We start from the raw sequence: 57,267 nt of genomic DNA on the forward strand, positions 1-57,267 counted from the left end.
CTCCAAAGCCCCCGTTGTGGGGTGCGGCGGGCCAAACCCCATTGTGAGGGGCCCCCCCCGTGGGGGGGGGCCGCCTCACTGTTACTGACGCTACGTCAGGGAATCGGCCGGGCGGTGCGCACGCGGCGCACGCGGGCGCGGAAGACAAGCAGTGACAACGAGCACTGCTGAGCAGGGTTTTCGCAGGTCAGCGCTTACTTCCAGGAACCTTCCCAGGCCACCCGGGCCTGATCTTTAAATGTCGAAGTAAAGCTCAAACTCGTGCGGGTGCGGCCGCAGCTGGATCGGGGCGATTTCGTTCGTCCGCTTGTAGTCGATCCACGTCTCGATCAGGTCGGGGGTGAAGACACCGCCCGCCAGAAGGTACTCGTGGTCCGCCTCGAGGGCGTCGAGGACGGCCGGGAGGGAGGTCGGGACCTGGGCGACGCCCGCGTGCTCCTCGGGGGCCAGCTCGTAGAGGTCCTTGTCGATCGGCTCCGGCGGCTCGATCTTGTTCTTGACGCCGTCCAGGCCGGCCATCAGGAGCGCCGAGAACGCCAGGTACGGGTTCGAGGACGGGTCCGGCGCGCGGAACTCGACGCGCTTGGCCTTCGGGTTGGAGCCCGTGATCGGGATACGCATGGCAGCCGAGCGGTTGCGCTGCGAGTAGACCATGTTGACCGGGGCCTCGAAGCCCGGCACCAGGCGGTGGTAGGAGTTCACCGTCGGGTTCGTGAAGGCGAGCAGCGAGGGGGCGTGCTTGAGGATGCCGCCGATGTAGTAGCGGGCGGTGTCCGAGAGGCCCGCGTAGCCCTGCTCGTCGTAGAACAGCGGGTCGCCGTTGGCCCACAGCGACTGGTGGACGTGCATGCCCGAGCCGTTGTCACCGAAGATCGGCTTCGGCATGAAGGTCGCGGTCTTCTCGTTGCGCCAGGCGACGTTCTTCACGATGTACTTGAAGAGCATCAGGTCGTCGGCCGCGGCGAGCAGCGTGTTGAACTTGTAGTTGATCTCCGCCTGGCCGGCCGTGCCGACCTCGTGGTGCTGGCGCTCGACCTGGAGGCCGTTCTTGTCCAGCTCCAGGGAGATCTCGGCACGCAGGTCGGCGAAGTGGTCCACCGGCGGGGCCGGGAAGTAGCCGCCCTTGTAGCGGACCTTGTAGCCACGGTTGTTCTCGACCGCGCCGGTGTTCCAGGCGCCCGCCTCGGAGTCGATGTGGTAGAAGCTCTCGTTCGCCGACGTCTGGAAGCGGACGTTGTCGAAGACGTAGAACTCCGCCTCGGGACCGAAGTACGCGGTGTCCGCGATGCCGGTGGACGCGAGGTAGGCCTCGGCCTTCTTGGCGATGTTGCGCGGGTCACGGCTGTACTGCTCGCCCGTGATCGGGTCGTGGATGAAGAAGTTGATGTTGACGGTCTTGTCGCGACGGAAGGGATCGACCCGGGCGGTCGACAGGTCCGCGCGCAGCGCCATGTCGGACTCGTGGATGGCCTGGAAGCCGCGGATCGACGAACCGTCGAAGGCGAGCTCCTCGTCAGGGTCGAACGCCGCTGCCGGGATCGTGAAGTGCTGCATCACTCCGGGCAGGTCGCAGAACCGGACATCTACGAACTTCACGTCCTCGTCCGCGATGAACTTCTTTGCGTCGTCGGCGTTCTGGAACATCCAACTCCTCCTACTCCCGGCCCCCAGGCGGGGACGGGGTTGCAGCTCGTTGTGCGGCCAGTGCGGTGGCACACGCTGGGACCCGACCATAGGGACGGGGGATTTCTCAAGCATGACCCATTTGTTTCGCCGAAGTTAACCGAGGCGGGTTCGGGTCAGGTGCCATTCGCCCTACCCCGACCGTCCTCGTACGAAAACGGGCGCAGTACCGTGGACGGGTGGACAACAGGCAAGTAATCGGATCGTGGCTCTCCGGCCCTCGTGCGGCGGCAGAGGACGCGGGCGTCGACTTCGGATACCGGGGCGAGCAGCTCGGCCTGCCGGAGGAGGGGCCGGGCTCGGTCGCGCGCCCCGGGCGGCGCATGGGCGCCGTCGCCGTGGACTGGGCCCTGTGCATGCTCATCGCATACGGCCTGTTCGCTCGCGGTGACCAGCAGGCGATGGGCAACTGGGCGCTCGGCATCTTCTTCGTCATGACCGTCCTGACGGTCGGCACGGTGGGCTGCACCCCCGGCAAGGCCCTCTTCCGGTTGCGCGTCGTCGCCGAGGGCGGCGGCCGCCTCGGCTTCGTCCGGGTCCTCCTGCGCAGCGTGCTGCTCTGCGTGGCCATCCCGGCTCTCATCTGGGACCGCGACGGCCGCGGCCTCCACGACCGTCTCGCCAGCGCCGTCCAGGTACGGATCTGAGGTCTCCGCCATGGTGCGGATCTGAGATCTCCGGCGTACGACGATCTCCGACGTACGACGATCTCCGGCGTACCACGATGCGTGATGTACGACGAAGGCCCCGGAACCCATCGGTTCCGGGGCCTTCGTCAACGTAGAGACAGGAGAGGTGGAAAGAGGCGGAGCATTACCGCGTCTTCGTCACCGCATCTTCGGGCCGCCGCGCGGCATCCGCGCGCCCTTGGGCATGGGCCCCTTCGGCAACGGCATATTGCTCATCAGGTCCCCCATCGCGCGCAGCCGGTCGTTCGTCGCCGTGACCTGCGGGCCCTGGAGGACGCGGGGGAGCTTCAGAAGCGTCGTACGCAGCTTCTTCAGCGGGACCTGGCCCTCGCCGGTGCCGACGATCACGTCATGCACCGGGACATCCGAGACCACGCGCGCCATGCGCTTCTTCTCGGCGGCCAGCAGGCTCTTCACCCGGTTCGGGTTGCCCTCGGCGACGAGCACGATGCCCGCCTTGCCGACCGTGCGGTGCACGACGTCCTGGCTGCGGTTCATCGCCACCGCCGGAGTCGTCGTCCAGCCGCGGCCGATCTTGTCGAGCACCGCGGCCGCCGCACCGGGCTGGCCCTCCATCTGCCCGAAGGCCGCACGTTCAGCCCTGCGCCCGAAGACGATCGCCATCGCGAGGAAGGCGAGCACAAAGCCGAGAATGCCGAGATAGATCGGGTGACCGATCAAGAAGCCGATCGCGAGGAAGACACCAAAGGTGACGATTCCCACAGCCGCGATGATGAGACCGATCCGCGGATCGGCCCTGCGGGTCATCTTGTAGGTCTGAGCGATCTGCTTGAGTCGCCCGGGGTTCGCGGCGTCCGCCGCGGTTTCCTTCCTCGCCATGTCGTGAAGTCTACGTGTCCCTGGAAGTGACTACGACGTGCGGGTTGTCATCGACTCTTCGACGACGCGAAGCGCCTCTGCCCGGTCCTTGGCGCGACGCCGGTCGTCGAGCACGGACGTCCAGGCGTTGCGGCGGGCGGTGCGCTGGCCGCTGCTCATGAGAAGCGACTCGACGGCACGCAGTGCGTCGGTGACGGACGGGATGGCGGTGGCGCGTACGGGCGCGGCCTGCATGGTGGGGCCCTCCTGGGCGGCTATGGCTAAGGCTGTACGTGGGGTAATTCCAGGGTCACTGATTGGTGTTACCAGGGCGTGACCGACCGGTCAAACACGGATGAAGCCTTGACGCTGAGCCGCGAAACCTTGACGTGGCCCGTACGCTCCCCTCACCTGCGGAGACTGTACGGGCCACGTCATCTCGGCCACTACTGGTCAGTAGTCACTTGTGCGCCGATTCACACAGTTGGCTCTCGCCGGAAGAGGCGGCCCCGGAGCGCCGCCTCCGGCGAGAAGGCGGCGGCCCTGGAGCGCCGCCTCGGCTCGCAGCCCCGGATCACACCGCCTGCGAGGCGACGTAGGCCCCGCGCTTCTCGACCGCCATCTGGAAGAGGCGCCCCGCGCGGTACGAGGAGCGGACCAGCGGGCCGGACATGACCCCGGAGAAGCCGATCTCCTCGGCCTCCTCCTTCAGCTCCACGAACTCCTGCGGCTTGGCCCAGCGCTCCACGGGGTGGTGGCGCGGCGTCGGACGCAGGTACTGCGTGATCGTGATGAGCTCGCAGCCCGCGTCGTGCAGCGCGTGCAGCGCCTCGCTGATCTCCTCGCGCTCCTCGCCCATGCCGAGGATGAGGTTCGACTTGGTGACCAGACCGGCCTCGCGGGCGCGGGTGATGACCTCGAGCGAGCGCTCGAAGCGGAAGCCCGGGCGGATCCGCTTGAAGATGCGCGGCACGGTCTCCACGTTGTGCCCGAGGACCTCGGGGCGTGAGGAGAAGACCTCGGCCAGCTGGTCGGGGTCCGCGTTGAAGTCGGGGATGAGCAGCTCGACCTTGGTCTGGCCCTCCGCGCGCTCCGCCGTCATCGCGTGGATCTGGCGGACGGTCTCCGCGTACAGCCAGGCGCCGCCGTCGTCCAGGTCGTCGCGGGCGACGCCGGTGATGGTGGCGTAGTTCAGGTCCATCGTGACGACGGACTCGCCCACGCGGCGCGGCTCGTCACGGTCGAGCGCCTGCGGCTTGCCCGTGTCGATCTGGCAGAAGTCGCAGCGCCGGGTGCACTGGTCACCGCCGATGAGGAAGGTGGCCTCGCGGTCTTCCCAGCACTCGTAGATGTTGGGACAGCCCGCCTCCTGGCAGACCGTGTGCAGACCCTCGCTCTTCACGAGGTTCTGCATCTTGGTGTACTCGGGGCCCATTTTCGCCCGGGTCTTGATCCACTCGGGCTTGCGCTCGATGGGGGTCTGGGCGTTCCGGACCTCCAGGCGCAGCATCTTGCGTCCGTCGGGTGCGACTGCGGACACATCGGCTCCCTGTAGCTTCGATTCTTCGGCGCACACCAGGGTACGCCCGTGATGTCGTTGGGCTTACGCTCGGCCAACCTCTGGCAGGCGGGGTGCATTCCCCGCAGCCTCCGCAGCCCCATATGTCTGGACGGTTCGAGGCGGTTCTGAGCTGTTCTGCTGTTCTGAGTGGTTCTAGGCCGTCGCCTTCTCGGCTTCCGGACTCTCAACCGTCGTTACGGCGGTCTTCTCGGGGCTCTCCGCGGGCTTCTCGACGATGCGCGGCTTGAGGTCCGCGTTCTCGAGGATGTCCCGCAGGTGTTTCTCGGCGACGGGCAGGATGTCGGCGATCGTGACCTCGCGGCCCAGTTCGTACGAGAGCGACGTCACACCCGCGTCACGGATGCCACACGGGATGATCTTGTCGAACGACGTGTTGTCCGGGTTCACGTTCAGCGCGAAGCCGTGCATCGTCACGCCCTTGGCCACGCGGATGCCGATGGCCGCGATCTTGCGGTCCTCGCGGCGCTGGCCGGCGTTGGAAGGGGCGTACTCCGGGCCGTTGAACCGGGCGTCGAACTCGTCGTCCTGTGTCCGGGGGTCGAAGTCCAGGTTCAGGCCGCCAAGGGCCGGACGCTGCGACACCGGGTCGCCAAGGACCCATACGCCGCTGCGGCCCTCGACGCGGGACGTCTCCAGGCCGAATTCCGCACACGTGCGGATAAGTGCCTCTTCCAGGCGGCGTACGTGTGCTACGACGTCCACCGGGCGCGGCAGCTTCTGGATCGGATAGCCCACGAGCTGTCCGGGGCCGTGCCAGGTGATCTTGCCGCCGCGGTCGACGTCGACGACGGGGGTGCCGTCCAGCGGGCGCTCGCTGTCCTCGGTGCGGCGGCCCGCGGTGTAGACCGGCGGGTGCTCGAGCAGCAGACAGGTGTCCGGGAGGTCGTCGGCGAAGCGGGCGGCGTGCACGCGGCGCTGCTCGTCCCAGGCCTCCTGGTAGTCGACCGCGTCCGGGCCGAAGCCCAGCCGGACGAACTGAAACTCACTCACGGCAAGTGCCTCCCTAGAACCTGCGCCGTGCATATATCGCGCCCTCGGCCACTGTACGGGCAGCGGATTCTCGTCAGTCCTCCGGTCAATCCTCACACGATCGGATGAATGCGGGTCGAAGGCCGCGATGCGGGCGGTGAGGGCCGCTACATTCACGCCGTTCACAGAGCCATAAGGGCTGCTCAAGCAACGCCCGAAAGGCAGGAGACCGCACAGCTGATGACGGAACGACCTCCGCAGCGCACCCCCAACCGCCAGCTAGCCGCGCTTATCTCAGAAGCCGGGTTCTCCAACGCGGGCCTCGCGCGCCGCGTCGATCAGCTGGGCCTCGAGCACGGTCTCGATCTGCGGTACGACAAGACGTCGGTGACCCGCTGGCTGCGCGGGCAGCAGCCGCGCGGCACCACCCCCGCCCTCATCGCAGAGGTCTTCACCCGGCGGTTAGGGCGCAGACTCTCCGCGCAGGATCTCGGGCTCGACGCGTGTGCGCCGGTGTACGCCGGGCTTGAGTTCGCGGCGAGCCCCGAAGAGGCGATCGACATCGTCGGCGGGCTCTGGCGCAAGGACTCCGGAAGCCATGCCGAACTGCGGAAGATCGCGTTCACCCCGGCAGGGCTCGTCGTCCCCAGCAGAGACTGGCTGATCGGCCGTGCCGACGACCGGGTGGGACGCGGTGACCACGGGCTGAACGGCGGCCGTGTGCCCACCCAGGGCCGCCCGGCCGTGCCCCGCCAGCGCAAGGAGCCCGAGCGGGGCGTCGGGGCGAGAGTGACCAGCGGCGACATCTCGGCCCTGCGCTCCGTCGGCGAGCTCTTCCGGGCGCTCGACCACGCGTACGGCGGCGGGCACGCGCGGCAGGCACTCGTGCGCTATCTGGAGCACGAGGCCGAGCCGATGCTGCGCGGCACGTACGGCGAGCAGGCCGGCCGGCGGCTCTTCGCGGCGGCCGCCGACCTCACCCGGCTCGCGGGCTGGACCTCGTACGACATCGCGGCGCACGGCCTTGCCCAGCGGTACTACGTCCAGGCGCTGCGGCTCTCGCAGGCCGCGGGCGACCGCGCCTACGGCTCGTACGTCCTGATCACGATGAGCCGCCAGGCCGTCTACCTCGGGCACGGCAGGGAAGCGGTGCAGCTGGCGCGGGTGGCCCAGCAGGGCGTCGGGTCGTCCGCGCCGCCCGTCGTGCAGGCCCTGCTGCACTCGGTCGAGGCGCGCGGGCACGGGGTGCTCGGCGAGGTGCGGGCGTGCACGGCGTCGATGGTGCGGGCCGAGCGGGCCCTTGAAACGGTGCGGCCGGGCGACGAAGTCCCATACTGGGCGCGGTTCTTCGACGAGGCGCAGCTCGCGGACGAGTTCGGGCACTGCCACCGGGATCTCCAGCAGTACCGCGTGGCCGCCCAGCACGCGGAGCGCTCGCTCCAGCTACGCGCCCCCGGGTACGCCCGCAGCCGCCTGTTCTGCCGGGTGGTCCTCGCTTCCTCGCGTCTCGGTCTCGGCGAGCTGGAGCAGGCCTGCCAGCTGGGCGCTGAGGCGGCGCAGGCGGCGGGGGAGATGCGGTCGGTGCGGGCGGTCGAGTACGTGCGCGACTTCGAGCGGCGCCTAGAGCCGTACCGCGACGCGGCGGCGGTGCGCGGGTATCGCGACCGGGTGGCGGCGTTGAGCTGACAGCTCGGGTGCGATGAAGAGGTAAGGGGCGGGCCTGCGCAGGCCCGCCCCTTACCTATGCGCCCTTACTGCCTATGCGTCCTCAGCTATGCGTCCTCAGGCGTACGTGTTCAGCGCAGGCGCGCGACCTCCTCGGCGGACAACGCCTCGTCCCACGTGGTGAGTTCGTCCAGGTCACCCCGGAGGCTCGCCTTCTCCGTCCCGATGGAACGCAGCGGCAGCGGGACCGACGCCGCGACGGACCCGACCCGCTGCCCGTCGGCGTACAAGGTGGTGTGCCCCGGAGTCGTCACCCACGTCAGCCGGGTCCAGCGGTCGAGCGGCAGCGTGTGGTCGAAGCTGAAGTCGGCCGCGCCGTACCGGGTGAAGCCGACCTTCCCGGTGCCGTGCTGCATCAGCTTCAGCGCGCCCGCCCTGGAGCTGAGCAGTACCTGGTCCGCGGTCCTGGCCGTCGGACGGACCCGCACGGACGCGGTCCACGGCTCGGCGACGTCGAGACCGCCGAAGCCCACACCGTCGCGGTCGGAGTCGAAGCGCCAGGCCTGGCCGCGCACGCCCTCGACGGGGGTGGGGTTGTTGATGATGTAGGAGGTGCCGGGGAGGCTGCCCGCGACATCCTCGGCGAAGATCGTGTTGCCGGGGCTGCCCGCGTACGTCCAGCCGCTTGGGTACGACGCGTCGTCGAACGTCCAGTGGTGGCTCGGCCGACCCTCGACCCGTGGCGGCACCGGTGCGGGTGTAGTGCCCGGAGGGTCGCCGATGCGGGCGGCCCGGGCCCTGAAGTCGGCGAGTGCGTCCGGCGTCGTGGTCCTGTTCCATGTGCGGTCGGCGAGGATCGCGCGGGCGCCCGCCATGCTCTGCTCGAAGTAGCCGTCGTCGGCCCAGAAGTTGTAGTCGGCCCAGTTGGTGACGCCGGAGCCGAGCATGTCCGGGTCGGTGTTGGGCGCCCAGCTGTCGTACATCCAGGGCTCGTCCGGGTACAGGTGGTGGTAGTTGTTCGGGGTGTCGTAGAACGGGCCGATGGCGATCTCGTCGTGCCCGGGGATCTCCGGCTCGGCGCCCGTGCCCTCCCAGGTGAGGAAGACGACCGGGTCGTGGACCTTCTGCTGGGGCGCGGTGAGATGTTCGGAGCCGTTGTAGACGGCCGTGCGCTTGCCGTGCGAAGCGACCACGTCGTCAAGGGTGTTGATGTAGCGGTTGAGCAGGTCGCCGAGCGTGGACACGTCGGGCGCGCTCGCCAGGTGGTCCGTCACGCGCGGGCACTCCGCGAGCTGCCCGGGGACCTCTTCCGCGCCGATCGAGAACAGCGGCGCGTCGAACCAGCCCGCGAACTCGTCGAAGATCTCCTTCGACTTCGCGATCGCCTTGTCGCTGGTCATGTCGATGATCCAGTCGGGCGTGAGGTGTGAGTGCGTGTGCGCGCCCGTGCACGCTCCGGCGCCCGACCCGAAGCCGATGCCGAAGGCCTCACTGATCACGGTGGCGTGGCCGGGGAGTTCGAGGCCCGGCATCAACTGGACGTGATGGCGGGCGGCGAAGGCCTTCAGACGCTCGATGTCGGCGCGGCTGTAGCTGTGGTCCGGGTCGGCAAGGCCCGGGAACTTCGGACTGTCGAGGCGGAAGCCCTCGGACTCGGAGAGATGCAGGAAGAGGGTGTTGAGCTTCTGGTCGCCCATCCTGCGGATCAGGTTCTCCAGGTAGGGGATCTTCCAGTACTTACGGCCCGCGTCGAGGTGGACCATGCGGATCGCCTGCGCGGGCCGGTCGGTGGAGCGGGCGCGGGGGACGGCGCGGTGGTCGTCGGCTGTGGCCCGCAGCAACTGGAGGAGGGTGCGGGTGCCGTAGAAGAGGCCGTGGGTGGACGCGGCTTCGATACGGATCGGACCCGCGCTGTCGAAGGTGTAACCCTCGGCGCCGAGCGCTCCCTTGGCGGTGAGCGCGAGTGTGATGTCGCCGTCGGAGGGGCGGCCCGTGGTGCGGGTGATACGGGCGATCCGGGGCGTGATGCCGGTGACCTGCTTGATCTCCGTACGGAGCTGAGCGGCGAGCTTGCGTACGGACTGGCGAGCGGGGCCCGGGAATTCGCTGCGGCCCGAGGGGAGCGCGGTGGTGGATTCGGCGCGCGGGTCGATCAGGACGCGGGTGCGCTCGGTGAGTCTCGTAGAGCCGTCGAGCGCGGTCCAGTCGGTGGGGCGGGGGACTACGGAGGGCGCTGCGGCGTCGGTGGCTGAGTCTGTGGCGGGTGTGGCGGCTATGGCGGCTGTGGCGGTCGGCAAAGATAGACCTCCTATGAATAGGCCGAGGATGAGCGATATCACCGGCATGGTGCGACGCACGTGTGTCCTCCCGCGGCTTGGCGATCCGGAGGGACCGTAGCCGTGGGATGCGGGTGTGGCAAGGGGAGTTGCCGGGATGTGCGGGAAAGGGCGAAAGCCCCCGCGTGAGGGTGCGGGGGCTTCCAGGGTGGCTTATAGGTCGGATGGATTGGTGCCGGGTGGCACCGGATGGTGCCGGGTGCCGGGTGCCGGATGTGGGGTGCCGGGTGGGGTGCCGCTCGCGTCAGGCCGCCATCGGTAAGCGGCCCGTCCCGTGCGCGGGGTCCACGCCGAGGTCCGCGAGCGCGGCCCGCGCCGCGCGGCGGCCCGAATACAGCGCGCCCTGCACCGTGCTGGTGTCCCGGTGGTCCCCGCACACGTAGAGCCCCGAGAGCAGCCGCACAGGGCGGCGCAGATCGTGCGGGGGCGGCATCGCGGGTACCGCCTCGCGGGTGTGGTGGACGGCGAGGGACTCCCAGCGGGCGGTCGAAGTGCCGTAAAGCTCGGCGAGGTGGGCGAGGACGGCGCGCTCGTCCGGCGGTGGGCCCAGGACCGTCGAGGAGATGAGCGCCCGGCCCGCGGGCGCGCGCGACGGGTCGACGTGACTGACCACGGCCGTGTGGGCGACCGGCCCCGAACGGTCGGCGTCGAGCAGCAGCGCGGACCCGGCGAGCGGCGGTTCGGGAGCCGCGTGGTGCAGCACCGTCACCTGGTGGAAGGGCGGCACACGCAGACCGGGAAGGAGCTCGGCGGCGGCGCGGGCGTCGGTGGCCAGGAGGACGGCGCGGCAGCCCACTTCACCGTGCTCCGCGGTCGTGACCGAGGTCGTGGAGACGGCGGTGACGCTTACGCCGGTCCGCACGGTCCCCGGTGGCAGCGCGGCCGACAGGAGCTCGGGCAGCACCTCGGCGCCGCCCTCGGGCAGGCACAGACGGCCGCGCGCGAAGGAGCGCAGGGCGAGGTCGGCGCACCGGCTCGACGTCATCAGGTCCGGGTCGCAGAGGAGCGCCGAGAGCAGCGGGCGCAGGAAGCCGTTGACGGTGCGCGTGGGCAGGCCGCGGGCGAAGAGAGCTTGTGACGCGGGGAGTTCGGGGCGGGCGAGGAGGCGCTTCGGGGGCGTCGCCGCGAGCCTGGCGAGTGCCGCGCCGAGGCGGGCCTGGTCCAGCGCGCCGCCGAGAGGGGCCGCGTGGGGCGTGGTCCGTGCCGTTCGCGGGCCTCTGGGGGCGCTTGCCAGGGCGCGCGCAGCGGTCAGTGCGCCCCTTGCGCGCCGGGAGCTCGTGGGCTCGACGGCGCGGTGGTGTCGGCCGTCGCTGTGCACCAGGACGCCGGGCGCGAAGGGCCGCAGTACGAGTGCGTCGAGCCCCGGCGTGTCGCGCAGCTCGGGATAGGACGTGGTGAGCGGCTGCCCGATTCTGTCGAGCCGGAACCCGTCGACCTTCTCCGTCGACATGCGCCCGCCGACGTAAGGAGCGGCTTCCAGGACCACGGTCCTTACACCAGCACTGGTCAGCTGGTGGGCGGCCGACAGTCCCGCGACCCCCGCTCCCACGATGACGACATCCGCGTGCTGCGCAGGCTCTGGCACGTGCCCCTCCCCGAGGTAGCGCGGCTGCTGGGGACGTCATGCCCTCAACAGGGCTTCGGAATCACCGAGTACCGCACGAGGGTAGGAGCGATGACGGCCGGCGGCAGTCGCGCATCGACCGAGCACGGTCGCACGCCGGTCGCACACGGCGCCGTTCGCCGAAGTGCCGTCTACCGCGGCACCGTTCACCGCCGGTGCCGTTTACCGCAGTGCCGCCCGGATCGACTCCTCGATGCCCGGGAAGGCGAACGAGAATCCCGACTCCAGGAGCCGCGCCGGCAGGACCCGCTGGCTGCCGAGCACGTCACCGGCCATCTCGCCGAGCACGACGCGCAACGCGGGCGACGGGGCCGTGAAGAGCGTGGGCCGGTGCAGCACCCGCCCCATCGCGGCCGTCACCTCCCGGTTGGTGAGCGGGTCGGGCGCCGTCAGGTTGACCGGCCCGGAGAGCGACTCCGTGTCGAGCAGGTGTCGCAGCGCGGCCACCGCGTCGTGCAGCGAGATGTAGCTCCAGTACTGACGGCCGTTGCCCAGGCGCCCGCCGAGCCCCGCCTTGAAGAGCGGGAACATCCGCCCCCAGGCCCCGCCCTCGCTCGCCACCACCAGGCCGTTGCGCGCGAAGACCGTGCGGATGCCCGCTTCGTGCGCCGCGGCCGCCGCACCCTCCCACTCCACGCACAGGGAGGGCAGGAAGCCTTCTCCGGCCGGGGCGCTCTCGTCCACCGCACGCTGACCGGTGTCTCCGTAGTAGCCGATCGCGCTCGCGCACAGGAACACCCGGGGCGGCTCGTCCAGCGAGGTCACCGCCTCCGCGAGCGCCGACGTGCCGAGCACCCTGCTGTCACGGATCTCCTTCTTATAGGCGGCGGTCCAGCGATGGTCGCCGACCCCGGCTCCCGCGAGGTTGACGACCGCGTCGCAGCCCGCGAGCCCCGCCGTGTCGACGTACCGCTCCTTGGGGTCCCATCGCACCTCCTGCTTCGTACGAGGTGCCCGGCGCACGAGCCGCACCACCTCGTGACCGTCGTCGGCGAGGGCGCGGGTCAGCGCTGTTCCGATGAGGCCGGACGCACCGGCCACGGCGATACGGGAGCGCCGTGCGGCGGGGACTGACTGTTCGGGCTCGGTGGACTCCATGCCGCCATCCTGCCCCGGAAACCGGCGGAGAGCCGTGAACGCGGAGAGCCGAGAGCGCGGTGAGCCATGAGCGCGGTGAGCCATGAGGCGTCCGTCGAGCGCGGAGAGCCGCGAGGCGTCCGTCGTACAGTGACGCCCATGCCGGACACGCTCATACGTACCGCCCTGCCGGACGACGAAGAAGCCCTCAACCGCATCGACCGCGCCACCTGGTCGACCCTGCACGCGGTACAACCGGCTCCACAGCCCCCGTACCCGCCGTTCTTCACGGACCGCTTCGGCCCCCGCGACCACTTGGTCGCCGAGCGGGACGGCGTGGTCGTCGGCTACATCCGGCTCGGTTTCCCCACGTCCCTGCTCGCCAACGCCCATGTGCGCCAGATCCTCGGCCTGGCCGTAGCGGACGAGGCGCGTGGCGGGGGAGTGGGCCGCCGACTGGTCAGGGCCGCGGTGGACGAGGCCCGCCGCCAGGGCGCTCGGCGCATCACGCTGAGGGTGCTCGGCCACAACACCTTGGCCCGGACGCTCTACGCGTCCGAGGGCTTCGTGGTCGAGGGGGTGCTGCCGGGTGAGTTCTTCCTCGACGGCTCGTACGTGGACGATGTGCTGATGGGGCGCGTGCTCATCTGACACCCTGGAGGCCTGCCCGACCCCCGATCGGGGGTCGGCACCCGACGGACCGGCCCGGCGTGCGGCGGGCACGCGCGCGTAGGAGCGTAAGAGGTCGACCGGAAGGAGCGAACCGATGTTCAGGGTCGCTGCTGCCAGTCGACGGGACCGGGACGAGCCGGGCTGGCTGCGCGGCGCGCCGCCACCCCACTGGGTGCGCTGGCCTCCGCCCGTACTCCTCGCCGTCCTGTCCGTCATCCAGCTGTCCACTCCGGAGACGATCGACCTCAGCTTCCTGCTCGCCGCCGTCCCGCCGCTCGCCGCGCTGTCGTACGGCGCGTCGGCCACGGCCCTCTTCGGCGGCACCGCGGTGCTGCTGCTCTCCCTGCCGGGCTTCGGACTCGGCCGCCCCGGCAGCAGCGATCTGCTGACCGTCACCTTCGTGGCGCTCCTGAGCATCGTGTTCGCCTGGGTACGCAGTCGGCGCGACACCCAGCTCGTCACCGTCCGCACCGTCGCGGAGGCCGCCCAGTTCGCCGTCCTTCCGCCGCTGCCGGAGCGCGTGGGCCCGGTGCGCTGCGCGGGGCTCTACCGTGCGGCACAGGGCGGGACCCTGGTCGGTGGCGATCTCTTCGACGTACGCAAGGGGACCCGCGGAGTCCGGGCCCTGGTCGGTGACGTGCAGGGGCACGGCCTCGCGGCCGTCGGTACGGTCGCCGCACTGCTCGGCGCCTTCCGCGAGGCGGTGCTCGACCAGCCCGACCTGGAGGGCGTCGCCGCTCGGCTCGACCGGCGCCTGGTGGTCGACTCCGAGGAGGCCGAGCACGCCGAACTCTTCGCCACCGCCGTGCTCCTGGAGTTCCGTGACGACGCCTCTGAGCTGCGGATCGTCTCCTGCGGCCATCCACCCCCGCTGCTGTTGCGCGGCGGCGTCGTCGAGGAGCTCACCGTGGCCCCGGGCGCTCCGCTGGGCCTGGGGATCGCCGGTGTCGCCCCACCGGAAGAGGTGACCCTGCCCCTGAAGCCCGGCGACCGGCTGCTCGTGGTGACCGACGGGGTAACTGAGGCGCGGAACGCGTCAGGTGTCTTCTACCCGCTGACCGAGCGCCTCGCCGTGCTCTGCGTCGACCTGCTGGACGACCCGGCGGCACTGACCTCCGCGGTATGGGCGGACCTGATGCGGTTCTGCGGCGGGGTCGGGGACGATGTGGCGCTGCTGGCGTTCTCGTTGGATCTGGACTCGGGCCTTGACCCCGGCCTGGAGCGGGACCTGGGCCCGGAACCGGAACCGGAACCGGATCCGGGGTTGTAGGGGGAGCGGTGGCTGGCGGCCTCAGCCGTCACCGCGATCGGCGGCCAGGAGCCGCAGCCCGCCCGTCAGTTCACGCAGGCAGCGCACCGCCAGGACGGCCGGGGAGCCGGGGCCTTCGGTGGGCTCGTCCGTGGCGGCCCAGGTCTCCAGTGCCAGGCGGATGGCGTCCGTGGCGGCGGCGGCCGCCAGTCGTACGTCAAGTGCGTCGGCGTCGTCCCCGGCCAGGCGGGCGAGCACGGGCACGAGCTGCTCCTCGGACTCCTGGTTCACGCGATACCAGACGGCGCGCAGAGCCGGATCGTCCTGTGCGGCGCGCAGCAGGCCGCGGGTCGACTCCAGGGACTCGGCCGCGCGGTCGTCCGCCGCGGTCAGCGCGTCGGCGATGGACCGCTCAAGGGCCGTCGGCATCCCCGCGGCCGGATCGAGGCCCGCCAGGTGGGCCCGCCACTCGGCGGCGCCGCCCGCGAGGAGCGGCGCGACCGCGTCCTGCTTGTTGCGGAAGTACCGGTAGAAGGTGCGCAGCGCCACTCCGGCCCGGCCCGCGATCTCCTCGGCAGTGGTGGCGTCCGGGCCGCGCTCGGCGAAGAGCTCGGCCGCGGCGCGGGCGATGTCGAGCTGCGTGGCCGCCTTGCGGCGCTCGGTCAGCGACGGTTGCGGCGGCTGCGAGGACGGCGGGAGTTGCGAGGACGGCGGGGGCGGCGGGGGTTGCGAGGACGGCGAGGGCGGCGGGGGTTGCGAGGGCGGCGGGGGTTGCGAGGACGGCGGGGGCGGCGGGGGTTGCGACCGGTGGGTGCTCACCCTCGCAGCCTACGCGCGATCATCACTCTGATACATGAATTGTCGGCATGGCAAAACGTGCCAGAGAGGCGTACATTGAAATCAGATCGGGAAGGCCGGATCCATGGGCGGATCCGGGAGCCCGGAGTTGATCGGAGGCATTTCATGAACCGCTACGCAGGCCGTCGCGCACTCATCACCGGCGGTGGCTCGGGCATCGGACAGGCCACCGTCCTCCGGATCCTCGACGAGGGCGGCAGGGTCGTCGCCGCCGACGTCAGCGAGGCGGGGCTGAAGGACACCGCGGAGAGGGCGGGCGCCGCGGCCGACCGCCTCACCACGCTCGTGGTCGACATCTCGGACGAGGCATCGGTGCGCGAGGGCGTCGCCGCCGCCGTCACCGAGCTCGGCGGCCTGGACGTCCTGGTGAACGCGGCGGGCGTGCTCCGCTCCTCGCACACGCACGAGACCAGCCTGGATTCTTTCAACCGCGTCATCCAGATCAACCTGGTCGGTACGTTCCTGGTGATCCGCGAGGCGATCCCGGCGCTGCTCGACGGCGACGACCCCGCCGTCGTCAACTTCAGCTCCACCTCCGCGATGTTCGCCCACCCGTACATGGCCGCGTACGCGGCGAGCAAGGGCGGCATCCAGTCCATGACGCACGCGCTGGCCGCCGAGTACGGCAAGCAGGGGATCCGGTTCAACTCCGTCCAGCCCGGATCCATATCCAGCGGCATGACCGACGGCAGCGGCGCCAGCAAGCAGAGCGTGGGGCCCGGCCTGCCCGAGGACGCCGACATGAGTCTGTTCGTGAAGCTGGCCCCGGCCATAGGTCAGGGCTTCGCGGGACCGGAGTCCGTGGCTTCCGTGGTGGCCCTGCTCGGCTCGCAGGACGGCAAGTTCATCACTGGCACCGAGGTCAGGGTCGACGGCGGCACCCACTTCTGAGCGGTCTCCGAGCTGCCTCCGAGCGGTCTCCGGGCTGTCTCGGAGCTATCTCCGGGCTGTCTCCGAGCTGTTTCCGAGCTGCCTCTGAGCCGCTTCCGAGCTCCGGTTCGGCCGAGTTCCGGTTCACCCGACTGGCGGATGGCCGATCGCGGGTGGCGCGGGTGGGGCGGAGAGTCGGACCATGCGTGTCCGCCGTCGAGGGTTCGGGGCGCACGTGCCCTCGGCGGCGCGTGCGGCGGGCCGTGCCGCCCATGGACCGGGGGCAGCCCGTGGACCGGGGGCAGCCCGTGGACCGGGGACAGCTCGTGGATCCGGGACAGCTCGTGGATCCGGGACCGGTCGTGCACCCCGGACGGCCCGTGCTGCCCGAGCGGCGCTGTGCTGCGTGCCCGGCGCCGTGGCCGTGGTGCTTCTGCTGATGTGCGCGCTGTTCGTGGGGCCCGGGACATCGGGCGGGTCGGGGCGGGCGGGTGACGGCTCGGCGGCCCTCGCCGGGCGCTCCGGGCGCTCAGGAGTCGCTGGGTTCACCGGGCTCTCCGGGGTCGCCGAATACTCCGGGCTCGGCGAGCGGGAAGGTGTGACCGGGCGGCGCTCCGAGATGCCGGCGGCCGCGGCGCCGGTGCGGCGGACGGTGGGGCATTCGGCGGCGAGGCCCCGCGTCGTGCCGCGCACCGAGTGGCTGCCCGCCGCGGTGCGGCAGCAGCCGCCCGCGCGGTATACCGACCGGGTCCGGGCGGTGTTCGTGCACCACACGGACTCGCCGAACAGCTACGACTGCGGCGATGTCCCGCGCATCATCCGCTATCTGTACGCCGGTCAGACCGAGGGGCGGCAGTGGGACGACATCGGCTACAACTTCCTCGTCGACCGGTGCGGGACCATCTACGAGGGGCGTGCGGGCGGCATGGACCGTGCCGTGGTCGGGGCGCACACGCAGGGCTTCAACCGGGGGACGGTGGGGATAGCGGCGATCGGGACGTTCACGGAGGGGGTTCCCGTTCCCAAGGCGATGACCGATGCCGTGGCGGCGCTGGTGGCGTGGAAGCTGGGGCTCGCGGACGTGGACCCGCGTTCCACGGTGCGGCTTGTGTCCTCGAACAGCCTCAGCAAGTACGCGGAGGGGACGAGCGGCCGGTTCAGCGCGGTGTCCGGGCACAACGACGGCTACTACACACAGTGTCCGGGGGCGGCACTGACGTCAGCGCTCCCCGCGATAAGGGAGGCGGCGGCCCGGTTGCAGCACAGGTAGGAGAAGTCGCGGAACTCCCTGCCCTGCCTCGTGCCCTACCTCGTGCCCTACCTCGTGCCCTACCTCGTGCCCTACCTCGTGCCCTACCTCGTGCTGCCTTGCCCTGCCCCGCCTCAGTCGGCCTCGCCGAAGCGTTCCCGCAGCTTGGGGTAGAGCTGAGTCATCGTGGCTTCGTTGTCGAAGGCGAGCGGTGTGCCCTGAGGTTCGGCGGGGGCGGGAGCGATGCCGAGATCGGGGGAGACGACGCCGGTGAGCTGCTCGTAGGCCTCGTCCGCCGCGTAGCCGAGCTCTTCGCCGTCGCCGTCGATCTCCTCGTCGAAGTCGTCGAGGAGATCCGCGAGCGAGTCGGGATCGTGCAGGGCTCCCTCGAAGACCTCACGCCCCTGGCCGATCAGCCAGCAGCGGAAGTAGTCGAAGGCGTCGTCGCTCGCGCCGCCGAGGATGATCCAGGCGGCACCCCAAAGGTCCCAGCGGTACGCACGGTTGTAGCGCGCCTCGAAGTGACGGGCGAAGTCGAGCACCATGTCCGGCTCCAGCTCGAGCAGCTTCTCGGTGAGCAGGTCGGCGTGGTCCTCGGGGTCGCCCTCGGCGGCCACGCGGGTGCGGTCCACGATCTCCCAGAACTCCGTCTCGTCCATCACGGGACAAGCATCGGCCCTGAGGGGTGCGTACGCACGCGGAGTGCGGCGGATGCGGCCCTCTCGTTATGCGTGCACATGCCCATGGAAAACCCGACAGCAGATGTCGGCATTGAGTGGCAGCCTCCAGAACATGGAGAGCAAGGAGAGCAGAGGCATGGAGACCACACCCGCACCCGCGCAGTCCCTGACCGGAAAGATCGCCCTCGTCGCCGGTGCCACCCGTGGCGCGGGCCGGGCCATGGCAGTGGAGCTCGGCCGTGCCGGAGCCACCGTCTACGCGACGGGACGCACGACCCGCGAGCACACCAGCGAGGTCGGCCGCACCACGGAGACCATCGAGGAGACCGCGGAGCTGATCACCGCGGCGGGCCGCGAAGCAGGCGGACCGGGCACCGGGATCGCCGTGCCCACCGATCACCTGGAGCCCGAGCAGGTGGCGGCCCTCGTCGAGCGGATCGACCGGGAGCAGGGACGGCTGGACATCCTGGTCAACGACATCTGGGGCGGCGACGTCCACGTCGAGTGGGACAAGAAGATGTGGGAGCACGACCTCGACAAGGGGCTGCGCCTGATGCGCCTGGGCATCGAGACCCACATCGTCACCAGCCGCTACGCGCTGCCGCTGCTCATCAAGAATCCCGGCGGCCTGGTCGTCGAGGTCACCGACGGGACCGAGGAGTACAACGGCCCCAACTACCGCAAGCCCTTCTACTACGACCTCGCCAAGTCGGCCCCGCTGCGGATGGCGCGCGGCCTGGCCGAAGAGCTCAAGGAGTACGGCTGCACGGCGCTCTGTCTGTCCCCCGGCTGGCTGCGCTCCGAGTTCATGCTCGACACGGCCTTCAGCGTGACGGAGGAGAACTGGCAGGACGGGTGCGAGCAGAACCCGCACTTCGCGATCTCCGAGACTCCTACCTTCGTGGGCCGTGCTCTGGTCGCGCTCGCCTCCGACCCCGAAGTGCCCCGCTGGAACGGCAAGTCCCTCTCCAGCGGCGGCCTCGCCAAGGAGTACGGCTTCACGGACATCGACGGCTCGGCACCGGACGCCTGGCGCTACATCGCGGAGGTCGAACAGACGGGCAAGACCGCGGACGTCACGGGCTACCGCTAGCCACCTCCGGTCCGGCGGCGGACGGCATCATGGGGACATGCGCGCTGCACGCCTGATCAAGATGGTGCTTCTCCTCCAGGCCCGCCCCTCCATGACCGCCGCCGAGCTCGCGGGTGAGCTCGAAGTGTCCGAGCGGACCATCACCCGCGACGCCCAGGCGCTCTCGGAGGCCGGAGTCCCGGTGTACGCGGACCGGGGGCGGACCGGCGGCTACCGCCTCATCGGCGGCTACCGCACCCGGCTCACCGGCCTCGGACGCAGCGAGGCGGAGGCCCTCTTCCTGTCCGGAGTGCCGGGCGCGCTGCGGGAGATGGGCCTGGAGGACGCGGCGTCGGCGGCCCGTCTGAAGGTGTCGGCGGCGCTGATGCCCTCGCTGCGGGACGCGTCGCAGAACGCGTCGCAGCGGTTCCATCTGGACGCGCCGGGCTGGTTCAAGGAGACATCGGCGCCCGAGCTGCTGCCCCTCCTCGCGGACGCGGTGTGGGACGACAGGCTCGTCACCGCCCGCTACCGGCGCGAGGACACCGAGGTGGAACGGGAGCTTGAGCCCTACGGTCTCGTGCTCAAGGCCGGTGTCTGGTATCTGTGCGCGCGAGTGCCCGACACGGGTTCGTTCCGGGTGTACCGCATCGACCGGTTCACCGCGGTCGCGGGCGGTGAGGACCGCTTCGTACGCGACGAGGAGTTCGATCTGCCGGGCTTCTGGGAGGAGCGGGCCGCGCAGTTCGCACGGGCGATCCTGCGGTCCGAGGTCGTGGTGCGGCTCTCGGAGGCGGGCGTACGACAGCTTCCGTACGCCACCGATTCCGTGTCCACCCGCGAAGCCCTGGAGGGAGCGAGCGCCCCGGACGGCGAGGGCTGGGTGACGCTCACCCTCGCCGTGGAGAACGACATGGTCGCGTACACCCAGCTCATGTCCCTGGGCCCGGAGGCGGAGGTCTTGGAGCCGGCGACGCTGAGGGAGAGATTCACGGAAGCGGCCCGCCGGATGGCCGACCGCTACGAGTAGCGGCAATCGGGCGGGTGGGCGGGAAAGCCCCGGCGGCGCAGTAAAACAAACCCGCACACGAGAACGAACCCACGCACGAGAACGAACCCGCACACGAGAACGAACCCGCACACGGGAACGGGCCCCTGCCGGAAAAGCAGAGACCCGTACCCGCATCAGGCCGAAGGCTACAGACCGTACTTGGCCCGAGCCTCCTTCACCGCGGAAGCGGGCACCTCGCCCCGCCGCGCCAGCTGCGCGAGAGCGGCGACGACGATGGACTCCGCGTCGATGCCGAAGTGGCGACGGGCGGCGTCACGCGTGTCCGAGAGCCCGAACCCGTCCGCGCCGAGGGACGAGTAGTCCTGCTCGACCCACTGCGCGATCTGGTCGGGAACCTGCCGCATGTAGTCGGAGACGGCGAGCACGGGACCCTGCGCACCCTCGAGCGCGCTGCGCACGTAAGGAGTGCGCTCCTCGCCGCGCAGGATCGCCTCGTCCGCATCGAGGGCGTCGCGGCGCAGCTCGGTCCAGGAGGTCGCGGACCACACGTCGGCGGCCACACCCCACTCCTCGGCGAGCAGCTTCTGCGCGGCGAGCGTCCAGTGGATGGCCGTACCCGAACCGATCAGCTGGATGCGCGAGGCGTTCGCGGCGGGGGAGTGACCCGCCGTCTCGGCCGTGTTGAAGCGGTACAGACCGCGCACGATGCCCTCGTCGACACCCGCGGGCTTCGCGGGCTGCGGCATCGGCTCGTTGTAGACGGTGAGGTAGTAGAAGACGTTCTGGTCCTCACCGGGGGCCGCCTCGCCGTACATCCGGCGCAGACCGTCCTTGACGATCGCCGCGACCTCGTAGGCGAACGCGGGGTCGTACGACATGGCGGCGGGGTTCGTCGCGGCGATCACCGGAGAGTGGCCGTCCGCGTGCTGGAGACCCTCACCCGTCAGCGTCGTACGACCGGCGGTGGCGCCGACGAGGAAGCCGCGGCCGAGCTGGTCGCCGAGCTGCCACATCTGGTCGGCCGTGCGCTGCCAGCCGAACATCGAGTAGAAGATGTAGAAGGGGATCATCGCCTCGCCGTGCGTCGCGTACGACGACGAAGCGGCGATGAAGTCCGCCATGGAACCGGCCTCGGTGATCCCCTCGTTGAGGATCTGGCCGTCCTTGGCCTCCTTGTAGTACATCAGCTGGTCGCGGTCGACCGGCTCGTACGTCTGGCCCTTGGGCGAGTAGATGCCGAGCGAGGGGAAGAGCGACTCCATGCCGAAGGTGCGCGCCTCGTCGGGGACGATCGGCACCCAGCGCTTGCCGGTCTCCTTGTCCCGTACGAGATCCTTGACGAGGCGTACGAAGGCCATGGTCGTCGCGATCGACTGCGAGCCGGAGCCCTTGTCGAACGAGGCGAACGCCTTGTCGGCCGGGGCGGGCAGCGGCGCGAGCGGCTGCGTGCGGCGGGCCGGGGCCGGACCGCCGAGGGCGGCGCGGCGCTCCTGGAGGTAGCGGACCTCGGGGGCGTCGGCGCCCGGGTGGCCGTAGGGCACCTGGCCGTCGACGAACGCGCTGTCCGGGATCGGCAGCTCAAGAAGGTCGCGCATGTCCTTGAACTCGTCCACCGTGAGCTTCTTCATCTGGTGGTTGGCGTTCTTGGACTCGAAGCCCTTGCCGAGCGTGAAGCCCTTGACCGTCTGCGCGAGGATCACGGTCGGCGCGCCCTTGTGGGTGAGCGCCGCACGGTAGGCCGCGTAGACCTTGCGGGCCTCGTGGCCGCCGCGCGAGAGGTGGAAACACTCGCTGATCTTGTCGTCGCTGAGCAGCTTGCCGAGCTCGACGAGCGCGGGCTCGGAGCCGAAGAAGTGCTCGCGGATGTAGGCGGCGTCACGCGTCGCGTACGTCTGGAACTGCGCGTCCGGCACCTCGCGCAGGCGGCGGACCAGGGCGCCGTTCGTGTCGAGCTTGAACAGCTCGTCCCAGGCGTTGCCCCACAGGACCTTGATGACGTTCCAGCCGGCGCCGCGGAACTGGGCCTCCAGCTCCTGCACCACGCGGAAGTTGGCGCGGACCGGGCCGTCGAGGCGCTGCAGGTTGCAGTTGATGACGTACGTGAGGTTGTCCAGGCCCTCACGGGCGGCGAGCGCGAGGGCTGCCGTCGACTCGGGCTCGTCCATCTCGCCGTCACCGAGGAACGCCCACACGTGCGAGGCGGAGACGTCCTTGATGCTGCGGTTGGTGAGGTAGCGGTTGAAGCGCGCCTGGTAGATCGCCGACAGCGGGCCAAGGCCCATGGAGACGGTCGGGAACTCCCACAGCCAGGGCAGACGGCGCGGGTGCGGGTAGGACGGCAGACCGTTGCCACCCGCCTCCTGGCGGAAGTTGTCGAGCTGCGTCTCGTTCAGACGGCCGTCGAGGAAGGCACGGGCGTAGATGCCGGGGGAGGCGTGGCCCTGGATGTAGAGCTGGTCGCCGGAGCCGTCCCCCTCCTTGCCCTGGAAGAAGTGGTTGAAGCCGGTCTCGTACAGCCAGGCGGCGGAGGCGAAGGTGGCGATGTGGCCGCCCACTCCGTGTTTGCTGCCCCGGGTCACCATCGCGGCCGCGTTCCAGCGGTTCCACGCGGCGATGCGCTGCTCCATCGCCTCGTCGCCCTCGATCGCCGGCTCGGCGGAGGTGGGGATGGTGTTGACGTAGTCGGTCTCAAGGAGCTTGGGCAGCGCCAGGCCCGCGCCCTCGGCGCGCTCCAGCGTGCGCCGCATCAGGTATGCGGCACGGTGCGGCCCGGCCGCCTGGGTAACGGCGTCCAGGGAGGCCTGCCATTCGGCGGTCTCCTCGGGGTCGCGGTCCGGGAGCTGGTCGAGCTCGCTCGGCTGGATTGCGGAGGGGTCGGTCATGTCGCCGCCTTCCTGAGTCGGAGGGGGTCCCCTGTTCGGTAAGGGGTGGGGGTTGCCCTAGGTCTTTGGCAGGACAGGGCGTGAGGCTCGGGTGAGAGCCCGTCGGAGACTCTAACTCCGTGATCGATGATCGATCAAAGGGTTGAAGTCGAAAATTCCTTCATATTCAGAAAGTAGGCATCCGGTGCCAACAAATCGGGCACGCGGTGCCTTCGATTTGAAGGATCGATGCGGGGATCTTCGCAGGTGAGAGCACGTATGAGCGGGGCGGGCACGGATGAGCGCGAGCCCCGTGGAAGAGGTCAGGCGCGCGGCGCGCAGCCCAGCACGTGGGCCTTCACCAGCTCGGCGATCGCGGGATCCCGGCGCCGGAACGCCGAGACGAGGGCCTCGTGCTCCTCCGCGTACGACTGCTGCACCGTCCCGAGCCACCGGATCGAGAGCGCCGTGAAGACCTCGATGCCCAGGCCCTCCCAGGTGTGAAGGAGCACGGAGTTGTCGGCGGCCCGCACCAACTCCCGGTGGAAACCGACCGTGTGCCGCACCTGGGAGGTGCCGTCGGCGGCCCGGTCCGCCTCGTACAGGGCGGCGACATGGGGCTCAAGGGCCGAGCAGTCCACGGCCAGGCTCTCCGCCGCCAGCTCGGCGGCGATCGCCTCGAGACCCGCACGGACGGGGTAGCTCTCCTCCAGGTCCGCAGCGGTCAAGTTCCGCACGCGTACGCCCTTGTTGGGCGCCGACTCGATGAGCCGCAGCGTCTCGAGCTCCCGCAGGGCTTCGCGTACGGGAGTCTGTGAGACCTCGAGCTCCACGGCGATCCGCCGCTCCACGATCCGCTCGCCCGGCTGCCAGCGCCCGCTGACGATCCCCTCCACGATGTGCTCGCGGATCTGTTCGCGCAGCGAGTGAACGACGGGCGCGGTCATGAGGGCTCCTCCGGCGGGGGCGGTGCCCCCAGGGCGTTGTGACCCCTAGACAATACGGCGACGCCCCCGCTCGGAAACCTCCGAACGGGGGCGTACGCACTGATGAGACGAGTCTTACAGCCCTGGGGCCGAAGAACTACGGGAGAGCTACAGGCCGAGCTCGACCTCGAACTCGCCCGCCTCCAGGATCGCCTTGACCGTGGTCAGGTAGCGGGCGGCGTCCGCGCCGTCCACCAGACGGTGGTCGTAGGAGAGCGAGAGGTACGTCATGTCCCGCACCGCGATGGTCTCGCCGAGGTCGGGGTGGTTGATGACGACCGGGCGCTTGACCGTGGCACCGATGCCCAGGATGGCGGCCTGGTTCGGCGGCACGATGACCGTGTCGAACAGGGCACCGCGCGAACCGGTGTTGGAGACCGTGAAGGTGGCGCCGGACATGTCGTCCGGGGTGAGGCCACCGCCGCGGGCCTTGCCGGCCAGCTCGGCGGTCTTCTTGGAGATACCGGCGATGTTCAGGTCGCCCGCACCCTTGATGACCGGCGTCATCAGACCCTTCTCGGCGTCAACGGCGATGCCGATGTTCTCCGAGTCGAAGTACGTGATGGTGCCTTCGTCGTCGTTGATCCGGGCGTTGACGACCGGGTGGGCCTTCAGCGCCTGGGCGGCGGCCTTGACGAAGAACGGCATCGGGGAGAGCTTGACGCCCTCACGAGCCGCGAACGAGTCCTTCGCCTTGGCGCGCAGCTTCATCAGCTTCGTGATGTCGACCTCGACGACCGAGGTCAGCTGGGCCTGCGAGTGCAGCGCCTTCATCATGTTGTCGCCGATGACCTTGCGCATGCGGGTCATCTTGACCGTCTGGCCGCGGAGGGGAGAGACCTCCAGGGCCGGGGCCTTCGACGCGGCCGGAGCGGCGGCGGCCGGAGCCGGGGCCGCGGCCTTCTTGGCCTCGGCGGCGGCGATGACGTCCTGCTTGCGGATGCGGCCACCGACGCCGGTGCCCTTGACGTCCGACAGGCTCACGCTGTGCTCGTTGGCCAGCTTGCGGACCAGCGGCGTGACGTACGCACCGTCGTCGGCCGGGGAGGCCTGCGCGGGGGCCGCCGGGGCGGCGGGCGCCGCCGGAGCCGGAGCGGCCGGAGCGGGAGCGGCCGGAGCGGCGGGCTGAGCCGGAGCCGGAGCGGCAGCGGCGGGCGCGGCCGGGGCGGCGGGCTGAGCCGCGGGGGCGGCCGGAGCAGCCGGAGCGGCGGGCGCCGCCGGAGCCTCGGCCGGAGCGGCGGGGGCAGCCGGAGCGGCAGCGGCCGGAGCGGCACCGGGAGCGCCGATGACGGCGAGCTTGGCGCCGACCTCAGCGGTCTCGTCCTCGCCCACGACGATCTCGAGCAGCACGCCCGCGGCCGGGGAGGGGATCTCGGTGTCGACCTTGTCCGTGGAGACCTCGAGCAGGGGCTCGTCCTCCGCGACCTCCTCGCCGACCTCCTTCAGCCAACGGGTGACGGTGCCCTCGGTGACCGACTCGCCCAGGGCGGGCAGTGTGACGTCGGTGCCGGACGCGCCACCGGCCGGGGCTGCCTCAGCGGCAGGGGCCTCGGCGGCAGGGGCCTCGGCGGCGGGAGCCGGAGCAGCGGGGGCCTCGGCGGCGGGGGCCGGGGCCTCCTCCTGCGCGGGCTCGGCGGCCGGAGCGGCCTCGGCGGCGGGGGCGCCGCTGCCGTCGTCGATGACGGCCAGCTCGGCGCCGACCTCGACGGTCTCGTCCTCGGCGACCTTGATGGAGGCCAGGATGCCGGCGGCGGGAGAGGGGATCTCGGTGTCGACCTTGTCGGTCGAGACCTCGAGCAACGGCTCGTCGGCCTCGACGCGCTCGCCCTCGGCCTTCAGCCAACGGGTGACAGTGCCCTCGGTGACGCTCTCGCCGAGCGCCGGAAGGGATACGGAAACCGCCATGGTTTCAGTTGCTCCTTACGAAATTGCGGAAGTCTGGTCGTCGCGCCCGATAACTGAAGGGTCAGTCGTGGGAGTGGAGAGGCTTGCCTGCGAGGGCCAGGTGAGCCTCGCCCATCGCCTCGTTCTGCGTCGGGTGGGCGTGGATGAGCTGGGCGACCTCGGCCGGCAGCGCTTCCCAGTTGTAGATCAGCTGGGCTTCGCCGACCTGCTCGCCCATGCGGTCGCCGACCATGTGGACGCCGACCACGGCACCGTCCTTGACCTGGACGAGCTTGATCTCGCCCGCGGTCTTGAGGATCTTGCTCTTGCCGTTGCCGGCCAGGCTGTACTTGAGGGCGACGACCTTGTCCGCGCCGTAGATCTCCTTGGCCTTGGCCTCGGTGATGCCCACGGAGGCGACCTCGGGGTGGCAGTACGTCACCTTCGGCACGCCGTCGTAGTCGATCGGGACGGTCTTGAGACCGGCCAGGCGCTCCGCCACCAGGATGCCCTCGGCGAAGCCGACGTGCGCGAGCTGGAGGGTCGGCACCAGGTCGCCCACGGCCGAGATGGTCGGGACGTTGGTCTGCATGTACTCGTCGGCGAGGACGTAGCCGCGGTCCATGGCGACGCCCTGCTCCTCGTAGCCGAGACCCGAGGAGACCGGGCCGCGGCCGATGGCGACGAGCAGCACCTCGGCGTCGAAGGTCTTGCCGTCGGCGAGAGTCACGCGGACGCCGTCCTGCGTGTACTCGGCCTTCTCGAAGAAGGTGCCGAGGTTGAACTTGATGCCGCGCTTGCGGAACGCGCGCTCAAGAAGCTTCGAGGAGTTCTCGTCCTCGACCGGCACGAGGTGCTTGAGGCCCTCGACGACGGTCACCTCGGACCCGAAGGACTTCCACGCCGAGGCGAACTCGACGCCGATGACGCCGCCGCCCAGAATGATCGCGGACTTCGGCACGCGGTCCAGGGTCAGGGCGTGGTCCGAGGAGATGATGCGGTTGCCGTCGATCTCCAGGCCCGGCAGCGACTTCGGCACGGAGCCGGTCGCGAGAAGCACGTGGCGGCCCTGGACGCGCTGGCCGTTCACGTCCACGGAGGTCGGGGACGAGAGCTTGCCCTCGCCCTCGATGTACGTCACCTTGCGCGAGGCGATGAGTCCCTGCAGGCCCTTGTAGAGGCCGGAGATCACGTCGTCCTTGTACTTGTGGACGGCCGCCATGTCGATGCCCTCGAAGGTGGCCTTCACGCCGAACTGGTCGGCTTCGCGTGCCTGGTCGGCGATCTCGCCGGCGTGCAGCAGCGCCTTCGTGGGGATGCAGCCGTTGTGCAGGCAGGTACCGCCGACCTTGCCCTTCTCGATCAGGGCGACGTCCAGGCCCAACTGCGACGCGCGCAGTGCCGCGGCGTAACCGCCGCTACCGCCGCCGAGAATCACTAGGTCGAAAACGGTGCTGGCGTCGTTCGCCACGTCACGTCCTCCATGCATGTGCGCCGTACGCCGGACCGCTCTTCCCGGGGGTCGACCGGTCGGTCGGCTGGTATTCGGCCGCTCTTGTTTCGGCCCTGTGGTGGGGGCCCTGTCCTGCCGAGAACCCATCTTCGCACTTGTCGGCGAGAGGTGGGACGGCGGGCCGGGCTGTGAGACGTCTGATTCGCCACGTCCGGGCGTTACTCAGGCTTTACTCAGGCATACGGACGGACGGATTTCGTCCAGGGCGAAATCGGTCAGGGCCCGGACATCTGGGTGTCCGGGCCCTGACCCGCGTACGACGGATCAGCTGGTCGGCCGAGGCCTGGTCAGCCGATGCCTGGTAGGCCGAGGCCTGCTGTCAGCCGAGGTCGCCCGCGGCCGTGCGCTCCGCGAGGCGGACCAGGGTGCGGACCGCGGTGCCGGTGCCGCCCTTGGGCGTGTAGCCGAACGGGCCGCCCTCGTTGAAGGCCGGGCCCGCGATGTCCAGGTGCGCCCAGGTGATGCCCTCGCCGACGAACTCCTTCAGGAAGAGACCGGCCACCAGACCGCCGCCCATGCGCTCGCCCATGTTGGCGATGTCGGCGGTGGGGGAGTCCATGCCCTTCTTCAGGTGCTCGGGCAGCGGCATCGGCCAGGAGGGCTCGCCCGCCTCCTCCGAGGCGTCGTGGATCGCGGCGCGGAACGCGTCGTCGTTGGCCATGATGCCGAAGGTGCGGCTGCCGAGGGCCATCATCATGGCGCCGGTCAGCGTGGCCACGTCGACGATCGCGTCGGGCTTGTCCTCGGAGGCCTTGGCGATCGCGTCGGCCAGGACCAGGCGGCCCTCGGCGTCCGTGTTGAGCACCTCGACGGTCTTGCCGCTGTACATGCGCAGGACGTCGCCCGGACGGGTCGCCGAGCCCGACGGCATGTTCTCGGCCAGCGCCAGCCAGCCGGTGACGTTGACGTCGAGGCCCAGGCGCGCGGCGGAGACGACGGCGGCGAAGACGGCCGCGGCACCGGCCATGTCGCACTTCATCGTCTCGTTGTGGCCCGCGGGCTTCAGCGAGATGCCGCCCGAGTCGTACGTGATGCCCTTGCCGATGAAGGCGAGGTGCTTCTTCGCCTTGGACGACGTGTACGAGAGCTTGACCAGGCGCGGCGGGGCCTCCGAGCCGACGCCGACGCCGAGGATGCCGCCGAAGCCGCCCTTGGCGAGCGCCTTCTCGTCCAGGACCTGCACCTTGATGCCGTGCTCCTTGGCGGCCGCGGAGGCGACCGCGGCGAAGGCCTCGGGGTTCAGGTCGTTCGGCGGGGTGTTGATGAGGTCGCGGGCGCGGTTCAGCTCCTCGGACACGGCGATGGCGCGCTCGACGGCGGCCTTGTACGCCTTGTCGCGGGGCTTGCCGCCGAGCAGGGCGATCTCGGCGAGCGGACCCTTGGCGTCCTTGCCGCTCTTGCCGTCCTTGCCCTTGGCGGAACCATTCTCCTTGTACGCGTCGAACGAGTACGCGCCGAGCAGCGCGCCCTCGGCGATCGCGCCGGTGTCATCGGCGTCCTCGGCGGGCAGCGCGAACGCGGCCTTCTTCGAGCCGGACAGGGCGCGCGCGGCGGTACCGGCGGCGCGGCGCAGGGCGTCAGTGCCGTACGTCTCGTCCTTCTCCGGCACCGGGCCGAGACCGACCGCGACGACGACCGGCGCCTTGAAGCCGGAAGGCGCGGGGAGCTTGGTCACCTCGCCCTCGCCGCCCGTGGCGCCGAGGGTCTCCAGGACGGACGCGAGCTTGCCGTCGTACGCCTTTTCCACGGCTTCGGCGCCGGGCGCGACAACCGGGCCCTTGGCGCCCTTGGCGACGCCGACGACGATCGCGTCGCCGCGCAAGCCGGACGCGGCGGCGGTGCTGAGAGTCAGAGCAGTCACGGTGGTGAATTCTCGCTTCCGTTGAGTTCTTCGGCCGATGGGTGGGTCGACCCGGCCCGACGCCAGCCTAGAACGGGCCGGAAAAGCGCCGAACATGAGCCTACGCGCGTCGCGCCCATTCGATTGTGCTGGTGGAGATTCATCCGTTCGAGGCTGCGCTTTTATGTTTCGGCAGTCAGCCGAGGGCCAGGGTCACCAGCGCCGCCGTGGCGGCGGTCTCGGCGAGCGCGCCGAAGACGTCGCCGGTGATGCCTCCGAAGCGGCGGACGCAGTGCCTCAGGAGGAGTTCGGCGGCGCAGAGCGCGAGGACCACGGCAGCCGCGTACCGCACGATCTCGTACGTCCCCAAGGGCGCGGCGGCGATCGCCGCCACCACGGTGACGAGTGCCCCCGCGAGCAGGGCGGAGCCCCGGGGGACGGTCCCGGCCACCGCGGCCCCGAGTCCCTCCGGGCGGGCCGGGGGGATGCCCTCGCGGGCGGCCAGGGTGAGGGCGAGGCGGGCGACGGCCGCCGAGACGACCGCGGCGAGCGCACCCCGGGTCCATGAGGCTTCGTACAGCTGGAAGAGGACGGCCACTTGGGCGAGCAGGGTGAAGAGCAGTGTGATGACGCCGAAGGGGCCGACGTCGGACTGCTTCATGATGCTCAGCGCCTGGTCGGCGGGTTTGGCGCTGCCCAGGCCGTCGGCGGTGTCGGCGAGGCCGTCCAGGTGGAGGCCGCGCGTGAGCACGGCGGGGACGGCGGCGCTCGCCACCGCGGCGAGCAGAGGTCCCGAGCCGAGCGCCATGAGCAGGCCGCCGAGCCCGGCCGCGCACAGGCCGACCACCAGCCCCGCCAGGGGGGCGCAGAGCATCCCGGCGCGGGCCGCGTCGCGGTCCCACTCGGTGACGCGGACCGGGAGCGCGGTGAGCGTGCCGAAGGTGAAGCGGAGTCCGGCGGCGGGGGAGGTTCGGGGCACCGCGGAAGATTACCTGGGGCGCTCGGGTGAGTCTCGGGTGAGTGGTGGGAGGGAGAGATCCGCCGCGAAGTGCGACAAGCGGCCCCCGGCCCAGGATGGCCCCATGGCCGACTGGTGGTACCGGAACATCACGGAGCCGGGGAAGCTGCCGCTCCTCCTGGCCCTGCTCTCCTTCGTGGGGTCCTTCCTCGTCACCCGGACCATCACGCGCCTCATCCGCGCGGGCAAGGGCCCCTTCCGGAACATCAGTTCGGGAGACGTGCACATCCACCACGTCGTACCTGGCATCTTCCTCATGCTCGTCGGCGGATTCTGGGCGGTCGCGGCCGGCAGGCACAGCCTCGCCGCGATGTTCGCCGCGGTCTTCTTCGGCTTGGGCGCCGGTCTCGTACTCGACGAGTTCGCGCTGATCCTCTACCTCGACGACGTCTACTGGAGCGAGCGGGGCCGCAAGAGCGTCGAGGTCGTGATGCTGACGGCGGCCCTGGTGGTGCTCGTGCTCACCGGCTTCACCCCGTTCGGGGTGGACGACCTGACGTCCGAGGAGCGGAGCAACCGCGCGGGCTTCGCCCTGAACGTCGCCGTCAACTGCTGCTTCGCCCTGATCGCCCTGGCCAAGGGCAAGCTGCGCACAGCCCTGATCGGCGTCGTGATCCCGCTGGTCGCGTTGGTGGGCGCGATCCGCCTGGCCCGCCCGGGATCGGCATGGGCCAGGCGCTTCTACCGCAACAGGCCCCGCGCCCGCGCCCGATCGGGCCTGCGCGCCTTCCACCACGACCGGCGCTGGGCGGGCCCGCGCCGCAGGATTCAGGACTGGATCGGCGGCAAACCGGACCCGGAACTCGCGCGCCCGCGCCGCTGACGCACCGCCGAGCAGGCGCACAGCACGAGGACCGCGGCGATCGCCGCCAGATGCTCCTTGCCCGCGAGGTTCTCCTTGACGAACACCTCGACGACCATCAGGGCGGTCACGAACGCCGCCGTGAACCAGGCCCGGTAGCGCCAGCACACGTAGACCGCGAGCCCTACCACCGCGGCGGAGGGACCGGTGTCGACGACCTGCGCGTCGGACGCGGGGAGCCCCAGCGGGTTGTCCGGCCCCCACGCGATGCCCACCCGCGCGTAGAGCGTGCCCGCCAGGGTGGCCAGGTAGGCGATGACGAGCGTGCGCCACCAGCCGATACAGATCTCCGCGACGCCGAACACCAGCAGGATCTGCGCGAGCGCGCCCCACACGGGCAGGTCGAGCGCGGGCACGAAGAGCGAGAGCGGGGTGCGGAGCAGGGCGAGCCAGAGCGGCTCCTCGGCCCGTACGGAGCCGATGTTCTGCACGAACTGGTAGCCCCAGGACTGGTTCTGGACGAACTGGAGGAGGGCGGTGAGACAGACCGCGGCCAGCGTCATGGGCGCCGCCCACCGGCGCCGCCGCGCGATGCCGCGGCGCACGGTGGCGTACAGCGGCCCCCACTCGCGCCGGGCAAGCCGGGCGAGGCGGACCGGGACCAGGGTGCTCATCGTCGGGACTCCAGGTGCTTGCGGTACAGCCGCCCCCAAGTTCTCGGCTTCGCTCGAACAGGGAGGGACCCCCCTGGCAGGCCCGGCGCTTCGAGGAAGCCCTCCGCGCGGGCCGACGCGATGCCGATGCGCGGCAGGTCGCCGCTCTTCTCGAAGAGAAGGAAGCGGGGCTCCCAGATCGGGCGGTACTTCGCGTTGGCGCGGTACAGCGACTCGATCTGCCACCACCGCGAGAAGAAGGTGAGCAGCGAGCGCCACAGCCGCAGGACCGGGCCCGCGCCGAGCCGGGAGCCACGTTCGAAGACCGACCTGAACATCGCGAAGTTCAGCGAGACCTGAGTGATCTTGATCTCGGCGGCGCGCTGGAGCAGCTCGATGACCATGAACTCCATCAGGCCGTTCTCGGAGTCGCGATCGCGCCGCATCAGGTCGAGCGAGAGCCCGTTCGGCCCCCAGGGCACGAAGGAGAGCACCGCTCTCAACACGCCGTCGCCATCGGTGCATTCGAGCATCACGCACCGCCCGTCACCCGGGTCGCCGAGCCGGCCGAGCGCCATGGAGAAGCCCCGCTCGGTGGCCCCGTCACGCCAGTCGTCGGCCCGCTGGAGCAGGTACGCCATCTCGTCGGCCGGGATGTCCTCGTGGCGGCGGATCCGCACCTCGTAACCGGCCCGCTGGACCCGGTTGTAGGCCTGGCGGACCGTCCGCATGGCCCGTCCCTGGAGCGTGAACTCGGCCGTCTCGACGATGGCTTCGTCGCCCAGTTCGAGCGCGTCGAGGCCGTGCCGGGCGTAGATCGTCCCCGCCTCCTCGCTCGCGCCCATCACGGCGGGGAGCCAGCCGTGCTCGCGGGCGTCGGCGAGCCAGGGTTCGATGGCGCCGGGCCAGGCCTCCGGATCCCCGATGGGGTCGCCCGAGGCCAGCGAGACGCCCCCGATCACCCGGTAGGCGACCGCCGCCTTGCCGCTGGGCGACCACACGACGCTCTTCTCGCGGCGCAGCGCGAAGTAGCCGAGCGAGTCGCGCTCGCCGTACTTGTCGAGCAGTTCGTGCAGCTTGTGCTCGTCGTCCTCGGTGAGCGGGTCGACGGCCTTGCGCGAGCGGAACGCGGCGTACAGGACGGCAAGGAGGAGGAGCGTGCTGAGCACGTTGATGGTGACGTTGACCCAGCCGGGCGTGGTGATGCCCTCGAACCGGGTGTCGTCGGCGGCCAGCGAGATGAGGCGCATCGTGCCGTAGCGCCAGCGGTCGAGGAAGGTCGAACGGTATTCGTCGTGCGCGCGGTTGGTGACGGCCACCAGGAGCGCGGCGATCAGCGAGGTCACCAGGAGACCGCCGACCGCGACGGCCGCGGCGAGCTTGGGGTTGGAGCGGTCGCCCTTGGCGTAGAACTCCCGCCGCCCGACGATCAGCGAGGCGACGAAGGCGGCGGTCAGGGCGAGGGAGATCCAGTTCTGCGGGTACCGGCGGATCTCCGGGAAGACCATCGCGAACGCGAAGAGAAGTATAAAGAGCCCGCTGAGTACGAGGTTGAGAATCCAGGCAGCGCGTTTGCGGCGGCGCATCGTGATCGCCAGGAACATGGTGAACGCACCGGAGGCGAAGCCCGCGGTGAGCATGTACGGCGTGAAGTAGTTCTCGGTGTTGTGCCGCCGCAGATCCTGCCCCAGGGAGACCCAGACCGCGCTCAGAAAGTTGATGAAGGTGACGGCGCGTAGGTACCAGACACTGAAGGCCGCGGCGAGACGCTGATGGCGCCCGGCAGCAGCGGTTTGCTCATCTCCCATGAAAAGGGATCATATGGGCCATGTCGGTCCATGCCGGGCCGTCCTCGGCTGTGTGCGACCGCGCCGCCTACTCCGCTTCGGTGTCCGCCTCCGGATGCGGCTCGGCGTCGGCCTCCGCCTCCGGCTCGGCCTCCCGCTCGGGCAGTTCGGCGAAGAGCGCGGCGGCGGCCCGCACAAGCGGCAGCGCGAGGAGCGCCCCCAGGCCCTCACCCACCTGCACGCCCTGCTCCAGCACGGGGTCGAGCGCCATCCGGTCGAGGGCCTTGGCCTGCGCGGGCTCCCCGCTGCTGTGCCCCGCGAGCCACCAGTCCGGCGCCCGGAAAGCGACCCGCTGGGCCACGAGCGCCGCCGCCGACGCGACGACGCCGTCCAGGATGACCGGCGTACGGCGCACGGCGCTCTGCAGCAGGAATCCGGTCATGGCGGCGATGTCCGCACCGCCCACGGTGGCGAGCAGTTCGAGCTGATCGCCGAGTACCGGCCGCGCCCGCCGCAGCGAGTCCCGGACGGCCGCGCACTTGCGCATCCACGCCAGGTCGTCGATCGGCGCGCCGCCGCGCCCGGTCACCACGGACGCGTCGGTCCCGCACAGCGCGGCGATCAGCGTCGCCGCGGGTGTCGTTCCGCCGACGCTCACATCGCCGAGCACGACCAGGTCGGTGCCGGAGTCGGCCTCCTCGTCCGCGACGGCCATCCCGGCCCGCACCGCGGCCTCGGCCTCCTCGGCCGTCAGCGCGTCCTCGATGTCGGTGCGCCCCGAGCCGCGCCGCACCCGATGCCCCGTCACCTGCGCGGGAAGCTCGGCCGGATCGCAGTCCAGGGCCACGTCGACGACCCGGACGGGCACATCGAGGCGGCGCGCGAGAACGGCGACGGGGCTCTCGCCGGAGAGCACGGCACGCACGAGCTCGGCCGCGCCGCCCGCGGGCCGAGCGGACACATCGAGCTCCGCGACCCCGTGGTCGCCCGCGAAGAGGATCACGCGTGGCCGCTCGATCGGCTTGACCGGCACCGAGGACTGGGCGGCGGAAAGCCACTCGCCAAGGTCGTCCAGACGGCCGAGCGCCCCGGGCGGCACGCTCTGCCGCTCCCTGCGCTCCTCGGCGTCGCGGCGGATCCCGCCGTCGGGCCGCTCGATCAGGTCGGTGAAGTCGTCGAGATTCAGCGAGCTCATTCGCCGAACAGTACCGGCAGGGCCCGGGCCCGGGTCGGACGGCCCGGCAGCGGGCATCCGGGCCACCTCCACGGTGTCGTTGCGCCGGTGCCGATGGTCCTTTACGTACCGTGATGATCCTTTACGTGCGATGTGAGGAGACGTCACGTCCATGGACGCCGCCAAGGCCGCCGCCGCCCAGGCCGAGAAGATCCTCACCGTCCCGCGGGCCGCCCGCCGTCACCGGGCGCGGGCCAGGGCGATGGGGCGCTTCATCGAGGCCGAGAGCTGGCTGGACATCGAGACCGGGCACGGGCACTTCCCCGCCGTCGCTCAAGAAGTGCACCCGTACACCGCCTTCGACGGCCTCGACATCACCGAGCGCGTGGAGGAGGGCCGCAGGACAGGCCGTGTGGAGGAGGCCCACCGCGGGCTGCTCGCCGACCTGGCGCCGAAGCTCGCGGGGCGCTACGACGCGCTGAGCATGTTCCACTACCTGGAGCGCAGCGCCGACCCGCGCATCGAACTCATCGCCGCCCGCACGGTGTTGCGGCCCGGCGGCCATCTGATGATCGAGGTCCCCGTCCCTGGGAGCCGGTACGCCAGAGTCCTCGACACGGGGTGGCTGCGGACCGAGCCCCACCACCGCATCCCGCTCGCCTTTCTCCGCCGCGAGTTGGAGAACCTCGGCTACACCGTCGTGGCCACCGACCGGCGTGAGTCGCACATCCCGTTCGACCTGAGTGCCGGGCTGGCCATCGCACTCGGCCGCGTCCGTGCCGCGGCCCGCGTCGCGGCCCCGCTCCTGGCCGCCGCGGCCCTGGCCGACCGGCTCCTCGCCCCCTTGGTCAGCCGAACCCGGTTCTCCAACGCCTACCGGGTCATCGCCCGCAGGAACCCCGACGCGTGAGGCCCGGGTCGGCGCGGGTCGGTCCGGATCGGTCCGGATCGGTCCAGGTCGGTCCAGGTCGGTGCGCTTCAGTCCCGCAGGGTGAGCGCCTGGCCCGCCACGACCATCAGCACGTGCTCGCACTCCGCCGCGAACGCCACGTTGAGACGGCCCAGTTCATCGCGGTAGCGGCGGCCCGACGCGGTCGCGGGGACGATGCCCGAACCGACCTCGTTCGACACGGCGACGACCGTGCGCCGGCTCCCGCGCACCGCGTCCGTGAGCTCGGTGACCCGCTTGCGCAGCGCCCGCTCGCCACCGCCCGCCCATTCGGCGTCGTCCCACGCGTTCACCTCGTCCATGGCGTACGTCAGCCACAGCGACAGGCAGTCGATGAGCAGGGGAGGGCCGCTCTCGGCGAGCAGCGGCACGAGGTCACAGGTCTCGGTGGTGCCCCACGACCCGGGCCGCCGTTCACGGTGGGCGCTCACCCGGTCCGCCCACTCCGAGTCGCCGTTCCTGGTCCCGCCGGTGGCCACGTAGAGGACCTCGGGGAAGGCTTCGAGACGCCGCTCGGCCTCCACCGACTTCCCTGATCTGGCGCCGCCCAGGACGAGGGTGCGGCGCGGTACGTCCGGTACGTCCTCGTAGGCGCCGACCGCCAGCGTCGTACCGTCCGGCACGGCCCGCGCACCGGCTGCCGCCAGCCTGCGGGTCAGCTCCGCGCCCGGTGGCACCTCATGGCCCAGATGGACGGCGATGATGTCCGTGGTCGGCCCGATCGCACCGGCCGCCCGCAGCCGGGCGAGCCCGTCGGGGCGCCCGATGACATCGGCGACGACCATCTCGTAGACAGGATGCTCGTCCGGCATCCCGGCGGGCGCACCGCCGGGCGGCAGATACAGCAGCCGCTCCCCGTCGGTGCCCACCACCTCGTACCCCGTGCCCGGATGGTCCATCGCCACCGCGCGCACCCGGTGCCCGGTGAGCAGCGCCAGCTCCCGCCCGTCCGGCACCCGGCCCGGCTGCGGAAGACCTGCCGGTACCTCCACCGAGGGGCCGTCGTGCGGATGGGAGAGCAGAACCTGGCGAACGCCGCCGAGCGAGTGCCCCGAACGGGCGGCCGCGAAGGCGGCGCCAGGGGTGAGGTCGAGCAGCAGGACGCCGTCCACCAGGAGCGCGGTCGCGGCGCGCGCGGCGCCGCCGAGCGCGGTGGCGCAGGCCGCGCAGGGGCAGTCGGGGCGGGGCAGGCCTTCGGGAGAGCCGGTGCCGAGCAGAGTCAGTTCCACGAGAAGATCCTCCCGCGTCACCGCGAGCGCCGCTCGCCCGGCTACGCTTCAAGCGGCTTCACACAGCTGTCGGACCATCGGGAGGCTGGCATGGCGGCATGGACGTGGCGGTTCGAGAAGGCGGACGGGACGGAGGTCCAGCCCGCTCTGACGCCTGAAGAGTTCACGACTCAAGGGGACGCGGAGTCCTGGGTCGGCGAGTACTGGAAAGAGCTCGCTGACGGCGGCGCCGACCAGGTGTCGCTCTTCGAGGACACGAACAAGATCTATGGGCCGATGAGCCTGCACCCGCAGGACGCGGCGCAGGGGTGAACGACGCCTGAGCGAGAGGGGGTGGCCGCATCCGCGGCCACCCCCTCTTGCCTCGTGATCCTCGTGATCGTCGCGCCGTGCCTACATTTCGCCCAGCGTGAGATCCGTGGTCCTGTCGGCGCCGCCTCGTGTGTACGTCACCTTCGCCTTGTCGCCCGGCTTCTCCCCGGCGAGCGTCTCGGAGAGCGAGGTGATGGTGGTGATCTCCGTATCCCCCAGCTTGGTGATGATGTCGCCGGCCTCGATGCCCGCCTTGGCCGCGCCGCCGCCCTTCTGCGCCTCGACGACGGCGACACCCGCGGGCTTGTAGTCGTCCCCGAGGACCGTGCGCCCCGTGATGCCGAGAGCGGCCCGGCCCGAGTCGGTGACCTTGCCGTCCTTGATGATCTGATCGGCGACCGTCTTCACCATCGAGGAGGGGATCGCGAACCCGATGCCGGGCGCCGCGCTGCCGCCCATGTCCGGGTCGGTGGCGGCGAGCGTAGGAATGCCGATGACCTCGCTGTCGAGGTTGACCAGGGCGCCGCCGCTGTTGCCCGGGTTGATCGCGGCGGACGTCTGGACCATGTTCGCGATGGTGGCGCCGGTGGAGCCCTCCGAGCGGCCCTCGCTGACGGTCCTGCCGGTGGCGGAGACGATGCCCTGCGTGACGCTGGACGACAGGCCGAGCGGCGAACCCATGGCGAGCACGATCTGCCCGACCCCGGCCTTCGTGGAGTCCCCGAACTTCGCGGCCTTGAGCCCGCTCGGGGGGTTGTCGAGCTTGATCACGGCGAGATCCTGCTCGGGGTAGGAGCTGACGAGCTTCGCGGTGAGCTCCTGCTCGCCGGTGGCCGTCGTGACCTTGAAGGTCCGTTCCTTGCCCACGACATGGGCGTTGGTGACGACATGGCCCTTGTCGTCGTAGACGACGCCGGAGCCGAGGCTGTCGGAGGCGTCGATCTGGACGACCGACGGCAGGACGGTCTTGATCACCTGCTGGTAGTCGCCCTGCAGATCGTTCGCAGCCATGGGCGCGGCCTGAGTGGTGGACTCACCGGAGTTCCCGGATCCGGAGCTCGAGCAACCACTCATGAGGAGCCCGGCGACGACAGCGGCGGCGGTGGCGTTACGGGTACGCGAGACAGTCATGCCCCGAGTGTCCCGTTCGCCCCAATATGTCGCCCTGGATGCGGGGCAATCGGGTGGGTGGGAGAACATCCGCCGCGAAGCGGCGGTTCAGTTCCGTACCCCACAGATATGCAGCAACGCGGCGACCCGCCGATAGGGATCGGTCCGCCCGGCCCGCTCCTCCGCCGCGAGCAGCGCCGCCAACTCCGCGTCCTGGGGCGGAACCGCGTGGTCCGGCGCCCCATCGGTGAAGACCCGCACGCCGTACCAGGCGTGCAGCGGCGCGGCGATCCCAGCAAGCGACGCGGTCACCGCGTCGAGCCGATCCGCCCGCGCCTCGATACCGAGCCGATTGCGGTACACGGTGGAGTCGAAGGCACCCATCGCCCCCGCCCAGTCCCCGGCGAGCCCCGGCCGCATGGCCAGCGCGTCCGCGTTCCGCACGAGGAGGGAGAGCAGCCCGCCGGGAGCCAGCATCCGGGCGAGGCCCGCGAGCAGCGCGTCCGGCTCCTCGACATACATCAGCACACCGTGGCACAGCACGACGTCGAAGCTGCCCGGCAGGAAATGCACCCCGGTGTCGCGCCCGTCGCCCTCGACGATGCGCACGCGCCCCTGGATGCCCTCGGGCTCGGCACCGAGCGCGGCACGCGCCGCCGCCACCATCGACGAGTCCTGCTCGACGCCCGTCACCTTGTGCCCGGCGCGGGCGAGCCGCAGCGCCTGCGTGCCCTGGCCCATGCCCACATCGAGCACGCGCAGCCGCTGTCCCACGGGGAAGCGCCCGGCTATCTGCTCGTCGAGCTGCCGGGTCACCAGCTCCTGGCGTACGGCATTGCGAAGGCCGCCCAGTATCTCCAGCCAGGCGGCGGCCCCGCCGGCGAAACCGCTCAGGGCCGCTCTCCGCGCTTGACCTGCGGCTTCGGCAGTCGCAGTCGGCGCATCTGGAGCGTACGCATCAGGGCGTAGGCGACGGCGCCCTTCTTGTTCTGGCTCGGGAAGCGCTCGTTCAGGCGCTTCTTCAGGCGGACCGCCGTCGTCACCGAGTCCACGATGATCAGGACGATCACGAAGAGCCAGAGCAGCAGCGCGATGTTCTGCAGCTGCGGGACCCGGACCATGCTCAGTACGAGGATGATCACGGCGAGCGGCAGGAAGAACTCCGCGATGCAGAACCGCGAGTCGACGAAGTCGCGGGCGAACTTGCGCACCGGACCCTTGTCGCGGGCCGGCAGATAGCGCTCGTCACCGCTGGCGAGCGCCTGACGCTGCTTGTCCATCTGGACGCGGCGTTCACTGCGCTGCCGCTTCGCCGCCTCCTTGCGCGTCACAGGCGTGTTGGCCACGCTGCGGCGCTGGGTCTGGGCCTCACTGCGCTTGGGCGTGGGGCGGCCCTTGGGGGCCTCGGGGTCACGGGGCTGCTGGGAGTCGGTCACCGGGGCCTTGCTCGCCGGGGCCTTCTCGTCCTTGGATCGGCTACGGAACACAAAACCCAAGGGTACGGGGTGCGAACGTGTGGACCCCCGCCCGATGGGGAACGATCCGGCAACACCGAGCGTCTTGATTGTGTGTCTAAAGGGACGTTCCGTGTGGTTTACAAGCGGTTTTCCGGCGGTTCCCGGGGGTGCACCTACTCCCTACGCCGGAGCTGGGCCGGGCGCAGTCGTCCTTGGGGATGAGCGCATCCGCCCGCGAACAGTGCGGTAATGGATGCAGGGCCCGTACTGTGGGTTCTGGCAGTACCTGGAGCTGGAAGTCCGTCAGAAGGGGGCGCGCGAAGCCCATGAGCGGTGTCATGAAGCGTATGGGGATGATCTTCCGCGCGAAGGCGAACAAAGCCCTTGACCGGGCCGAGGACCCGCGCGAAACCCTCGATTACTCGTACCAGAAACAGCTTGAGCTGCTGCAGAAGGTGCGCCGCGGTGTCGCCGACGTGGCGACCTCGCGCAAGCGCCTCGAGCTGCAGTTGAACCAGCTTCAGAAGCAGTCCACCACCCTTGAGGACCAGGGCCGCAAGGCCCTCGCCCTCGGCCGTGAGGACCTGGCACGTGAGGCGCTCTCGCGCCGTGCGGCGCTTCAGCAGCAGGTGACCGACCTGGAGACGCAGCACCAGACGCTCCAGGGCGAGGAGGAGAAGCTCACCCTTGCGGCGCAGCGCCTCCAGGCCAAGGTCGACGCCTTCCGTACGAAGAAGGAAACGATCAAGGCCACGTACACCGCGGCCCAGGCGCAGACCCGGATCGGCGAGGCCTTCTCCGGCATCTCCGAGGAGATGGGCGACGTCGGCATGGCGATCCAGCGTGCCGAGGACAAGACCGCGCAGCTCCAGGCGCGGGCGGGCGCGATCGACGAGCTCCTGGCCTCCGGTGCTCTCGACGACTCCTCCGGGCTCGCCAAGGACGACATCCAGTCCGAGCTGGATCGCCTCTCCGGTGGTACTGATGTAGAGCTGGAACTGCAGCGGATGAAGGCCGAGCTCGCGGGCGGCTCGACGCCGAAGCAGGCCATCGAGCCGGGCCAGGGACAGCCCCAGGCCAAGGAGCCGCAGGACACCCCGCGCTTCGACAAGCAGTAGTCACCGCTCACGTCCGAGGAGGGCGACATGATCGTACGGATCATGGGGGAGGGGCAGGTGAAGCTGGCCGACAGCCACTTCACCGAACTGAACAAGCTGGACGACGAGCTGCTCGCCGAGATGGAGAGCGGCGACGAGTCCGGCTTTCGCCGGACCCTCGGCGCGTTGCTGGACAAGGTCCGTGAGCTGGGCACGCCGTTGCCCGACGACGCGCTTGAACCCTCAGAGCTGATTCTCCCCGGGCCGGACGCGACGCTGGACGAGGTCCGCGAAATGCTGAGCGACGACGGCCTGATCCCGGGCTAGTTCTGACCGGGGGCCTGCCTGCCCGGGTCTCGGCTGAGTCCCGTCTGCGCGGCTGCCCGGGTCTCGGCTGAGTTCCGTCCGCGCGGTCGATCGTCCCGGCGCTTCGCGCCGGATGTCTCCCACCCGCCCGCCCACCCGCCCGCCCGATTACCCGGGACCTGGGGTTCGGTGCGGGATCCGACGCGGGGCAATCGGGCGGGTGGGCGGGAAAACTCCGCCGCGAAGCGGTGGGCCAGGATCCCCGCAGCGACCCGCAGCCGCCCGCAGCGACCCGCAGCCGCCCGCAGCGACCCGCAGCCGCCCGCGCAGGGAAACCCCACCCCCGGGCGCACGGAAGGCACACGGACGGCGCCCGCCACCAACAGGCCGGGCCAGGCCGGGCAGGGGCCAGCGCCGCCGACAAGCTGGGCCGAGCGGCCAGACCCGGTCCCAGCCGCCCGCAGGGCCCCGTACCGTTCAAGGCGTGAGCACTCTCGTGCGAGGCCGATGCTGGGCCAAGGCGCACCCCCTGGCTGTGGACGCCGCCCTCGCGGCGGCCGTCCTCGTATGCATGGTCATCGGCTCCTTCGTCGAGCCGTACGGTCATGACGGCGGCCCCAGTTGGGGCACCCGCACCCCGAGCGCGCTCAGCCTGGTCCTGATGGTGCTCGGCGCCACCGCGCTGGTCCTCCGCCGCCGCGCCCCCTGGGTCGTGCTCGCCGCGACCTGTGGCTTCACCGTCGTCGACCTGGTCACCGGCGAGTTCCGCGGCGGCGTCGTCATGAGCGCGGTCATCGCGCTCTTCACCGTCGCGGCCCGCACCAACCGCCCCACCACCTGGCGCGTCGGCCTGATCACCATGACCGGGCTCACCGGAGTCGCGATGCTTGCGGGCCCGCTGCCCTGGTACGCCCAGGAGAACCTCGGCATCTTCGCCTGGACCGGCATGGCCGCGGCCGCCGGTGACGCCGTCCGCAGCCGCCGCGCCTTCGTCGACGCGATACGCGAGCGCGCCGAACGCGCCGAACGCACCCGCGAGGAGGAGGCAAGGCGCCGCGTCGCCGAGGAGCGGCTGCGCATCGCCCGTGATCTGCACGACGTGGTGGCCCACCACATCGCCCTCGTCAATGTGCAGGCCGGGGTCGCGGCGCACGTCATGGACAAGCGGCCCGACCAGGCCAAGGAAGCCCTGGCCCACGTACGGGACGCCAGCCGCTCCGCCCTCAACGAACTGCGCGCCACCGTCGGCCTGTTGCGGCAGACGGGCGACCCCGAGGCGCCCACCGAACCCGCACCCGGCCTGGCCCGCCTGGACGACCTCGTCGAGACCTTCCGCCACGCGGGCCTCCCGGTGGAGGTGACCAGCGGCGACGCGGCCAGGAACCTGCCCGCCGGAGTCGACCTGGCCGCCTACCGCATCATCCAGGAGGCCCTCACGAACGTGCAGAAGCACGCGGGGACGGGCGCCGAGGCGGAGGTCAGCATCATCCGCGTGGGACCGAACGTCGAGGTCACCGTCCTGGACGACGGGACGGGCGACAAGGGCGAGGAGAGCGGGCAGGACGGGGAGAGCGACGGCGGCGGGCACGGTCTCATCGGCATGCGGGAGCGCGTCAGCGCCGTGGGCGGCCGCTGCACCGTGGGACCCCGCTACGGCGGCGGATTCCGCGTCCATGCGATCCTGCCCGTCACGGCAAAGCCGGTCACCCCGGCAGAGGGAGGGACCGCGTGACGATCCGGGTGCTGCTGGCCGACGATCAGGCCCTGCTGCGCAGCGCGTTCAAGGTGCTCGTCAACTCCGAGCCCGACATGGAGGTCGTCGCCGAGGCGTCGGACGGCGCGGAGGCCGTCGAGCTCGCACGGACCAGGGCCGCCGACGTCGTCCTGATGGACATCCGCATGCCCGGCATGGACGGCCTCGCCGCCACCCGCCTGATCAGCGCCGACCCCGCCCTGGCCCACGTACGGGTGGTCATGCTGACGACCTTCGAGGTCGACGAGTACGTGGTGCAGTCGCTGCGCGCCGGTGCCTCCGGCTTCCTCGGCAAGGGCGCGGAGCCGGACGAGCTGCTCGGCGCGATCCGGATCGCGGCGGCGGGCGACGCCCTCCTCTCCCCGGCGGCGACGAAGGGCCTGATCGCCAAGTTCCTCGCGCAGGGCGACGGTTCGGACGACGACGGCGGGGTGCGCGGTGAGCGCCTCGACGCGCTCACCGGGCGTGAGCGCGAGGTCCTCGTCCAGGTCGCGGGCGGGCACTCGAACGACGAGATCGCCGAGCGCCTGGAGGTCAGTCCGCTCACCGTGAAGACCCACGTGAACCGCGCGATGGCGAAGCTGGGCGCCCGCGATCGGGCACAACTCGTCGTCATTGCCTACGAATCGGGCCTGGTACGTCCAAGGGTGGAGTGACCGCGGGCCCGACGTACTGCGCCCGCAGTATGCGTCACATAAGAACGGGTCCTCGGAGTGACGATTCCTGCCCTGGACATGGCAGATCGTGTAGGGGGCACCGGCCAGCCGGTGCCCGTTCCTGCGCAGTACGCCACAGAGAGAGACCACCATGTCCTGGCTGTCCCGTTTCAGCCTCGCCCAACGGGCCCTGATCGGGCTGATATCCATCATCGCGCTGGTCTTCGGCGCGATCGCGATCCCTCAGCTCAAGCAGCAACTGCTGCCCTCCATCGAACTGCCGATGGTGTCCGTCCTCGCCCCGTACCAGGGTGCGTCCCCCGATGTGGTCGAAAAGCAGGTCGTCGAACCCCTCGAGTCCTCGATCGACGCGGTCGACGGCATCACCGGCATCACCTCCACGGCGAGCGAGGGCAACGCCGTGATCATGGCCCAGTTCGACTACGGCAGCGGCTCCAAGCAGCTCGTCGCCGATGTCCAGCAGGCCGTGAACCGCGCCGGGGCCCAGCTCCCCGACGACGTCGACCCGCAGGTCGTCGCGGGCTCCACGGACGACATCCCGACCGTGGTCCTCTCCGTCACCTCCGACAAGGACCAGCAGGCGCTCTCCGACCGGCTCGACCGCACGGTCGTCCCCGCCCTGAAGGACATCGACGGCGTCGCCCAGGTCACCGTCGACGGCGTACGCGACCTCCAGGTCGACGTCACCCCCGACGACAAGAAGCTGGCCAAGGCGGGCCTGACCCCGGCCGCGCTCGGCCAGGCGCTCCAGGCCGGCGGCGCCACGCTCCCCGCGGGCTCCTTCGACGAGGGCGGCAAGAACCGGACCGTCCAGGTCGGCGGCGGCTACACCTCGCTGAAGCAGATCCAGAACCTGATGGTCACCCCCGAGGCCAAGCCGGGGGAGCGGCCGGGCAAGCCGGTGCGCCTCGACGAGGTCGCCGACGTCAAGCAGCAGCCGTCGGACGCCACGTCCATCACGCGCACGAACGGCAAGCCCAGCCTCGCCCTCTCGATCACCATGGACCAGGACGGCAGCGCCGTCGCCATCTCCGACGAGGTCAAGGACAAGCTGCCCGACCTGCGCAAGGACCTGGGCGCCGGATCGGACCTGACGGTCGCAAGCGACCAGGGCCCCGCGGTCTCCAAGTCCATCGAGGGCCTCACCACCGAGGGCGCGCTCGGCCTGGTCTTCGCGGTCCTGGTCATCCTGGTCTTCCTGGCGTCGATCCGCTCGACGCTGGTCACCGCGGTCTCCATCCCGCTCTCGGTCGTCCTCGCCCTGGTCGTGCTCTGGACGAGGGACCTCTCCCTCAACATGCTCACGCTCGGCGCGCTGACCATCGCCATCGGCCGTGTCGTCGACGACTCGATCGTGGTCCTTGAGAACATCAAGCGCCACCTCGGATACGGCGAGGAGCGCGAGGCCGCGATCCTCACCGCGGTCAAGGAGGTCGCGGGCGCGGTCACGTCATCGACCCTGACCACGGTCGCGGTGTTCCTGCCGATCGGCCTGGTCGGCGGCATGGTGGGCGAGCTCTTCGGCTCCTTCTCGCTGACGGTCACCGCGGCGCTCCTGGCGTCCCTGCTCGTCTCGCTGACCGTCGTGCCGGTCCTCTCGTACTGGTTCCTGCGTCCCCCGAAGGACGTGCGCGGCGCCGACCCGGAGGAGGCCCGCCGCAAGGCCGAGGAGAAGGAGGAGAAGAGCAGGCTCCAGCGCTTCTACGTCCCCGTCCTGCGGTTCGCGACGCGGCGCCGCTTCACCAGCCTCGCCATCGCGATCGTGATCCTCGTGGGTACGTTCGGCATGGCACCGCTCCTGAAGACCAACTTCTTCGATCAGGGCGAGCAGGAAGTCCTGACCATCAAGCAGGAGTTGAAGCCGGGCACCAGCCTCGCGGCGTCCGACGCCTCGGCCAAGAAGGTCGAGAAGATGCTGGACGGCCTCGACGAGATCAAGGACTACCAGGTCACGGTCGGCTCTTCCGGCTTCATGGCGGCGTTCGGCGGCAGCACGGACACCAACCAGGCCTCGTACACGCTGACCCTCAAGGACAAGTCGTCCTACGACAAGACGCAGGACCGGGTCGAGGAGGAGCTCGGCAAGCTCTCCGGCATCGGGCAGACGTCCATCTCGGCCGGTGACGGCTTCGGCAGCCAGGACCTGAGCGTGGTCGTCAAGGCCGCCGACGGTGACGTGCTGCGCAAGGCGTCCGAAGAGGTGCGCGACGAGGTCGCGAAGATCGACGACGTCACCGACGTGCAGAGCGACCTGTCGCAGAGCATCCCGCGCATCTCGGTCAAGGCCAACTCCAGGGCGGCGGCGGCCGGGTTCAACGACACCACCCTCGGCCAGGCCGTCGCCCAGGCGGTCCGCGGCACCGAGAGCGGCAAGGCGATCCTGGACGACACCGAGCGCGATGTCGTGGTGAAGTCGGCGCGGCCGGCGAAGACGCTCGCCCAGCTGCGCGAGCTGAACCTCGGCTCCGTGAAGCTCGGTGACATCGCCTCGGTCAAGCTGGCCGACGGACCCGTCTCGATGACCCGCATCGACGGTGCGCGCGCCGCGACGATCACCGCCAAGCCGACTGGTGAGAACACGGGCGCGGTCAGTGCCGACCTCACCAAGAAGCTCGACGCGCTGGACCTGCCGGACGGTGTGACGGCGTCCATCGGCGGCGTCTCCGAGGACCAGGACGAGGCGTTCGCCTCGCTGGGCCTCGCGATGCTCGCGGCGATCGCGATCGTCTTCATGCTGCTTGTGGCGACGTTCCGCTCGCTCGTCCAGCCGCTGATCCTGCTGGTCTCGATCCCGTTCGCGGCCACCGGTGCGATCGGGCTCCTGATCGCCACCGACACCCCGATGGGTGTGCCCGCGATGATCGGCATGCTGATGCTGATCGGCATCGTGGTGACGAACGCGATCGTCCTGATCGACCTGATCAACCAGTACCGCAGGCAGGGCCATGGCGTGGTCGAGGCGGTCGTCGAGGGCGGCCGTCACCGCCTCCGTCCGATCCTGATGACGGCCCTGGCGACCATCTTCGCCCTGCTCCCGATGGCCCTCGGCGTCACGGGCCAGGGCGGCTTCATCGCCCAGCCGCTCGCGGTGGTGGTCATCGGCGGCCTGATCACGTCGACGCTCCTGACCCTCCTCCTCGTCCCGACGCTGTACGCGATGGTGGAGCTCCGCAAGGAACGTCGCCGCGCGAAGCGCGAGGCGAAGCGGGTCGAGAAGGCGGGTGGCCGGACCGAGCAGGCCTCCGACGTGGAGCCCGCGCAGGTCTGACGACGGGCAGCACCGACGCCGGGCAAGCACTAACCGAGGCGTTCAGCCTCACCCAGGACGGGGTGCTCCTCAGAACGAGGGGCGCCCCGTCCGCGTACGCCCACCGCGAGTGACCCCGAAGAGGCGTGCCGCGGCGGCCCCCTGCAGCCGGTCCGCGACCACGGCCCGGCTGATCACGACCCCCGCCACCCCGCTGAACCCGGCCACGAACCGCAGCGCGACCAGCCACCCCAGCGAGGGCGCCACGGCGCACAGCGCGGCGGTGAGCAAGGGCATGACAGAGGAACCCCCGGGGGCGGGCGAGTGGGAGAGGGTGCGGAACCGGGCGTGACCGTGAGCGGTCGACGTGGGACATCTGGAGCGCGAGAAGGACCCGAACGACGGTCGGGTGGTGCGCCTGGAACCGGCCCTCAAGGCGGAGCAGGGCATGGCCCTGATTCGAGAACGCCTGGGCGGAGATCTTCTTCGACAAGGAGCGTAGAACGCCGTAAGGGGCACCCGCAATGGCGGGTGCCCCTTACGGGCGAGAACGGGCAGAGCTACGGAAGCGCGAGCATCCGCTCAAGGGCCAGCTTCGCGAACTGCTCGGTCTCGCGGTCGACCTCGATCTGGTTGACCAGCTTGCCCTCGGCGAGGGACTCCAGCGTCCAGACCAGGTGCGGCAGGTCGATCCGGTTCATGGTCGAGCAGAAGCAGACCGTCTTGTCGAGGAAGACGATCTCCTTGTCGTCCGCGGCGAAACGATTCGCCAGGCGGCGTACGAGATTCAGCTCGGTCCCGATCGCCCACTTGGAACCGGCGGGAGCCGCCTCAAGGGTCTGGATGATGTGCTCCGTGGAGCCCACGTAGTCCGCCGCGGCCACGACCTCGTGCTTGCACTCGGGGTGCACCAGGACGTTGACGCCGGGAATGCGCGCGCGGACGTCCTCCACGGACTCCAGCGAGAAGCGCCCGTGCACCGAGCAGTGCCCGCGCCACAGGATCATCTTCGCGTCCCGCAGCTGCTCGACGGTCAGGCCGCCGTTCGGCTTGTGCGGGTTGTAGAGGACGCAGTCCTCCAGCGTGAGGCCCATGTCGCGGACCGCGGTGTTGCGGCCGAGGTGCTGGTCGGGCAGGAAGAGGATCTTCTCGCCCTGCTCGAAGGCCCACTCCAGGGCCCGCTTGGCGTTGGACGACGTACAGATCGTCCCGCCGTGCTTGCCGGTGAAGGCCTTGATGTCGGCCGAGGAGTTCATGTACGAGACGGGCACGACCTGCTCGGCCACCCCGGCCTCGGTCAGTACGTCCCAGCACTCCGCGACCTGCTCGGCGGTGGCCATGTCGGCCATCGAGCAGCCGGCGGCCAGGTCGGGAAGGACGACCTTCTGGTCGTCGCTGGTCAGGATGTCCGCGGACTCGGCCATGAAGTGCACACCGCAGAAGACGATGTACTCGGCCTCCGGCCTGGCGGCCGCGTCCTTGGCCAGCTTGAAGGAGTCGCCGGTGACATCCGCGAACTGGATGACCTCGTCGCGCTGGTAGTGGTGGCCGAGCACGAAGACCTTGTCGCCGAGCTTCTCCTTGGCGGCGCGGGCGCGCTCCACCAGGCCGGGGTCGGAGGGCGACGGCAGATCGCCGGGGCACTCGACGCCGCGCTCACTCCTGGGGTCGGCCTCGCGGCCGAGCAGCAGCAGGGCGAGCGGCGTCGGCTGGACGTCGAGATCCACGGGGGACTGGGCGGTGGTCACGAGACACGCACCCTTTCTTCTCTGTAGACGACTTTTCGTCTAATTGACGTTATCTATCATAACCGCTTCACGTCAGTTTGACGATGGCCATAGTGTCGATGTGACGCGTTCGCCCTCGACGGACCGATGTCCCATCGGGCGGCATGTGCGAGCATGAAGGGACAGACAGTCGAGAGAACGGCACTCGGCCCGGAATGAATCCGTGGCCCCGGCGGTTGCAACTGTCGGCAAGCAGTCTCCGTACAACCCGGGAGAGAAGCAGATGTCCGTATCGGACGAGACCACCACCGTGAGCGACGGCATCCTCCTGTCCGACGCCGCCGCGGGCAAGGTCAAGGGCCTTCTTGAGCAGGAGGGCCGCGATGACCTGGCGCTGCGCGTCGCCGTTCAGCCCGGCGGCTGCTCGGGCCTTCGCTACCAGCTGTTCTTCGACGAGCGCTCGCTTGACGGCGACGTGGTCAAGGACTTCGACGGCGTGAAGGTCGTCACCGACCGGATGAGCGCTCCTTACCTCGGCGGCGCCTCCATCGACTTCGTCGACACCATCGAGAAGCAGGGCTTCACGATCGACAACCCGAACGCCACGGGCTCCTGCGCCTGCGGCGACTCGTTCAGCTAGATCCGTACACGAAAGGCGGCCCCCGGAGGACTTCGGGGGCCGCCTTCGTGTGTGTACGGGTCTGTGTGACGGCGCTACTTGCGCGGCACCGTCCCGCCGCCGTCCGCGTCCACGACCTTGCGGTCGCCGAGCGCCTTGTCCAGAGTCACGCTCTGCGTGAACTCCTTGGCCACCATGATGCAGACCTCGCCCTTCTTGCGGGTCTCGGTCACCTTCACGCGCACGCTGTCCTTGCTCTCGTCGGCCGACGCCGAGTACTTACTGCAGGCGCCGCCCCAGAAGTGCACCGTCAGGGACTTGCCATCCGCGCGGTAGGACTCGACGTGCAGGGTCGGATCCTTCGGGCCCGTGCCGGTGTCCGTGCCCGGCTCACCGGTGGGCTTCGAGGTGGGCGTGGGGTCGGACGGCGGCGTGCTCGGCGAGGTGATGAACTTCGGCTCCACCGCCGGATGCGTCACCGTGAAGGTCTCCTTCGCGCCCTGCGGCTTCACGTCGAACAGCCAGGAGGGCACGAGCGTCTGGCGCCCGTCCACGAAGTGCGTCGCGAGTCCGAACGTGGCGCCCTTCACCGTGACGGGCCGCGGCTTCGGAGGCGCGGACGAGGGGTCGCACGGTGCCTGCTTCCGGCCTTCCTTGCCCGATGCGTCATCGGGCATGGCCGTGGCGCAGCCGCCGACACCGACGCGGTCGTCGCCGCCGCCCGACTCGTTGAGCTGCTTCAGCGTCTCGGCAGCGCTGATCACCGGGTACGTCGCACCCTTCTCCGGCGCCTTCAACTGGCCGCTGCCGCCGACCACTTGGCCGTCCGAGCCGACCTGGATGCCGGTCGACCAGCCGTACGTCGGGAGCCCGCCCACCTTCGGATCGGCGTTCACCACCCGTACGCCGCCCATGAGCTGGCCCGCGTCCAGCTTCGCGTCGTCCTGTCCCACGGCCTTCAGGACCGGTGCCGCCGCCTTCTTCGCCGCGCCCTCGCCGACCGCGTCACCCGCGCCGTCAGGGGCAGTGGACGTCTCCGAACAGCGCTTGCCCTTCGCGCAGTTGTCGCTGCCGCCGGTGGCGTACCGCGAGAAGGTCCAGGTGCCCGGCGCCTGCTTGCCCACCTGGAGTGAGGGCCCGGAACCGTCCTTGGTGGGACCGATCTTCCAGGCGCCGTCCGCTGAGACGGGCTTCCCCTTGACGCCAAGTGCCTTGGCGAGATCGGCGACCTGGCCCTCGGTCACGGTGCCCCGCGCGTGGTACACGGGCGCCGATTCGGGGCCGCCGGGCAGCTTGCCCTCCGCGCGGTAGGTGGCGCCGCTCGGGTCGGGCTCTCCCGGGGCGATGCCCTCGGTGCCGCCTTCGGTGCCGCCCTTGTGCCGGTCGCCGTCCGTGTGTCCGTCGAGGGCCAGCGGCGGTGGCGCACCACCGTCGCCGACGGGAGAACTGCCGTTGCCGCCGCTGCCGCCTGAGGCGGTCGCGGCGAAGTAGGCGCCGCCGCCACCGACGAGCAGCACCGTGGCCGCCACCGACGCGACGGCGAGGCGGGAACGCCGCCGGTGCTGCTCGGCCGCGTCATGGTCGGATCGCTCGGTGCTCACCGCATCGCTCCTTTGACTGCACTGCTGTCCCTGGAGGCCCGTGCGTGGGCCTCGTTCGTATTCCGCGTCCCCTTTACGGGGGACAGCGGTGGGACGCAGCGGGGGAGCGCGCGGTTCCCTCGGTGCGCGCCGAGGGGCGTCGCCGCAGTCGCTGCCGCGGTCGCCGCCTCAGTCGCTGCCGCGGTCGCCGTCTCAGTCGCCGTACTCGGACATGCCGTCGATCAGTCGCGCGGATGCGGGCGGGACGCTGACGCCGTGGATCAGCGCGGGCGACACCGGGGCGGTCGCGGCGGACGCGGGGGTCACCCAGTGCGGGGCCATGCGGGCGCAGTCGCCGCGCAACGTCTCCAGGGACTCGGTGGGCAGCTCGACGGGACGCGCGCGGACGACATGCTTCGAGATAACGGCCATAACCGCACCGTACGCATCGCACACCCGGCGAAAAAAGACCTACTAACGGGTAGTTTGGCCTCTTCAGTGGGGGTGTACCGACCCGGTAGCGTGAAGTGTCAACCCCTCGCCTCTCCTCCACAGGAGCATGCCGTCGTGCGTATCGCAGTCACCGGCTCCATCGCCACCGACCACCTGATGACCTTCCCCGGCCGCTTCGCCGACCAACTGGTCGCGGATCAGCTGCACACGGTCTCTCTCTCCTTCCTGGTCGACGCCCTAGACGTACGCAGGGGAGGTGTCGCCGCCAACATCTGCTTCGGCATGGGCCAGCTCGGCTCCGACCCGATCCTGGTCGGCGCCGCGGGCTCCGACTTCGGCGAGTACCGCGCCTGGCTCGACCGGCACGGCGTGGACACGGCATCGGTCCGCATCTCCGAGACGCTGCACACGGCCCGCTTCGTGTGCACCACGGACGCCGACCACAACCAGATCGGTTCGTTCTACACGGGCGCCATGAGCGAGGCCCGCCTCATCGAACTGAAGACCGTGGCCGACCGCGTGAGCGGCCTCGACCTGGTCCTCATCGGTGCGGACGACCCCGAGGCGATGCTGCGCCACACCGAGGAGTGCCGGACGCGCGCGATCCCCTTCGCCGCGGACTTCTCCCAGCAGATCGCGCGCATGGAGGGCGAGGAGATCCGTACGCTCCTCGACGGCGCCACGTATCTCTTCTCGAACGAGTACGAGAAGGGGCTCATCGAGTCCAAGACCGGCTGGACCGACGCCGAGATCCTCGCGAAGGTCGGCCACCGTGTGACGACCCTCGGCTCGCGCGGCGTGCGCATCGAGTCCGTCGGCCAGGACCCGATCGAGGTCGGCACCCCCGAGGAAGAGGCGAAGGTCGAGCCGACCGGCGTCGGCGACGCCTTCCGCGCGGGCTTCCTTTCGGGCCTCGCCTGGGGCGTCTCCCACGAGCGCGCGGCGCAGGTCGGCTGCATGCTCGCCACCCTGGTCATCGAGACCGTCGGCACGCAGGAGTACGAGCTGCAGCGCAGCAACTTCATGGACCGCTTCACCAAGGCGTACGGCCATGCGGCGGCGTCCGAGGTCAAGGTCCACCTGGTCTAGTCCGAAGTCCGCCGGAGCTCCTGCCCGGCCCGGTCAGGAGCTCCGGCGGACCACATAGGCACAGCCGTGGTCCGCCGACTCCTCGCCCACGTACTCCTGGCCCCGCATCTCGCACCACGCCGGGATGTCGAGCCGCGCCGCCTCGTCGTCGGCGAGGACCGTCACCGTGCCGCCCACCGGGACGTCCCCGATGACCTTCGCGAGCTCGATGACGGGCAGCGGGCAGCGCTTGCCGAGCGCGTCCACGACGAGGGAAGCGGACCGCGCACGCGCCACCGGCGCCACCGGCGCGCCCAGTTGTTCACGTACCGAGGCCACCACGCCCGGCAGCACCTGAAGAAAACGCTCGACCTCCGCCTCCTGGGTCCCCCGTGGGAGTGAAACGCGGACGTTGCCCTCGCTCAGCACGCCCATCGCCTTCAGGACGTGGCTCGGGGTCAGCGTCGAGCTGGTGCAGGAGGAGCCGGACGAGACCGAGAAGCCTGCCCGGTCCAGCTCGTGCAGCACGGTCTCCCCGTCGACATAGAGACACGAGAACGTCACCAGGTGGGGCAGGCGCCGCACCGGGTCGCCCACCACCTCCACGTCCGCCAAGAGCCCCGGCACCCGTGCCCGGATCCGCTCCGTCAACTCCCGCAGCCGGGCGTCCTCCTCGGCGGCCTCGGCCTGTACGGCACGGAGCGAGGCCGCTGCGGCGACCACCGCCGGAATGTTCTCGAAGCCGGGTGCACGCCCCGACTCCCGCTCGTCGGCGGGGCCCTGCGCGGCGAACCGCACCCCCTTGCGCACGACGAGCAGCCCGGCTCCCGCGGGCCCGCCCCACTTGTGGGCGCTCGCGGCGAGCAGCGACCACTCCCCGTCCACCCTGCCCCACGGCAGCGACTGCGCCGCGTCCACGAGCAGCGGCACCCCGGCCGCGCGACACGCCGAGGCGACATCGGCCACCGGCTGCTCGGTGCCCACCTCGTGGTTGGCGGACTGGAGGCAGGCAAGGGCCGTGTCGGGGCGCAGACCGGCGGCGTACGCGGCCGGGGACACCGCGCCCGACCGGTCCACCGGGATCTCCGTCACCGTCCCCCCGTCGGACTCGAGGGCCGCCGCCGCATGGAGTACCGAGGAGTGTTCGACCGCGGACGCCACCAGATGCCGCCCGACACGCCGACGCCCGGCGAGGGCCCCGGCGATCCCGGAGTGCACGGCCCGCGTACCCGAAGAGGTGAAGGAGAGCTCGTCGGGGCGGCACCCGACCGCCTCCGCGGCGGCCTCCCGCGCGGCGTCGAGCAGCATCCTGGCCCGCCGCCCCTCGCGATAGAGCCGCGCCGGATCGGCCCACCCCTCATCGAGCGAGGCCTGCAGCGCCTGCCGGGCCACGGGGTGGAGGGGAGCGGAGGAGGCGACATCGAAGTAGGACACGGGGCAACGCTAGAACGTTTGCTTGAGAAGACACCCCGGGGGAGCGCCCCGCGGGGGCGCGAGGAGCCGCGCGATCGAGCCAATGGGACCCGTGGCCGCCGGATGTGCCGGGCCCCCGGGCCGCCGGGCGGCCGGACCCCCCGTCAGAAAGGGCCGGACGTCGGGCCGTAACACCCTTCGGAGTGACCCGCGGCGCGTTAGGCACCCTCCCCGCGCGACCCCAAATAGCGTCCAGTAAGGTTTGGCCCGCATAAACATCCAAACCCCTGCCCGCCGCAGGGCGGCGACCGACGACCGAGAAGGCCGCACCCGACCGCGCGGGCCGAGACTCTCGGGAAGGCGCTACGTGAGTCCCAACGGCTCCGACCGCTCGTCGCGGCGCCCGATGCGGCGGAAGCTGCCGCAGGTGCTGACTGCGGGCCTGATCCTTGCGACCGCTACCGGTTGCACATACAAGGACTTCCCCCGCCTTGGAATGCCGACCCCGGTAACGGAAGAGGCACCTCGGATCCTCTCCCTCTGGCAGGGCTCGTGGGCGGCAGCGCTCATCACGGGCGTGCTGGTGTGGGGGCTGATCATCTGGAGTGTCATCTTCCACCGGCGCAGCCGCACCAAGGTGGAGGTACCTCCGCAGACGCGTTACAACATGCCCATCGAGGCGCTCTACACGGTGGTCCCCCTCATCATCGTCTCGGTGCTCTTCTACTTCACGGCACGTGATGAGTCGAAGCTCCTCCATCTCGACGCGAAGCCCGCCCACACGGTCAACGTGGTCGGCTATCAGTGGAGCTGGGGCTTCAACTACATCGAGGACGTGAAGGGTTCCGACAAGGACGACGCGAAGTCGGCCAAGGAGCTGGAGGCCATCCCGGACAAGTTCCGTGATGCGTTCCCGTCCAACGCCGGCGGTGTCTACGACGTCGGTACGCCCGGCCAGCGGAACCCGCAGAACAACAACCCCGGCCCGACCCTCTGGCTCCCCAAGGGCGAGAAGGTCCGGTTCGTACTGACTTCGCGTGACGTCATCCACTCCTTCTGGGTGGTGCCGTTCCTCATGAAGCAGGACGTCATCCCGGGCCACACGAACGCCTTCGAGGTGACTCCCAACAGGGAGGGCACCTTCATGGGCAAGTGCGCCGAGCTCTGCGGTGTCGACCACTCCCGGATGCTCTTCAACGTCAAGGTCGTTTCCCCCGAGCGCTACCAGAAGCACCTCGAGGACCTGGCGAAGAAGAACCAGACCGGTTACATCCCGGCCGGCATCGAGCAGACGAAGCACGAGAAGAACCGGGAGACGAACAACCTGTGAGCATCCTCAACGAACCTCAGGGTGCCTCGGCAGCGGAAGACTCGTCCGAGAACGAGCTGCCGGTACGGCGCGCACAGCCGGGCGCTGTGGTCATCAAGTGGCTGACCACCACTGACCACAAGACGATCGGCACGCTCTACCTGGTCACGTCGTTCGCGTTCTTCTGCATCGGCGGAGTGATGGCGCTCTTCATGCGCGCCGAACTCGCTCGCCCCGGCTCGCAGCTCATGTCGAACGAGCAGTTCAACCAGGCGTTCACGATGCACGGCACGATCATGCTGCTGATGTTCGCGACGCCGCTGTTCGCCGGATTCGCGAACTGGATCATGCCGCTGCAGATCGGCGCGCCCGATGTGGCGTTCCCGCGGCTGAACATGTTCGCGTACTGGCTGTACCTCTTCGGCTCGCTCATCGCGGTGGCCGGCTTCCTCACCCCGCAGGGTGCGGCCGACTTCGGCTGGTTCGCCTACTCCCCGCTGTCGGACGCCGTCCGTTCGCCGGGCATCGGCGCCGACATGTGGATCATGGGTCTGGCCTTCTCCGGGTTCGGCACGATCCTCGGCTCGGTCAACTTCATCACCACGATCATCTGCATGCGTGCTCCTGGCATGACGATGTTCCGGATGCCGATCTTCGTGTGGAACGTCCTGCTGACCGCCGTACTGGTCCTGCTGGCCTTCCCGGTCCTGGCCGCCGCGCTGTTCGCCCTGGAGGCGGACCGTAAATTCGGTGCCCATGTATTCGACGCGTCCAATGGCGGCGCGCTGCTATGGCAACACCTCTTCTGGTTCTTCGGCCATCCAGAGGTGTACATCATCGCCCTACCATTCTTCGGAATCATTTCCGAAGTGATCCCGGTCTTCTCCCGGAAGCCGATGTTCGGCTACATGGGCCTGATCGGCGCCACGATCGCGATCGCGGGTCTCTCCGTGACCGTGTGGGCGCACCACATGTACGTCACCGGTGGCGTGCTCCTACCGTTCTTCTCCTTCATGACGTTCTTGATCGCCGTGCCAACGGGCGTGAAGTTCTTCAACTGGATCGGAACGATGTGGAAGGGCTCACTGAGTTTCGAGACACCGATGCTCTGGGCCGTCGGCTTCCTGATCACCTTCACCTTCGGTGGTCTGACCGGCGTCATCCTGGCCTCGCCGCCGATGGACTTCCACGTCTCCGACTCGTACTTCGTGGTCGCGCACTTCCACTACGTCGTCTTCGGCACCGTGGTCTTCGCGATGTTCTCCGGCTTCCACTTCTGGTGGCCGAAGATGACCGGCAAGATGCTGGACGAGAAGCTCGGCAAGATCACCTTCTGGACGCTGTTCATCGGCTTCCACGGCACGTTCCTGGTGCAGCACTGGCTGGGCGCCGAGGGCATGCCGCGTCGTTACGCGGACTATCTCGCGGCCGACGGATTCACCGCGCTGAACACGATCTCGACGATCTCCTCGTTCCTGCTCGGTCTGTCGATACTGCCGTTCTTCTACAACATCTGGAAGACCGCCAAGTACGGCAAGAAGGTCGAGGTCGACGACCCGTGGGGCTACGGCCGTTCGCTCGAATGGGCGACGTCTTGCCCGCCGCCGCGGCACAACTTCCTCACCCTGCCGCGGATCCGTTCCGAATCCCCGGCGTTCGACCTGCATCACCCTGAGATCGCGGCTCTCGACCAGCTCGAGAACAGCGGCCACGGTGACAAGGCGCTCGCGGGCGGCAAGGAGGCCGGCAAGTGAAGGTCCAAGGCAAGATGTTCATCTGGCTGAGCGTCTTCGTGCTCGTCATGGCGATCGTCTATGGCGTGTGGTCGAAGGAGCCGGCCGGTACGACCGCGCTGTTCCTGGCTTTCGGTCTGTGCATCATGATCGGCTACTACCTGGCCTTCACGGCCCGGCGTGTCGACGCTGCCGCACAGGACAACAAGGAGGCCGACGTAGCGGACGAGGCCGGCGAGGTGGGCTTCTTCAGCCCGCACAGCTGGCAGCCGCTCTCGCTGGCCATCGGTGGCGCGCTCGCCTTCATGGGCGTCGTCTTCGGCTGGTGGCTGCTGTACTTCTCGGCCCCCATCCTGATGATCGGCCTCTTCGGCTGGGTCTTCGAGTACTACCGGGGCGAGAACCAGACCCAGTGAGTCTGTGATCCACCGCTTCACCGAGGGGCCCGGATACTCCGTCAGGAGCATCCGGGCCCCTCGTGTGTGGTGTCCTCACCCTCGGACGGGTGACTCGGCGCGCCGAGGCCGATGAACCTTCATACCGTGTGTTCATGAACCACTCACCGCGAATCCGTACGGTACTGAGCTGCACCATGCTGGTGGCC

50 protein-coding genes (1 of these 50 cut by a window edge) are annotated in these 57,267 nt (G+C 70.2%); 22 read left to right on the forward strand and 28 right to left on the reverse strand.

Annotated features, from left to right (window positions below):
* Window positions 1-234: 234 nt before the first annotated feature.
* Complete coding sequence (gene glnA, locus ACFVXC_RS26845; protein WP_389909697.1) at window positions 235-1,644, reverse strand: type I glutamate--ammonia ligase; 1,410 nt, start codon at window positions 1,642-1,644, stop codon at window positions 235-237.
* Between the two features lie 218 nt (window positions 1,645-1,862).
* Between glnA and ACFVXC_RS26850 the strand changes: the two genes are divergently transcribed.
* Complete coding sequence (locus ACFVXC_RS26850) at window positions 1,863-2,330, forward strand: RDD family protein (RefSeq protein ID WP_389909700.1); 468 nt, start codon at window positions 1,863-1,865, stop codon at window positions 2,328-2,330.
* A gap of 180 nt (window positions 2,331-2,510) precedes the next feature.
* Here the strand turns inward: ACFVXC_RS26850 and ACFVXC_RS26855 are convergent, their stop codons facing one another.
* From ACFVXC_RS26855 to lipB, 4 genes are all read right to left on the reverse strand, one after another.
* Window positions 2,511-3,212: a DUF4191 domain-containing protein gene (locus ACFVXC_RS26855; RefSeq protein WP_383277920.1), complete on the reverse strand. Its 702-nt coding sequence runs from the start codon at window positions 3,210-3,212 to the stop codon at window positions 2,511-2,513.
* 30 nt (window positions 3,213-3,242) lie between these two features.
* Window positions 3,243-3,446, reverse strand: a complete 204-nt coding sequence (locus tag ACFVXC_RS26860; RefSeq protein ID WP_389909703.1) for a hypothetical protein — start codon at window positions 3,444-3,446, stop codon at window positions 3,243-3,245.
* A 319-nt stretch (window positions 3,447-3,765) separates the two neighbouring features.
* Entirely contained in the window at window positions 3,766-4,731 is a 966-nt protein-coding gene (locus ACFVXC_RS26865) for a lipoyl synthase (protein WP_383277914.1), read from the reverse strand.
* Between the two features lie 174 nt (window positions 4,732-4,905).
* The gene (lipB, locus tag ACFVXC_RS26870; protein ID WP_389909706.1) at window positions 4,906-5,763 is read right to left on the reverse strand and encodes a lipoyl(octanoyl) transferase LipB; all 858 of its coding nucleotides are present in this window, start codon (window positions 5,761-5,763) and stop codon (window positions 4,906-4,908) included.
* A gap of 219 nt (window positions 5,764-5,982) precedes the next feature.
* Between lipB and ACFVXC_RS26875 the strand changes: the two genes are divergently transcribed.
* Complete coding sequence (locus tag ACFVXC_RS26875; protein WP_389909710.1) at window positions 5,983-7,428, forward strand: regulator; 1,446 nt, start codon at window positions 5,983-5,985, stop codon at window positions 7,426-7,428.
* 110 nt (window positions 7,429-7,538) lie between these two features.
* Here ACFVXC_RS26875 and ACFVXC_RS26880 read toward each other — a convergent pair whose 3' ends face one another.
* From ACFVXC_RS26880 to ACFVXC_RS26890, 3 genes are all read right to left on the reverse strand, one after another.
* Window positions 7,539-9,704, reverse strand: coding sequence for a family 20 glycosylhydrolase (locus tag ACFVXC_RS26880; RefSeq protein ID WP_389909713.1), 2,166 nt, complete (start codon window positions 9,702-9,704; stop codon window positions 7,539-7,541).
* A gap of 283 nt (window positions 9,705-9,987) precedes the next feature.
* Complete coding sequence (locus ACFVXC_RS26885) at window positions 9,988-11,328, reverse strand: NAD(P)/FAD-dependent oxidoreductase (RefSeq protein WP_389909716.1); 1,341 nt, start codon at window positions 11,326-11,328, stop codon at window positions 9,988-9,990.
* 201 nt (window positions 11,329-11,529) lie between these two features.
* The gene (locus ACFVXC_RS26890; RefSeq protein WP_389909719.1) at window positions 11,530-12,465 is read right to left on the reverse strand and encodes a TIGR01777 family oxidoreductase; all 936 of its coding nucleotides are present in this window, start codon (window positions 12,463-12,465) and stop codon (window positions 11,530-11,532) included.
* 138 nt (window positions 12,466-12,603) lie between these two features.
* Between ACFVXC_RS26890 and ACFVXC_RS26895 the strand changes: the two genes are divergently transcribed.
* Together ACFVXC_RS26895 and ACFVXC_RS26900 are read left to right on the forward strand one after the other, a co-directional pair.
* Window positions 12,604-13,095 (forward strand): GNAT family N-acetyltransferase, encoded by a 492-nt coding sequence (locus ACFVXC_RS26895; RefSeq protein ID WP_389909722.1) that lies wholly within the window; start codon window positions 12,604-12,606, stop codon window positions 13,093-13,095.
* 115 nt (window positions 13,096-13,210) lie between these two features.
* Window positions 13,211-14,386 carry a PP2C family protein-serine/threonine phosphatase gene (locus ACFVXC_RS26900; protein ID WP_389909724.1) on the forward strand — a complete coding sequence of 392 codons (1,176 nt, stop codon included), beginning with the start codon at window positions 13,211-13,213 and terminating at the stop codon, window positions 14,384-14,386.
* Window positions 14,387-14,407: 21 nt separating this feature from the next.
* Here ACFVXC_RS26900 and ACFVXC_RS26905 read toward each other — a convergent pair whose 3' ends face one another.
* The gene (locus tag ACFVXC_RS26905; RefSeq protein ID WP_389910036.1) at window positions 14,408-15,031 is read right to left on the reverse strand and encodes a TetR family transcriptional regulator; all 624 of its coding nucleotides are present in this window, start codon (window positions 15,029-15,031) and stop codon (window positions 14,408-14,410) included.
* A gap of 297 nt (window positions 15,032-15,328) precedes the next feature.
* Between ACFVXC_RS26905 and ACFVXC_RS26910 the strand changes: the two genes are divergently transcribed.
* Together ACFVXC_RS26910 and ACFVXC_RS26915 are read left to right on the forward strand one after the other, a co-directional pair.
* A complete protein-coding gene (locus tag ACFVXC_RS26910; RefSeq protein WP_389909726.1) occupies window positions 15,329-16,114 on the forward strand; it encodes an SDR family NAD(P)-dependent oxidoreductase in 786 nt (261 codons plus the stop codon).
* 385 nt (window positions 16,115-16,499) lie between these two features.
* Window positions 16,500-17,363, forward strand: coding sequence for a peptidoglycan recognition protein (locus tag ACFVXC_RS26915; protein ID WP_389909729.1), 864 nt, complete (start codon window positions 16,500-16,502; stop codon window positions 17,361-17,363).
* 113 nt (window positions 17,364-17,476) lie between these two features.
* Here ACFVXC_RS26915 and ACFVXC_RS26920 read toward each other — a convergent pair whose 3' ends face one another.
* Window positions 17,477-18,001: a DUF4240 domain-containing protein gene (locus tag ACFVXC_RS26920; protein WP_389910039.1), complete on the reverse strand. Its 525-nt coding sequence runs from the start codon at window positions 17,999-18,001 to the stop codon at window positions 17,477-17,479.
* A 157-nt stretch (window positions 18,002-18,158) separates the two neighbouring features.
* Between ACFVXC_RS26920 and ACFVXC_RS26925 the strand changes: the two genes are divergently transcribed.
* Window positions 18,159-19,115, forward strand: a complete 957-nt coding sequence (locus ACFVXC_RS26925; RefSeq protein WP_389909731.1) for an SDR family oxidoreductase — start codon at window positions 18,159-18,161, stop codon at window positions 19,113-19,115.
* Window positions 19,116-19,152: 37 nt separating this feature from the next.
* Window positions 19,153-20,124 (forward strand): helix-turn-helix transcriptional regulator, encoded by a 972-nt coding sequence (locus tag ACFVXC_RS26930; RefSeq protein WP_389909733.1) that lies wholly within the window; start codon window positions 19,153-19,155, stop codon window positions 20,122-20,124.
* A gap of 167 nt (window positions 20,125-20,291) precedes the next feature.
* On the opposite strand, the gene aceE is transcribed toward ACFVXC_RS26930, so the two are convergent.
* From aceE to ACFVXC_RS26960, 6 genes are all read right to left on the reverse strand, one after another.
* A complete protein-coding gene (gene aceE / locus ACFVXC_RS26935; RefSeq protein ID WP_389909736.1) occupies window positions 20,292-22,988 on the reverse strand; it encodes a pyruvate dehydrogenase (acetyl-transferring), homodimeric type in 2,697 nt (898 codons plus the stop codon).
* 302 nt (window positions 22,989-23,290) lie between these two features.
* Complete coding sequence (locus ACFVXC_RS26940; protein ID WP_389909739.1) at window positions 23,291-23,914, reverse strand: GntR family transcriptional regulator; 624 nt, start codon at window positions 23,912-23,914, stop codon at window positions 23,291-23,293.
* 147 nt (window positions 23,915-24,061) lie between these two features.
* Window positions 24,062-25,858 carry a 2-oxoglutarate dehydrogenase, E2 component, dihydrolipoamide succinyltransferase gene (gene sucB, locus ACFVXC_RS26945; protein WP_389909742.1) on the reverse strand — a complete coding sequence of 599 codons (1,797 nt, stop codon included), beginning with the start codon at window positions 25,856-25,858 and terminating at the stop codon, window positions 24,062-24,064.
* Between the two features lie 61 nt (window positions 25,859-25,919).
* A complete protein-coding gene (lpdA, locus tag ACFVXC_RS26950) occupies window positions 25,920-27,308 on the reverse strand; it encodes a dihydrolipoyl dehydrogenase (protein WP_389909745.1) in 1,389 nt (462 codons plus the stop codon).
* 361 nt (window positions 27,309-27,669) lie between these two features.
* Window positions 27,670-29,211: a leucyl aminopeptidase gene (locus tag ACFVXC_RS26955; protein ID WP_389909747.1), complete on the reverse strand. Its 1,542-nt coding sequence runs from the start codon at window positions 29,209-29,211 to the stop codon at window positions 27,670-27,672.
* Between the two features lie 175 nt (window positions 29,212-29,386).
* Window positions 29,387-30,169, reverse strand: a complete 783-nt coding sequence (locus ACFVXC_RS26960; RefSeq protein ID WP_389909750.1) for an adenosylcobinamide-GDP ribazoletransferase — start codon at window positions 30,167-30,169, stop codon at window positions 29,387-29,389.
* 103 nt (window positions 30,170-30,272) lie between these two features.
* Here ACFVXC_RS26960 and ACFVXC_RS26965 point away from each other — a divergent pair, with 103 nt between their 5' ends.
* A complete protein-coding gene (locus tag ACFVXC_RS26965) occupies window positions 30,273-31,031 on the forward strand; it encodes a hypothetical protein (RefSeq protein WP_389909753.1) in 759 nt (252 codons plus the stop codon).
* Here ACFVXC_RS26965 and ACFVXC_RS26970 read toward each other — a convergent pair.
* The 3 genes from ACFVXC_RS26970 to cobT all read right to left on the reverse strand — a co-directional run bounded on the left by ACFVXC_RS26970 (window position 30,977) and on the right by cobT (window position 34,645).
* A complete protein-coding gene (locus tag ACFVXC_RS26970) occupies window positions 30,977-31,684 on the reverse strand; it encodes a hypothetical protein (protein WP_389909755.1) in 708 nt (235 codons plus the stop codon). The two genes, ACFVXC_RS26965 and ACFVXC_RS26970, sit on opposite strands and share 55 nt — an antisense overlap.
* Window positions 31,681-33,471, reverse strand: coding sequence for a phosphatidylglycerol lysyltransferase domain-containing protein (locus ACFVXC_RS26975; protein ID WP_389909758.1), 1,791 nt, complete (start codon window positions 33,469-33,471; stop codon window positions 31,681-31,683). The genes ACFVXC_RS26970 and ACFVXC_RS26975 overlap by 4 nt, the downstream gene beginning before the upstream one ends.
* Window positions 33,472-33,538: 67 nt before the next feature.
* Window positions 33,539-34,645 carry a nicotinate-nucleotide--dimethylbenzimidazole phosphoribosyltransferase gene (gene cobT, locus ACFVXC_RS26980; protein ID WP_389909761.1) on the reverse strand — a complete coding sequence of 369 codons (1,107 nt, stop codon included), beginning with the start codon at window positions 34,643-34,645 and terminating at the stop codon, window positions 33,539-33,541.
* Between the two features lie 151 nt (window positions 34,646-34,796).
* Here cobT and ACFVXC_RS26985 point away from each other — a divergent pair, with 151 nt between their 5' ends.
* The gene (locus ACFVXC_RS26985; RefSeq protein WP_389909764.1) at window positions 34,797-35,534 is read left to right on the forward strand and encodes a class I SAM-dependent methyltransferase; all 738 of its coding nucleotides are present in this window, start codon (window positions 34,797-34,799) and stop codon (window positions 35,532-35,534) included.
* 68 nt (window positions 35,535-35,602) lie between these two features.
* Here the strand turns inward: ACFVXC_RS26985 and ACFVXC_RS26990 are convergent, their stop codons facing one another.
* Complete coding sequence (locus tag ACFVXC_RS26990; RefSeq protein ID WP_389909767.1) at window positions 35,603-36,802, reverse strand: bifunctional adenosylcobinamide kinase/adenosylcobinamide-phosphate guanylyltransferase; 1,200 nt, start codon at window positions 36,800-36,802, stop codon at window positions 35,603-35,605.
* A 90-nt stretch (window positions 36,803-36,892) separates the two neighbouring features.
* On the opposite strand from ACFVXC_RS26990, the gene ACFVXC_RS26995 reads away from it, so the two are divergent.
* Window positions 36,893-37,114, forward strand: coding sequence for a hypothetical protein (locus ACFVXC_RS26995; RefSeq protein ID WP_389909770.1), 222 nt, complete (start codon window positions 36,893-36,895; stop codon window positions 37,112-37,114).
* Window positions 37,115-37,195: 81 nt separating this feature from the next.
* Here the strand turns inward: ACFVXC_RS26995 and ACFVXC_RS27000 are convergent, their stop codons facing one another.
* From ACFVXC_RS27000 to ACFVXC_RS27010, 3 genes are all read right to left on the reverse strand, one after another.
* Window positions 37,196-38,245 carry a S1C family serine protease gene (locus ACFVXC_RS27000; protein ID WP_389909772.1) on the reverse strand — a complete coding sequence of 350 codons (1,050 nt, stop codon included), beginning with the start codon at window positions 38,243-38,245 and terminating at the stop codon, window positions 37,196-37,198.
* A gap of 87 nt (window positions 38,246-38,332) precedes the next feature.
* Window positions 38,333-39,040 (reverse strand): class I SAM-dependent methyltransferase, encoded by a 708-nt coding sequence (locus ACFVXC_RS27005; RefSeq protein ID WP_389909774.1) that lies wholly within the window; start codon window positions 39,038-39,040, stop codon window positions 38,333-38,335.
* 74 nt (window positions 39,041-39,114) lie between these two features.
* Entirely contained in the window at window positions 39,115-39,789 is a 675-nt protein-coding gene (locus ACFVXC_RS27010) for a DUF3043 domain-containing protein (RefSeq protein WP_389910041.1), read from the reverse strand.
* 218 nt (window positions 39,790-40,007) lie between these two features.
* Between ACFVXC_RS27010 and ACFVXC_RS27015 the strand changes: the two genes are divergently transcribed.
* From ACFVXC_RS27015 to ACFVXC_RS27035, 5 genes are all read left to right on the forward strand, one after another.
* The gene (locus ACFVXC_RS27015; RefSeq protein ID WP_389909776.1) at window positions 40,008-40,799 is read left to right on the forward strand and encodes a PspA/IM30 family protein; all 792 of its coding nucleotides are present in this window, start codon (window positions 40,008-40,010) and stop codon (window positions 40,797-40,799) included.
* Window positions 40,800-40,826: 27 nt separating this feature from the next.
* Complete coding sequence (locus tag ACFVXC_RS27020; RefSeq protein ID WP_389909779.1) at window positions 40,827-41,105, forward strand: hypothetical protein; 279 nt, start codon at window positions 40,827-40,829, stop codon at window positions 41,103-41,105.
* Window positions 41,106-41,568: 463 nt separating this feature from the next.
* Window positions 41,569-42,816, forward strand: coding sequence for a sensor histidine kinase (locus tag ACFVXC_RS27025; RefSeq protein ID WP_389909782.1), 1,248 nt, complete (start codon window positions 41,569-41,571; stop codon window positions 42,814-42,816).
* Window positions 42,813-43,493: a response regulator gene (locus ACFVXC_RS27030; protein WP_389909785.1), complete on the forward strand. Its 681-nt coding sequence runs from the start codon at window positions 42,813-42,815 to the stop codon at window positions 43,491-43,493. The genes ACFVXC_RS27025 and ACFVXC_RS27030 overlap by 4 nt, the downstream gene beginning before the upstream one ends.
* A 151-nt stretch (window positions 43,494-43,644) precedes the next feature.
* Window positions 43,645-46,782 carry an efflux RND transporter permease subunit gene (locus ACFVXC_RS27035; RefSeq protein WP_389909788.1) on the forward strand — a complete coding sequence of 1,046 codons (3,138 nt, stop codon included), beginning with the start codon at window positions 43,645-43,647 and terminating at the stop codon, window positions 46,780-46,782.
* Between the two features lie 69 nt (window positions 46,783-46,851).
* Here ACFVXC_RS27035 and ACFVXC_RS27040 read toward each other — a convergent pair whose 3' ends face one another.
* A complete protein-coding gene (locus ACFVXC_RS27040; protein WP_389909790.1) occupies window positions 46,852-47,058 on the reverse strand; it encodes a hypothetical protein in 207 nt (68 codons plus the stop codon).
* 263 nt (window positions 47,059-47,321) lie between these two features.
* Window positions 47,322-48,509: a quinolinate synthase NadA gene (gene nadA / locus ACFVXC_RS27045; RefSeq protein WP_389909793.1), complete on the reverse strand. Its 1,188-nt coding sequence runs from the start codon at window positions 48,507-48,509 to the stop codon at window positions 47,322-47,324.
* 262 nt (window positions 48,510-48,771) lie between these two features.
* Here nadA and ACFVXC_RS27050 point away from each other — a divergent pair, with 262 nt between their 5' ends.
* Window positions 48,772-49,128: an iron-sulfur cluster assembly accessory protein gene (locus tag ACFVXC_RS27050; protein ID WP_249590357.1), complete on the forward strand. Its 357-nt coding sequence runs from the start codon at window positions 48,772-48,774 to the stop codon at window positions 49,126-49,128.
* Between the two features lie 74 nt (window positions 49,129-49,202).
* Here ACFVXC_RS27050 and ACFVXC_RS27055 read toward each other — a convergent pair whose 3' ends face one another.
* Both ACFVXC_RS27055 and ACFVXC_RS27060 read right to left on the reverse strand, forming a co-directional pair.
* On the reverse strand, window positions 49,203-50,708 hold the full coding sequence (locus ACFVXC_RS27055; RefSeq protein ID WP_389909796.1) for a hypothetical protein: 1,506 nt from the start codon (window positions 50,706-50,708) through the stop codon (window positions 49,203-49,205).
* A gap of 192 nt (window positions 50,709-50,900) precedes the next feature.
* Window positions 50,901-51,119: a hypothetical protein gene (locus tag ACFVXC_RS27060; RefSeq protein WP_389909798.1), complete on the reverse strand. Its 219-nt coding sequence runs from the start codon at window positions 51,117-51,119 to the stop codon at window positions 50,901-50,903.
* A gap of 135 nt (window positions 51,120-51,254) precedes the next feature.
* On the opposite strand from ACFVXC_RS27060, the gene ACFVXC_RS27065 reads away from it, so the two are divergent.
* A complete protein-coding gene (locus ACFVXC_RS27065; protein WP_389909801.1) occupies window positions 51,255-52,229 on the forward strand; it encodes a carbohydrate kinase family protein in 975 nt (324 codons plus the stop codon).
* A 33-nt stretch (window positions 52,230-52,262) separates the two neighbouring features.
* Here the strand turns inward: ACFVXC_RS27065 and ACFVXC_RS27070 are convergent, their stop codons facing one another.
* A complete protein-coding gene (locus tag ACFVXC_RS27070) occupies window positions 52,263-53,642 on the reverse strand; it encodes a cysteine desulfurase/sulfurtransferase TusA family protein (protein ID WP_389909803.1) in 1,380 nt (459 codons plus the stop codon).
* Window positions 53,643-53,988: 346 nt separating this feature from the next.
* Here ACFVXC_RS27070 and coxB point away from each other — a divergent pair, with 346 nt between their 5' ends.
* The 4 genes from coxB to ACFVXC_RS27090 all read left to right on the forward strand — a co-directional run.
* A complete protein-coding gene (gene coxB, locus ACFVXC_RS27075; RefSeq protein ID WP_389909806.1) occupies window positions 53,989-54,951 on the forward strand; it encodes a cytochrome c oxidase subunit II in 963 nt (320 codons plus the stop codon).
* Entirely contained in the window at window positions 54,948-56,684 is a 1,737-nt protein-coding gene (gene ctaD / locus ACFVXC_RS27080) for a cytochrome c oxidase subunit I (protein WP_389909809.1), read from the forward strand. Before coxB ends, ctaD begins: the two co-directional genes overlap by 4 nt.
* A complete protein-coding gene (locus ACFVXC_RS27085; protein ID WP_389909811.1) occupies window positions 56,681-57,079 on the forward strand; it encodes a cytochrome c oxidase subunit 4 in 399 nt (132 codons plus the stop codon). Before ctaD ends, ACFVXC_RS27085 begins: the two co-directional genes overlap by 4 nt.
* A gap of 134 nt (window positions 57,080-57,213) precedes the next feature.
* A protein-coding gene (locus tag ACFVXC_RS27090) for an Ig-like domain-containing protein (protein WP_389909814.1) crosses the window boundary here: on the forward strand, window positions 57,214-57,267 show its 5' portion. The gene runs 1,194 nt beyond the window's last position; only the first 54 of its 1,248 coding nucleotides appear in the window; it begins with the start codon at window positions 57,214-57,216; the stop codon falls past the right edge of the window.

This window comes from Streptomyces sp. NPDC058257 (assembly GCF_042881845.1).
GTDB lineage: Bacteria > Actinomycetota > Actinomycetes > Streptomycetales > Streptomycetaceae > Streptomyces.

Excerpts from the sequence above, each read along its gene's own strand:
- glnA (WP_389909697.1), bottom strand. The coding sequence starts at position 1,644 with ATGTTCCAGAACGCCGACGACGCAAAGAAGTTCATCGCGGACGAGGAC.
- ACFVXC_RS26855 (WP_383277920.1), bottom strand. The coding sequence starts at position 3,212 with ATGGCGAGGAAGGAAACCGCGGCGGACGCCGCGAACCCCGGGCGACTC.
- ACFVXC_RS26860 (WP_389909703.1), bottom strand. The coding sequence starts at position 3,446 with ATGCAGGCCGCGCCCGTACGCGCCACCGCCATCCCGTCCGTCACCGAC.
- ACFVXC_RS26875 (WP_389909710.1), top strand. The coding sequence starts at position 5,983 with ATGACGGAACGACCTCCGCAGCGCACCCCCAACCGCCAGCTAGCCGCG.
- ACFVXC_RS26890 (WP_389909719.1), bottom strand. The coding sequence starts at position 12,465 with ATGGAGTCCACCGAGCCCGAACAGTCAGTCCCCGCCGCACGGCGCTCC.
- ACFVXC_RS26895 (WP_389909722.1), top strand. The coding sequence starts at position 12,604 with ATGCCGGACACGCTCATACGTACCGCCCTGCCGGACGACGAAGAAGCC.
- ACFVXC_RS26900 (WP_389909724.1), top strand. The coding sequence starts at position 13,211 with ATGTTCAGGGTCGCTGCTGCCAGTCGACGGGACCGGGACGAGCCGGGC.
- ACFVXC_RS26910 (WP_389909726.1), top strand. The coding sequence starts at position 15,329 with ATGAACCGCTACGCAGGCCGTCGCGCACTCATCACCGGCGGTGGCTCG.
- ACFVXC_RS26920 (WP_389910039.1), bottom strand. The coding sequence starts at position 18,001 with ATGGACGAGACGGAGTTCTGGGAGATCGTGGACCGCACCCGCGTGGCC.
- ACFVXC_RS26925 (WP_389909731.1), top strand. The coding sequence starts at position 18,159 with ATGGAGACCACACCCGCACCCGCGCAGTCCCTGACCGGAAAGATCGCC.
- ACFVXC_RS26930 (WP_389909733.1), top strand. The coding sequence starts at position 19,153 with ATGCGCGCTGCACGCCTGATCAAGATGGTGCTTCTCCTCCAGGCCCGC.
- aceE (WP_389909736.1), bottom strand. The coding sequence starts at position 22,988 with ATGACCGACCCCTCCGCAATCCAGCCGAGCGAGCTCGACCAGCTCCCG.
- ACFVXC_RS26940 (WP_389909739.1), bottom strand. The coding sequence starts at position 23,914 with ATGACCGCGCCCGTCGTTCACTCGCTGCGCGAACAGATCCGCGAGCAC.
- sucB (WP_389909742.1), bottom strand. The coding sequence starts at position 25,858 with ATGGCGGTTTCCGTATCCCTTCCGGCGCTCGGCGAGAGCGTCACCGAG.
- ACFVXC_RS26965 (WP_389909753.1), top strand. The coding sequence starts at position 30,273 with ATGGCCGACTGGTGGTACCGGAACATCACGGAGCCGGGGAAGCTGCCG.
- ACFVXC_RS26970 (WP_389909755.1), bottom strand. The coding sequence starts at position 31,684 with ATGAGCACCCTGGTCCCGGTCCGCCTCGCCCGGCTTGCCCGGCGCGAG.
- ACFVXC_RS26975 (WP_389909758.1), bottom strand. The coding sequence starts at position 33,471 with ATGGGAGATGAGCAAACCGCTGCTGCCGGGCGCCATCAGCGTCTCGCC.
- cobT (WP_389909761.1), bottom strand. The coding sequence starts at position 34,645 with ATGAGCTCGCTGAATCTCGACGACTTCACCGACCTGATCGAGCGGCCC.
- ACFVXC_RS26985 (WP_389909764.1), top strand. The coding sequence starts at position 34,797 with ATGGACGCCGCCAAGGCCGCCGCCGCCCAGGCCGAGAAGATCCTCACC.
- ACFVXC_RS26995 (WP_389909770.1), top strand. The coding sequence starts at position 36,893 with ATGGCGGCATGGACGTGGCGGTTCGAGAAGGCGGACGGGACGGAGGTC.
- ACFVXC_RS27000 (WP_389909772.1), bottom strand. The coding sequence starts at position 38,245 with ATGACTGTCTCGCGTACCCGTAACGCCACCGCCGCCGCTGTCGTCGCC.
- ACFVXC_RS27015 (WP_389909776.1), top strand. The coding sequence starts at position 40,008 with ATGAGCGGTGTCATGAAGCGTATGGGGATGATCTTCCGCGCGAAGGCG.
- ACFVXC_RS27020 (WP_389909779.1), top strand. The coding sequence starts at position 40,827 with ATGATCGTACGGATCATGGGGGAGGGGCAGGTGAAGCTGGCCGACAGC.
- ACFVXC_RS27035 (WP_389909788.1), top strand. The coding sequence starts at position 43,645 with ATGTCCTGGCTGTCCCGTTTCAGCCTCGCCCAACGGGCCCTGATCGGG.
- ACFVXC_RS27040 (WP_389909790.1), bottom strand. The coding sequence starts at position 47,058 with ATGCCCTTGCTCACCGCCGCGCTGTGCGCCGTGGCGCCCTCGCTGGGG.
- ACFVXC_RS27050 (WP_249590357.1), top strand. The coding sequence starts at position 48,772 with ATGTCCGTATCGGACGAGACCACCACCGTGAGCGACGGCATCCTCCTG.
- ACFVXC_RS27060 (WP_389909798.1), bottom strand. The coding sequence starts at position 51,119 with ATGGCCGTTATCTCGAAGCATGTCGTCCGCGCGCGTCCCGTCGAGCTG.